52 protein-coding genes and 2 pseudogenes (1 of these 54 cut by a window edge) are annotated in these 55,867 nt (G+C 70.4%); 29 read left to right on the forward strand and 25 right to left on the reverse strand.

Annotated elements, in window-relative coordinates; all coding sequences use genetic code 11:
- Positions 1-173: 173 nt before the first annotated feature.
- Together ACTH43_RS07400 and ACTH43_RS07405 are read right to left on the reverse strand one after the other, a co-directional pair.
- Positions 174-1,181: a transglycosylase family protein gene (locus ACTH43_RS07400; protein ID WP_441444282.1), complete on the reverse strand. Its 1,008-nt coding sequence runs from the start codon at positions 1,179-1,181 to the stop codon at positions 174-176.
- A gap of 311 nt (positions 1,182-1,492) precedes the next feature.
- On the reverse strand, positions 1,493-2,413 hold the full coding sequence (locus tag ACTH43_RS07405) for a macrolide 2'-phosphotransferase (protein ID WP_441444283.1): 921 nt from the start codon (positions 2,411-2,413) through the stop codon (positions 1,493-1,495).
- Between the two features lie 116 nt (positions 2,414-2,529).
- Here ACTH43_RS07405 and ACTH43_RS07410 point away from each other — a divergent pair, with 116 nt between their 5' ends.
- Positions 2,530-3,189, forward strand: coding sequence for a lysoplasmalogenase family protein (locus tag ACTH43_RS07410; RefSeq protein ID WP_441444284.1), 660 nt, complete (start codon positions 2,530-2,532; stop codon positions 3,187-3,189).
- Positions 3,190-3,248: 59 nt separating this feature from the next.
- Here the strand turns inward: ACTH43_RS07410 and ACTH43_RS07415 are convergent, their stop codons facing one another.
- The 5 genes from ACTH43_RS07415 to ACTH43_RS07435 all read right to left on the reverse strand — a co-directional run bounded on the left by ACTH43_RS07415 (position 3,249) and on the right by ACTH43_RS07435 (position 8,878).
- Complete coding sequence (locus tag ACTH43_RS07415) at positions 3,249-4,640, reverse strand: TerC family protein (protein WP_441444285.1); 1,392 nt, start codon at positions 4,638-4,640, stop codon at positions 3,249-3,251.
- 250 nt (positions 4,641-4,890) lie between these two features.
- Positions 4,891-5,217, reverse strand: a complete 327-nt coding sequence (locus ACTH43_RS07420) for a plasmid stabilization protein (RefSeq protein WP_441444286.1) — start codon at positions 5,215-5,217, stop codon at positions 4,891-4,893.
- 197 nt (positions 5,218-5,414) lie between these two features.
- Positions 5,415-6,521: a baeRF2 domain-containing protein gene (locus ACTH43_RS07425; RefSeq protein ID WP_441444287.1), complete on the reverse strand. Its 1,107-nt coding sequence runs from the start codon at positions 6,519-6,521 to the stop codon at positions 5,415-5,417.
- Between the two features lie 141 nt (positions 6,522-6,662).
- Positions 6,663-8,021: an NtaA/DmoA family FMN-dependent monooxygenase gene (locus ACTH43_RS07430; RefSeq protein WP_441444288.1), complete on the reverse strand. Its 1,359-nt coding sequence runs from the start codon at positions 8,019-8,021 to the stop codon at positions 6,663-6,665.
- Between the two features lie 206 nt (positions 8,022-8,227).
- Positions 8,228-8,878, reverse strand: a complete 651-nt coding sequence (locus ACTH43_RS07435) for a mismatch-specific DNA-glycosylase (protein WP_441444289.1) — start codon at positions 8,876-8,878, stop codon at positions 8,228-8,230.
- Positions 8,879-8,967: 89 nt separating this feature from the next.
- Between ACTH43_RS07435 and ACTH43_RS07440 the strand changes: the two genes are divergently transcribed.
- Positions 8,968-9,576: a thymidine kinase gene (locus ACTH43_RS07440; RefSeq protein ID WP_441444290.1), complete on the forward strand. Its 609-nt coding sequence runs from the start codon at positions 8,968-8,970 to the stop codon at positions 9,574-9,576.
- A gap of 50 nt (positions 9,577-9,626) precedes the next feature.
- On the opposite strand, the gene ACTH43_RS07445 is transcribed toward ACTH43_RS07440, so the two are convergent.
- Positions 9,627-10,127: a hypothetical protein gene (locus tag ACTH43_RS07445; protein WP_441444291.1), complete on the reverse strand. Its 501-nt coding sequence runs from the start codon at positions 10,125-10,127 to the stop codon at positions 9,627-9,629.
- Positions 10,128-10,259: 132 nt separating this feature from the next.
- Between ACTH43_RS07445 and ACTH43_RS07450 the strand changes: the two genes are divergently transcribed.
- Positions 10,260-13,499, forward strand: a complete 3,240-nt coding sequence (locus ACTH43_RS07450) for a GH92 family glycosyl hydrolase (RefSeq protein ID WP_441444292.1) — start codon at positions 10,260-10,262, stop codon at positions 13,497-13,499.
- Here the strand turns inward: ACTH43_RS07450 and ACTH43_RS07455 are convergent.
- The 4 genes from ACTH43_RS07455 to ACTH43_RS07470 form a co-directional block, all read right to left on the reverse strand.
- Entirely contained in the window at positions 13,433-14,287 is an 855-nt protein-coding gene (locus ACTH43_RS07455) for a YwaF family protein (protein WP_441444293.1), read from the reverse strand. The two genes, ACTH43_RS07450 and ACTH43_RS07455, sit on opposite strands and share 67 nt — an antisense overlap.
- 237 nt (positions 14,288-14,524) lie before the next feature.
- Complete coding sequence (locus tag ACTH43_RS07460; RefSeq protein ID WP_441444294.1) at positions 14,525-16,597, reverse strand: PTS fructose transporter subunit IIABC; 2,073 nt, start codon at positions 16,595-16,597, stop codon at positions 14,525-14,527.
- A gap of 64 nt (positions 16,598-16,661) precedes the next feature.
- Positions 16,662-17,618: a 1-phosphofructokinase family hexose kinase gene (locus tag ACTH43_RS07465; RefSeq protein ID WP_441444295.1), complete on the reverse strand. Its 957-nt coding sequence runs from the start codon at positions 17,616-17,618 to the stop codon at positions 16,662-16,664.
- Positions 17,615-18,376 (reverse strand): DeoR/GlpR family DNA-binding transcription regulator, encoded by a 762-nt coding sequence (locus ACTH43_RS07470; RefSeq protein ID WP_441444296.1) that lies wholly within the window; start codon positions 18,374-18,376, stop codon positions 17,615-17,617. The genes ACTH43_RS07465 and ACTH43_RS07470 overlap by 4 nt, the downstream gene beginning before the upstream one ends.
- 294 nt (positions 18,377-18,670) lie before the next feature.
- Here ACTH43_RS07470 and ACTH43_RS07475 point away from each other — a divergent pair, with 294 nt between their 5' ends.
- On the forward strand, positions 18,671-19,183 hold the full coding sequence (locus tag ACTH43_RS07475) for a phosphoribosyltransferase (protein ID WP_441444297.1): 513 nt from the start codon (positions 18,671-18,673) through the stop codon (positions 19,181-19,183).
- Positions 19,184-19,362: 179 nt separating this feature from the next.
- On the opposite strand, the gene ACTH43_RS07480 is transcribed toward ACTH43_RS07475, so the two are convergent.
- Positions 19,363-20,418, reverse strand: coding sequence for a DUF808 domain-containing protein (locus ACTH43_RS07480; protein WP_441444298.1), 1,056 nt, complete (start codon positions 20,416-20,418; stop codon positions 19,363-19,365).
- A 165-nt stretch (positions 20,419-20,583) separates the two neighbouring features.
- Between ACTH43_RS07480 and ACTH43_RS07485 the strand changes: the two genes are divergently transcribed.
- Complete coding sequence (locus tag ACTH43_RS07485) at positions 20,584-21,231, forward strand: SDR family oxidoreductase (RefSeq protein WP_441444299.1); 648 nt, start codon at positions 20,584-20,586, stop codon at positions 21,229-21,231.
- 270 nt (positions 21,232-21,501) lie between these two features.
- Positions 21,502-22,683 carry an MFS transporter gene (locus ACTH43_RS07490; protein WP_441444300.1) on the forward strand — a complete coding sequence of 394 codons (1,182 nt, stop codon included), beginning with the start codon at positions 21,502-21,504 and terminating at the stop codon, positions 22,681-22,683.
- 72 nt (positions 22,684-22,755) lie between these two features.
- On the opposite strand, the gene ACTH43_RS07495 is transcribed toward ACTH43_RS07490, so the two are convergent.
- Complete coding sequence (locus ACTH43_RS07495; protein WP_441444301.1) at positions 22,756-23,055, reverse strand: acylphosphatase; 300 nt, start codon at positions 23,053-23,055, stop codon at positions 22,756-22,758.
- A 195-nt stretch (positions 23,056-23,250) separates the two neighbouring features.
- On the opposite strand from ACTH43_RS07495, the gene ACTH43_RS07500 reads away from it, so the two are divergent.
- Positions 23,251-24,123 (forward strand): GNAT family N-acetyltransferase, encoded by an 873-nt coding sequence (locus tag ACTH43_RS07500; protein ID WP_441444302.1) that lies wholly within the window; start codon positions 23,251-23,253, stop codon positions 24,121-24,123.
- A gap of 16 nt (positions 24,124-24,139) precedes the next feature.
- On the opposite strand, the gene ACTH43_RS07505 is transcribed toward ACTH43_RS07500, so the two are convergent.
- Positions 24,140-26,605 carry a phosphoketolase family protein gene (locus ACTH43_RS07505; protein WP_441444338.1) on the reverse strand — a complete coding sequence of 822 codons (2,466 nt, stop codon included), beginning with the start codon at positions 26,603-26,605 and terminating at the stop codon, positions 24,140-24,142.
- A 261-nt stretch (positions 26,606-26,866) separates the two neighbouring features.
- On the opposite strand from ACTH43_RS07505, the gene ACTH43_RS07510 reads away from it, so the two are divergent.
- On the forward strand, positions 26,867-27,589 hold the full coding sequence (locus tag ACTH43_RS07510; RefSeq protein ID WP_441444303.1) for a PepSY domain-containing protein: 723 nt from the start codon (positions 26,867-26,869) through the stop codon (positions 27,587-27,589).
- A gap of 211 nt (positions 27,590-27,800) precedes the next feature.
- Entirely contained in the window at positions 27,801-28,163 is a 363-nt protein-coding gene (locus tag ACTH43_RS07515) for a GNAT family N-acetyltransferase (protein ID WP_441444304.1), read from the forward strand.
- Between the two features lie 24 nt (positions 28,164-28,187).
- On the opposite strand, the gene ACTH43_RS07520 is transcribed toward ACTH43_RS07515, so the two are convergent.
- Positions 28,188-29,360: an amidohydrolase gene (locus ACTH43_RS07520; RefSeq protein WP_441444305.1), complete on the reverse strand. Its 1,173-nt coding sequence runs from the start codon at positions 29,358-29,360 to the stop codon at positions 28,188-28,190.
- Between the two features lie 85 nt (positions 29,361-29,445).
- Here ACTH43_RS07520 and ACTH43_RS07525 point away from each other — a divergent pair, with 85 nt between their 5' ends.
- The 4 genes and pseudogenes from ACTH43_RS07525 (at position 29,446) to ACTH43_RS07540 (ending at position 32,332) form a co-directional block, all read left to right on the forward strand.
- Positions 29,446-30,342: a polyphosphate kinase 2 family protein gene (locus ACTH43_RS07525; RefSeq protein WP_441444306.1), complete on the forward strand. Its 897-nt coding sequence runs from the start codon at positions 29,446-29,448 to the stop codon at positions 30,340-30,342.
- Between the two features lie 87 nt (positions 30,343-30,429).
- Positions 30,430-30,927, forward strand: a pseudogene (gene tpx, locus ACTH43_RS07530) (thiol peroxidase).
- A gap of 120 nt (positions 30,928-31,047) precedes the next feature.
- On the forward strand, positions 31,048-31,428 hold the full coding sequence (locus ACTH43_RS07535; RefSeq protein ID WP_441444307.1) for a DUF488 domain-containing protein: 381 nt from the start codon (positions 31,048-31,050) through the stop codon (positions 31,426-31,428).
- Between the two features lie 79 nt (positions 31,429-31,507).
- Positions 31,508-32,332, forward strand: a complete 825-nt coding sequence (locus ACTH43_RS07540) for a sulfite exporter TauE/SafE family protein (RefSeq protein WP_441444308.1) — start codon at positions 31,508-31,510, stop codon at positions 32,330-32,332.
- A gap of 137 nt (positions 32,333-32,469) precedes the next feature.
- On the opposite strand, the gene ACTH43_RS07545 is transcribed toward ACTH43_RS07540, so the two are convergent.
- The 4 genes from ACTH43_RS07545 to zupT form a co-directional block, all read right to left on the reverse strand.
- Positions 32,470-33,258, reverse strand: a complete 789-nt coding sequence (locus ACTH43_RS07545; RefSeq protein ID WP_441444309.1) for an alpha/beta fold hydrolase — start codon at positions 33,256-33,258, stop codon at positions 32,470-32,472.
- A 213-nt stretch (positions 33,259-33,471) separates the two neighbouring features.
- Positions 33,472-35,700 (reverse strand): NADP-dependent isocitrate dehydrogenase, encoded by a 2,229-nt coding sequence (locus ACTH43_RS07550; protein ID WP_441444310.1) that lies wholly within the window; start codon positions 35,698-35,700, stop codon positions 33,472-33,474.
- 143 nt (positions 35,701-35,843) lie between these two features.
- Positions 35,844-37,058, reverse strand: a complete 1,215-nt coding sequence (locus ACTH43_RS07555) for a hypothetical protein (RefSeq protein ID WP_441444311.1) — start codon at positions 37,056-37,058, stop codon at positions 35,844-35,846.
- Positions 37,059-37,191: 133 nt separating this feature from the next.
- Complete coding sequence (gene zupT / locus ACTH43_RS07560) at positions 37,192-38,019, reverse strand: zinc transporter ZupT (RefSeq protein ID WP_441444312.1); 828 nt, start codon at positions 38,017-38,019, stop codon at positions 37,192-37,194.
- Positions 38,020-38,121: 102 nt separating this feature from the next.
- On the opposite strand from zupT, the gene hisD reads away from it, so the two are divergent.
- A complete protein-coding gene (hisD, locus tag ACTH43_RS07565; RefSeq protein WP_441444313.1) occupies positions 38,122-39,459 on the forward strand; it encodes a histidinol dehydrogenase in 1,338 nt (445 codons plus the stop codon).
- Positions 39,460-39,558: 99 nt separating this feature from the next.
- Here the strand turns inward: hisD and ACTH43_RS07570 are convergent, their stop codons facing one another.
- Complete coding sequence (locus ACTH43_RS07570; RefSeq protein ID WP_441444314.1) at positions 39,559-39,951, reverse strand: DUF3054 domain-containing protein; 393 nt, start codon at positions 39,949-39,951, stop codon at positions 39,559-39,561.
- 207 nt (positions 39,952-40,158) lie between these two features.
- Between ACTH43_RS07570 and ACTH43_RS07575 the strand changes: the two genes are divergently transcribed.
- From ACTH43_RS07575 to ACTH43_RS07605, 7 genes are all read left to right on the forward strand, one after another.
- Complete coding sequence (locus ACTH43_RS07575) at positions 40,159-41,292, forward strand: histidinol-phosphate transaminase (protein WP_441444315.1); 1,134 nt, start codon at positions 40,159-40,161, stop codon at positions 41,290-41,292.
- On the forward strand, positions 41,289-41,927 hold the full coding sequence (hisB, locus tag ACTH43_RS07580; RefSeq protein ID WP_441444316.1) for an imidazoleglycerol-phosphate dehydratase HisB: 639 nt from the start codon (positions 41,289-41,291) through the stop codon (positions 41,925-41,927). Before ACTH43_RS07575 ends, hisB begins: the two co-directional genes overlap by 4 nt.
- Positions 41,927-42,559 (forward strand): hypothetical protein, encoded by a 633-nt coding sequence (locus ACTH43_RS07585; RefSeq protein ID WP_441444317.1) that lies wholly within the window; start codon positions 41,927-41,929, stop codon positions 42,557-42,559. Before hisB ends, ACTH43_RS07585 begins: the two co-directional genes overlap by 1 nt.
- On the forward strand, positions 42,556-43,251 hold the full coding sequence (gene hisH, locus ACTH43_RS07590) for an imidazole glycerol phosphate synthase subunit HisH (RefSeq protein ID WP_441444318.1): 696 nt from the start codon (positions 42,556-42,558) through the stop codon (positions 43,249-43,251). Before ACTH43_RS07585 ends, hisH begins: the two co-directional genes overlap by 4 nt.
- Positions 43,248-43,406, forward strand: a complete 159-nt coding sequence (locus tag ACTH43_RS07595) for a hypothetical protein (protein ID WP_441444319.1) — start codon at positions 43,248-43,250, stop codon at positions 43,404-43,406. The genes hisH and ACTH43_RS07595 overlap by 4 nt, the downstream gene beginning before the upstream one ends.
- A gap of 139 nt (positions 43,407-43,545) precedes the next feature.
- Positions 43,546-44,280, forward strand: a complete 735-nt coding sequence (gene priA, locus ACTH43_RS07600) for a bifunctional 1-(5-phosphoribosyl)-5-((5-phosphoribosylamino)methylideneamino)imidazole-4-carboxamide isomerase/phosphoribosylanthranilate isomerase PriA (RefSeq protein ID WP_441444320.1) — start codon at positions 43,546-43,548, stop codon at positions 44,278-44,280.
- Positions 44,277-45,164 carry an SseB family protein gene (locus tag ACTH43_RS07605; protein ID WP_441444321.1) on the forward strand — a complete coding sequence of 296 codons (888 nt, stop codon included), beginning with the start codon at positions 44,277-44,279 and terminating at the stop codon, positions 45,162-45,164. Before priA ends, ACTH43_RS07605 begins: the two co-directional genes overlap by 4 nt.
- 200 nt (positions 45,165-45,364) lie before the next feature.
- Here ACTH43_RS07605 and ACTH43_RS07610 read toward each other — a convergent pair whose 3' ends face one another.
- Together ACTH43_RS07610 and ACTH43_RS07615 are read right to left on the reverse strand one after the other, a co-directional pair.
- Positions 45,365-45,673: a DUF1844 domain-containing protein gene (locus ACTH43_RS07610; protein WP_441444339.1), complete on the reverse strand. Its 309-nt coding sequence runs from the start codon at positions 45,671-45,673 to the stop codon at positions 45,365-45,367.
- A gap of 211 nt (positions 45,674-45,884) precedes the next feature.
- Complete coding sequence (locus tag ACTH43_RS07615) at positions 45,885-46,871, reverse strand: hypothetical protein (protein ID WP_441444322.1); 987 nt, start codon at positions 46,869-46,871, stop codon at positions 45,885-45,887.
- Between the two features lie 355 nt (positions 46,872-47,226).
- On the opposite strand from ACTH43_RS07615, the gene infC reads away from it, so the two are divergent.
- From infC to ACTH43_RS07645, 6 genes and pseudogenes are all read left to right on the forward strand, one after another.
- Positions 47,227-47,805 (forward strand): translation initiation factor IF-3, encoded by a 579-nt coding sequence (gene infC, locus ACTH43_RS07620; protein ID WP_441444340.1) that lies wholly within the window; start codon positions 47,227-47,229, stop codon positions 47,803-47,805.
- A gap of 25 nt (positions 47,806-47,830) precedes the next feature.
- Positions 47,831-48,025: a 50S ribosomal protein L35 gene (gene rpmI / locus ACTH43_RS07625; RefSeq protein ID WP_441444323.1), complete on the forward strand. Its 195-nt coding sequence runs from the start codon at positions 47,831-47,833 to the stop codon at positions 48,023-48,025.
- Between the two features lie 58 nt (positions 48,026-48,083).
- Positions 48,084-48,464: a 50S ribosomal protein L20 gene (gene rplT / locus ACTH43_RS07630; RefSeq protein WP_096802603.1), complete on the forward strand. Its 381-nt coding sequence runs from the start codon at positions 48,084-48,086 to the stop codon at positions 48,462-48,464.
- 29 nt (positions 48,465-48,493) lie between these two features.
- Entirely contained in the window at positions 48,494-49,438 is a 945-nt protein-coding gene (locus ACTH43_RS07635) for a TrmH family RNA methyltransferase (protein ID WP_441444324.1), read from the forward strand.
- A complete protein-coding gene (locus ACTH43_RS07640) occupies positions 49,435-51,564 on the forward strand; it encodes a cytochrome c oxidase assembly protein (RefSeq protein WP_441444325.1) in 2,130 nt (709 codons plus the stop codon). Before ACTH43_RS07635 ends, ACTH43_RS07640 begins: the two co-directional genes overlap by 4 nt.
- Positions 51,565-51,633: 69 nt before the next feature.
- Positions 51,634-51,816, forward strand: a pseudogene (locus ACTH43_RS07645) (hypothetical protein); the annotation flags it as partial.
- A gap of 228 nt (positions 51,817-52,044) precedes the next feature.
- On the opposite strand, the gene ACTH43_RS07650 reads toward ACTH43_RS07645, so the two are convergent.
- Positions 52,045-52,665, reverse strand: a complete 621-nt coding sequence (locus ACTH43_RS07650) for an MBL fold metallo-hydrolase (protein WP_441444326.1) — start codon at positions 52,663-52,665, stop codon at positions 52,045-52,047.
- Complete coding sequence (locus ACTH43_RS07655) at positions 52,662-53,762, reverse strand: S-(hydroxymethyl)mycothiol dehydrogenase (RefSeq protein WP_441444327.1); 1,101 nt, start codon at positions 53,760-53,762, stop codon at positions 52,662-52,664. The genes ACTH43_RS07650 and ACTH43_RS07655 overlap by 4 nt, the downstream gene beginning before the upstream one ends.
- 210 nt (positions 53,763-53,972) lie before the next feature.
- On the opposite strand from ACTH43_RS07655, the gene pheS reads away from it, so the two are divergent.
- On the forward strand, positions 53,973-55,079 hold the full coding sequence (gene pheS, locus ACTH43_RS07660) for a phenylalanine--tRNA ligase subunit alpha (protein ID WP_441444328.1): 1,107 nt from the start codon (positions 53,973-53,975) through the stop codon (positions 55,077-55,079).
- Position 55,080: 1 nt separating this feature from the next.
- On the forward strand, positions 55,081-55,867 hold the start of the coding sequence (gene pheT / locus ACTH43_RS07665) for a phenylalanine--tRNA ligase subunit beta (RefSeq protein WP_441444329.1). The gene runs 1,829 nt beyond the window's last position; only the first 787 of its 2,616 coding nucleotides appear in the window; the start codon lies at positions 55,081-55,083; its stop codon lies beyond the right edge, outside the window.

Below are 55,867 nucleotides of genomic sequence, written 5' to 3' on the forward strand. Positions count from 1 at the left end.
GCGGACGCGCACCCATTGCGCGCTGCGCCCGCGCGCGGTGCACGCGCGCGGTGCACTCGCCTAACGGCGGACGGCCGGGCCCCGGGTGAGGGTGGCCGGGCCGTCCGGGGAGCTGCGGCGGAGCCGCGCGGTGGCTGCGGCCCACAGGGTGGGATCGCAGCTGCCGGGAGGGATCAGTAGAGGTTCAGGAAGGTCTGCAGGACCTCGGTGGTGTCCTCGTCGATCTCGTCGGAGCCGTTCTGGGCGGCGCCGACCTCGTGCTGGAGGCCGGCCACGGTCTTCTCGCCGATCACGCCGTCCTGACCGGTCTCGGCCCAGCCCTGGAGCGCCAGGGTGGTCGCCTCGTCCATCTCGCCGGTCTGCTCGACGTTCAGCCAGTCCTGGAGGGCCGTGATGGTCTCCGGGCCGATCTTCCCGTCCACCTCGAGGGTGCCCGCGACCGAGAGGTCGCCGCTGGCCTTGGAGCCGGGCTCGCCTGCGGACTTCTCCGGGGCAGGAGCGGACTCCTGCTGAGCCTTCGGGGCAGGATCCTGCTGTGCCTTCTCGGAGGGCTCCTGCTCGGGCTGCTGCTTCTTCTCGGTCTCCTTGGCGAAGCCGTTCTCGTCGCAGTTGTCGGCGATGCCGTCGCCGTCGCAGCTCCAGTCACCCTGGGGCTCGGTGCTCTCGCGCTCCGTTGAGCGGTTCGCCTGCTGCTCGGACTCGCGGCTCGGGGTGGAGTCCTGCTGCTTCTGCTCGGGCGCTTCTTCCTTCGGGGCCTCGTCCTGCTCGGACGGCGCTGGGGCGTCGCTGGTGCTGGCACCGCCGCTCAGGGCGGAGCCGCAGTTGGGCCAGGCGCCAGCGCCCTGCTCGGCGAGGACGCGCTCGGCCACCGCGATCTGCTGGCCCTTGGAGGCCTGGTCGGCGCTCGAGGCGTACTGCGTTCCGCCGAAGCCCTCCCAGGTCTGCTGGGAGAACTGCAGGCCGCCGTAGTAGCCGTTGCCGGTGTTGATCGACCAGTCACCGCCGGACTCGCAGGCGGCGACCTCGTCCCATCCGGTCGCGGCGTTCGCCGCGGTGCCGGTGGCGAGCATGCCGGTGGCGACGACGGCGCCTCCGGCGAGGGTCACTGCGGTGCGGGCCAGGCCTCTGCGCAGGGCAGAGGCTCGGGGGGTCGTGGTGGCGTGCGTGCTGTGCTTGGACATGAACACGTCCTCTCGCTGGTCGTGCGGGTCTTGCTGGTCTCGCGGATCCGCAGGGGCGGAGCTCGCGTCTCGAACGACCGCCACCGTACGGGGAGAGGGGGGCCCCGGATCAAGGACCCCCGAGGGTGCTGACGGAGATTTGACCTGAGGGGAACGTGCCGATGAACCGGCAGAGCGCCCGTTACCTGTCCGTGACCTGCCGGGACGGGGCGCCCTGGGGCTCACGTCGCGCGCGGATGTGAGTCCGCTCCCGCTCTGTGACCCCGGCCACTGGGTGATCGGCGCGCCGAGGCATGGGACGACCTCGAGAGTCAGGACTCGGCAGGAGGGTTCAGCGCCGCTGCGGCGGCCTCTCGATGCGCTGCCTCCCCGGTGGTCAGCGCGAACAGCCCATAGGCGATCGGTCCGGCTGAGAACATCTCGGTGCAGTGCTCCGCGAGTCGCGGCCACGTGTGCCCGCCGCCTGCCGTGTATGCCTGGAGGGCTGTCTCGAAGGCGTCTGCCGGCGCGCTCACCTGGTGGAACATCAGATCTTTGGCGGGATCGCCGATCGCGGCGGTGGTCCAGTCGAGGATCGCGGTGATCTGGTCGTCCTCGACCAGGGTGTGGCCCGGATAGATCTCGCCGTGGGTGAGCACCGAGTGCTGCGGCCAGAAGCTGTCCTCCGCGATCCAGGCGGTCCAGCGCTCCCGCAGCGTCGCCGAGATCTCGAATTCTGCGGCGACCTGCTCGAGATCCCGCTGCCAGCCCTCACGCACCTGCCTGGGTGAGCGCACCTCGATACCGGTGGCAGCGGCCGCCTCGGTACCCACCGCATGCAGCTGGGATACGGCGGTTCCGAGCGAGGTGGCGTAGACGGGAGAAGACATGTCGACGTGCCAGATCACTGTGCCATCCCGCTCGACGCTGAGGCCGGGGGCGCCGGGCAGCAGCGGGTAGGCGATCAGCTCGGAGGTGCTGATCTGCCAGTCTGGGACCGCGATCCCCAGGTGCGGGCCGACCATCTTCAGGAGCCTCCCCTCGACCGCAGCGCGCTCGAGCACGTCGGGGCGGCGGGGTATGCGCAGCACCCAGTGCTTGCCGTCGGCGGCGCGGGCGATCGCCACCCGGAAGTCGAGTCCGATCTCCTCGGTGTGCAGGGTGGAGCCGTCGAGGTCGAGACCATGGGCGGAGCCGAGCTCCAGCAACGCGTCCAGGTCAGCGGGTGGGACGGCGGCGGTGGCAGGAGGCATCCCTGCATGGTGCCACCGCCCTCCCTCGGCGACCAGTGCTTTTGCTCTGCCGAGGCGGAACGTACTCTCGTCCTATGCGAGCAGGCACCGGCGGGACCGCTGGCGGAGGGACATCGATGCGAGCTCTGATGGGCGTCCTGGTCATGATCGGCATCATTCATCTGGCGGCGCAGTGGTTCGAGATCGGGCTGGTCGCCGAGCTTACCCAGGTGCTGCTGATGCCGCTGCTCGCCGCAGCCCTCTGGGCGGGCACGGCAGCGCCTCGTCGGCCCCTCGTGCGCCTCACCCTGATCGCCCTCGGCTTCTCCTGGCTCGGAGACACGATCCCTCGCTTCGTGGGTGGAGAGCCCGGGTTCCTCGGCATGCTGGGCAGCTTCCTGATCGCACAGCTGGTCTATGCGGTCGCCTTCTGGCCATGGCGGCATGCCTCGTTGCTGCGCCGGCCTCGCGCGGTGTGGATCTACCTGCTCGTGGCGGTGGTCGTCGTCGTGCTCTCGGCCCCCGGAGCCGGTGCGCTGCTGCCTGCAGTCATGGTCTACGCGACGGCGATCTGTGCGATGGCTCTGCTGGCCACCGGCCTGGGGCGGCTCGGGGCGATCGGTGGTGCGGTGTTCGTGGTCTCGGACTCCCTGATCGCGCTGGACGCCTTCGGAGTGCTCACGCTCCCGGCGCACAACGTCTGGGTGATGGCCACCTACCTCGTGGCACAGGTGCTGGTCGTGGTCGCGGTGCGCCGGGCGGCCAGCGGAGCGCCCGCACCTTCCCGACGTCCCTGACGGAGAACGGGCGCCCCTCGGGGAGTCCGAAGGACGCCCGCTCACCGGACTGTTGCAGCTCAGCGCCTGCGCGCTGCGACGTGGTCGTCCCGGGCCTGCTCGCGCTCGCGGCGCTTGGCCTCCTTCGTCGCGCGGGCCGCCTGCTCCTCTGCGACCGTGATGACGTTGCCGCTGGGATCCGTCGCAACCGAGCCGTCGGCACGGGTGACCACCAGGTCCCCGGGCTGCTCGTCGGAGCGCTCGCCGCGTTCTTCCTGCTCGGCCCGGTGCTCATGGATCCGGTGGGCGTCCGCCAGGAGCTCCCGCACGTTCTTCTCCGCCACGACCATGGCCTCATACTTCACGGGCAGGGCGTCGATCCTCTTCTCGTGCGCGATCATCTGGTCGTAGATCCCCTGGCGCCGTTCCTCGAAGGACGTATAGGACATCTCGATGTACGCCTTCGCCTCCTGGTGGGCATTGTTCACGGCCGCCTGCGCCCGGCCCTTGGGTGACAGCAGGGAGGCGAGCACCGTGACGGTGAGAACACCGAGGATGACGCTGAGGGAGAACCCGGTCGTGATCTCCGGGACGCCATGGAACGGCTCACCGCCGTTGACGAAGGGCAGTTCGTTCTCGTGCAGGGCGTGGAAGACGAGCTTCACGCCGATGAACGCGAGGATGATCGAGAGGCCGTAGGAGAGGTACACCAGGCGGTCCAGGAGACCGTCGATGAGGAAGTACAGCTGGCGCAGGCCCAGCAGCGAGAACACGGTCGCGGTGAACACGATGTAGGTGTTCTGGGTGAGGCCGAAGATCGCCGGGATCGAGTCGAGCGCGAACAGCAGGTCGGTGGCGCCGATGGCGATCATCACCAGCAGCATCGGGGTGAGCACCCGCTTGCCGTTCTCGATCGTGAAGAGCTTGTCGCCGTCGAACTCGTCCGTCGCGGGGAGGAACTTCTTGATCACGCGGACGAAGAAGCTCTCCTTCTCCTCCTCGCCGGAGTCGTCCTTCAGCTCATCGACGATCATCTTCACCGCGGTGATCAGCAGGATCGCGCCGAAGGCGTAGAACACCCAGGAGAACGCGTCGATCGCGGCGGCACCGATCGCGATCATGCCGGAGCGGGCGATGATCGCGAAGGTGATGCCGAACAACAATACCTTCTGCTGGTCCTCGCGCGGGACCGCGAAGGCGCCCATGATCACGAGGAACACGAAGAGGTTGTCCACCGAGAGCGCCTTCTCGGTGACATAGCCGGCGAAGTACTCGCCGCCCATCGTGCCGCCGCCGACGAGGAGCACCCCGACACCGAACAGCAGCGCGATCCCTACGTAGATGGAGGACCAGATCGCGGCTTCGCGCAGAGTGGGGATGTGCGCCTTGCGCACATGGAAGAAGTAGTCGAAGGCCAGCAGGCCGAGGACCGCCACGATCGTGAGGATCCAGACGAGCGGGGAGACAGTCATAGGAGAGCTTTCCTGGGTCGAGTTCTGACCCGAGTCTCTCCACCCGTCGATCTGCTCGACGGGCCGCTGCGCCCGGAGGTCCGATGACGGTCCTCGTGATGACGTCCGCAGCGTGGCGGATACTCCCCCGTTGCCATCTCGCACCGTACTGCTGGTTCCTGGGCGGGGAGTGGGAGCGGCGCCGACATCGGCTGCCGGACGTCAGCGGCGAGAACAGCGGACGTGCTGCGACCCGGGCGTGGCATCAACCTCACCGATCCTCGACGGCGTCCTTCAGCTCGTCCTTGTCCATGGTCGAGCGTCCTTCGACTCCCTGACGCTTTGCATCGGCGTAGAGCTGCTCCTTGGTGCGCCCCTGCGCCCCGGAGTGGGAGCGCTGGCCGCCCCGTTCGGAGGGGGACTTGTCCTGCGTGGAGGTTCGGCTCGCCTCCTCGGACTCGCCCTCTTGGGCACGAGTCTTGTTCACGGTGCGAGCAGCGATCTCCTCCGCCTCATCCTCGGAGCTGCCGCTCTCGATCTGACTGTCCTTGATGTGCTCGTACTGGCGTTCACGCTTCGAGCTCCAGGCCTTGGGCATGGTCACTCCTGCTCTCATCGTCGCTGTGCTGTGCTTTCAGCGGGCGGGCTGCCCGCGGGCCCCCATCCTCACGCAGTCCGCGTACGAGGGCGAGGCTGGGAACCGAACGGTCGACATCCCCGGGGCAGGAGCGGCCCGCCGACCGACGGCCGGTGCGCAGGCGCCCCGACCGTCGGTGGACCGTTCCTCGGCCGCGATCACTCGCGGCGAGCATCTCCGGACATGGACCCGATGCTGTTGGACGGGGTGGTCTCATCGCGCCAGCGCAGCAGCGCCCCGACACCCTCGGGGATCCCGTCGGCATCCTCCGGGAGCGCGGAGATGGCCGCATCGGTGGCGAGCGCACCGCGCAGAAGCTCCTCGATACCCGCCGGCTCGTGGCCGGCGACGAACAGGAGCTCCTCGACCTGTCCGCGGGAGAGGGCCTGCCAGACCTCCGCCGCACCGCCGACCGAGGCGCCGTCGCGGGCCTGGCTCTCCCGGAAACGGGCCGCGAGCTCCCGTTGGCGGGCCGCGATGAACTCGTCGGTGACCAGGCGCAGCTCCTCGCGGAACGGGCCGCGGTCCAGCGCGACGCCGCGGCTTGCGCCTTGGACCTCCACCAGGCGCTCCCGGGTCTCCCGGCCCAGTGCCTCGCGCAGCAGACCGATCGCACGGACATCACCGCTGACCATCACCATGTCGACCTGGCGCTCGCGCAGGATCTTCTCGACCGAGCCGGCGACGGCGTCGGCGTTGCGCTCCCAGGAGTCCTCGACACGAGCCTCGTAGTTGTCCGCTCGCCAGCCGTGCTGGGCCCCGCCTCCGAGGCTCGCCTTGTGGAGCACGTCGTGGCCGCCCTCGACCGTCGAGTCCTCGCCCAGCCCATTGGTCCCATGGCTGATCGAGGGATTCTCCGGGGAGCGCAGGTGCAGGTCCGCCCCTGCGCGGTCCACCACGATCAGCAGCTGGCTGACCGCGAACGGGATCAGCCGGAGCAGGGGGAGCAGCGTGGGGAACTCCCCGCGGTGGGCGGATTCCTGCAGCGGCGGCACGGGCAGCACCCGGTCCACCAGGATCTCGGTGTCCGAGGCGAAGAGCGAGCGCCCATGGCGACCGCCCAGTGGTGAAGGGCTGAGGACGGAGTCCTCGATCTGGGTGAGCAGGACCTGCGGGGCGCCCTCCGCACCGAGCCGGGAACGCAGCTGTGCCCACCTCGCCTCGAGCTCGCCGGCGGCCTGCGGATCGGTCCGCGTGGTGTCGAGATGGACCGAGATCAGGGGACCGGTCTGGTCCAGGACAGGAGTGAGCCAAGGCAGTTTCACAGGTGACCTCCAACATGCTCTACGTGCGGGGGAGCGAGCACCCTTGCTCGGCCTCGTCGCCCCGCCTGGGTCCGCTCAACACTTCCACGCGCGCCCGGTCGCCGCAAGCAAACGGCCGGATCCGGCCCCGCCCATCGCCACTCAGACCCCGTGATCCGTGAAGGCGCCCCGGAACTGCGCGGCAGGATGCTCCGCCGGGAGCCGGTCGCTCCCGCTCAGCCGACGGCGCAGAGTGCCCTCCAGCTCGGGCAGGCGGCCGCGCTCCCGCAGGATCGGGGAGACCAGCTCCGCGAAGTCGCGCACGGTGTCGAAGGAGTGGTACTGACGCAGGTTGATCCCGTCGATGCCCTCCACATCGAGCCAGTGCTCGATCGCATCCGCGACCACCTCCGGCGTGCCGGCCACGAAGAACCTGTCCTGCCAGGCCTCGTCGACGGCGTCCAGCAGCTCGCCGACGGTGGAGGAGAGACCGCGCCGGCCCACCGGGGTGTCCGCCGGCAGGCCCTCGGCCTCGAGCGCCTCGGCGATGGTCCGCTCCCGCGGGTGCTCGAGCGCCCGGATCGGCACCGACTGATGCACGAGCATGCCCTCGATCGAGCGGTGCTCCCGGTAGAGGGCGAGCTTCGCGTCGACCTCCTCCTGGGTGCTGGCCGTGATCACCGCCGCCTGCACCACGAACTTCGGAGCTGCGGGATCGCGGCCGGCCTCCGCAGCGGCGGCGCGCACGGCCGGGACGGTGCGCTCGAGCAACGGGCCGTGGGTGAAGACCAGCTCGGCATGGCGTCCGGCGCGCAGGGCACCCGCGGGGGACGCAGTGGCGAGGATCAGAGTCGGGGTGCGCTGCGGGGAGGGCTCGGAGAGATGCGGGCCGGCGACGGAGAAGTTCTCGCCGACATGGTCGATGCGGTGGACCTTGGTCGGGTCCGCGTAGGTACCGGCCTCGGCGTCACGCACCACGGCGTCCTCCTCCCACGAGCCCTCCCAGAGCTTGTACACCACCTCGAGGTACTCGTCGGCGATCTCGTAGCGGTGATCGTGCTCGATCTCGTCGGCGAGCCCGAAGTTGCGCGCAGCGTTGGGCAGGTAGGAGGTGACGATGTTCCACCCGACCCGTCCATCGGTGAGGTGGTCCAGGGTGGACATGCGCCGGGCGAAGGCGAAGGGCGGCTCGTAGCTCGTGGAGAAGGTGATGCCGAAGCCGAGGCGTTCGGTGACCGCGGCCATCGCGGGGACCACCAGCATCGGATCGTTGTTGGGGATCTGCAGCCCCTCCCGCAGGGCGGTCTCGGCGGAGCCTCCGTAGGTGTCATAGGCACCCACCACATCGGCGAGGAAGATCGCGGTGAAGCCGCCGGATTCGGCGATCTGTGCGAGCTCGGTCCAGTACTCGAGGTCGGTGTAGCGATGGCGGTTGTTGCCGGGCAGCCGCCACAGCCCGTGGGTGATATGGCCGACGCAGTTCATCTCGAACAGGTTCAGGATGAGGGGCTTGGGGGACACGAGGGCTCCATTCGTCGGTCAGGGATGCTGCCCTGCACGATCCGCCCTGCGGCCCCGCCGCGCACGTCCTGTGAACGACGGTGACCGGGGAATTCGACGGCGCCCTCTACGTCGACGCACTCGTTCCTGCGGCGTCATGATTCACCGGGGCCACGGGAGCGACGCATCCCGGGACCCTCGGGGATCGCCCGGCCTGCTGAGGGTGATCAGCTCTCGTCGTGGTGCTGGACGCCGGCGCTGCGGGCGACCTCGCGCCAGTTGTCGGCGAGCGATGCCACGGAAGCATGGGCGTTCAGCCCGCTCGGCTGCGGCACCACCCACAGCGCGACGCTCGCAGGCCAGCCGGCGACCGTGGCGGGGTCCTGGAGCCCGAGCCGGGCCTTGGGCAGCGAGTAGGCGGAGCGGAATGCGGTGATGCCCGCGATCGCGACGGCCTGCGGTCGCAGCTGCTCGAGCCGTGCGATCAGCTGCGTCCCGGACCGTTGCAGCTCTTCACGCCCCAGCTCGTCGGCGCGCACCGTGGCGCGACCGATCAGATTCGTGATGCCGATGCCGCGTCGGTGGAGATCCTGCTCGTCCTCGGGAGCCAACCCGCGGGAGGCATCGACCAGGCGGGAGGTGAGACCGGCCCTGTGCAACGAGGGCCAGAACCGGTTGCCGGGCCGGGCGAAGGGAGCGTTGACCGCTGCGGTCCAGAGACCGGGATTGATGCCGACGATCAGCAGCCGCAGCGGCGGGTCCAGCGCCGGATCGGGCAGCACATCGTCGATCGAGTCCGGATCCGGGGTGGCGAAGGCGGCGAGGTCCTGCTTGGTCGGCTTCCGGCCCGCGAGGGGGGAGGGGCGCCGTGTGCTCATCCCGGCACTGTACTGCGGAGCGCGGGCGCGATGCACTGCGGAGCGCGCGCTCTGGGTGGGGCTCTGCGGGCCGCGCGTACGCTGAGGACATGCGCCCCATGGAGGCAGGACGACTGCACGTGATCGCGGGTCCGATGTTCGCTGGCAAGACCGAGGAGCTGCTGCGGAGGGTCCATCGGGCCCGGTTGGCCGGGCTGCGGGTGGAGGTGGTCGGCCACCTTCTGGATGAACGCGGCGGCGCGGACCGGCTGAGCTCCCACGCCGGGCGCTCGCTCCCCGCGCGCATGCTCGAGCATGCCGAGGAGCTGCAGGTGCCGACCGGTGAGGACAGACCCCACATGGTCGCGATCGATGAGGCCCAGTTCTTCGGCCCGTCGATCGTGCCGGTGATCGAGAGGCTGCTCGACGCCGGGATCCAGGTGGAGGTCGCCGGGCTGTGCATCACCTACGACGGTGAGCCCTTCGCCCCGCTGCCCACGCTGATGGCGCTCGCCGAGGAGGTGGTGAAGCTGACTGCGGTGTGCACCGTCTGCGGCGCGGATGCGGCCTTCCACACCCGGCTCGTCGATGACGGCTCCGATGCTCAGCGGATCACCACCTTGCAGGTCGGTGGCGCCGAGTCCTATCAGGCGCGCTGCCGCAGCCATCGCTGGAGCACTGCCCAGCCGCTCGGGGGGAACGCCACGCCGCTCGGGTGACACGCCTGCCGCGCGGAGGAACCGTCATGCCGTTCCGAGGAACGGCCCGCTCAGGTGATCGGCTCGGCGCCCGGCTCGACGACTTCGATGCCGTCCAGGTCCCACTGCCCGTCGATGCGCCGCACGTAGTAGCGCAGCTGGACCTCGGCGTCGTCCCCATTCGAGGAGAACGACTCGGTGACCTCGAAGATCGCGTATCCCTGCCGGTTGATGCGCTCATCGACCTGATAGTCGATCGAGGTGATCCCGCCCAGCGCCTCCTCGAAGATCGAGCAGCTCGTCAACCCGGTCGCGTCGCGGTACTCCTCCGTGGTGGAGTCCATGAACAGCTCGCAGTCCGTGGTCTCCAGCGAGGTGTAGAAATCCTCGAGAGTCGACTGCGGGTTACCGCGGGTGAGCACCTGGAAGGCGATGAAGATCGCGAAGGCCGCGATCACCAGCAGACCGACGGCGGCGACGCCGGCGACCAGCAGCCAATGCCACATCGGGCGCTTGGGCCGACCGGGTCCCGAGGACAGCGGGCGCCCCTGCTGCGGCTGTGCGTAGACCATGACTTCTCCCCGGGTTCGTGTGGCGTCTCCGGTCAGTATCCCGTACTCGGCACTGCCGTGCGATGGGGAGCACTCCCCACTCCCGGGCCTGCCTGGCCCGCGAGAGGACGGGCAGTCGATAGCCTGGCGTGCATGATCGTCACCGCAGACCAGGGACCCGTGGGATCACCGACCAGCAAGGACGGCGCCGGGCTGCGGGCACCGTCCGCCCTGCGGTACGCAGGGAGCGCCGGTGAGGGCGCCGAAGCCGTGGCACCTGTCCTCCCGGGTCTCCGGGAGCTGACGGGCCGCACCATCGCCCCCGGTGATGTCCTGCGCTGGTTCGTGCACCCTGCGCTGGATGCGGCCCAGACCTGGGGGGCGACCTATGTGGCTCTCGATCTGGTGCTCGACGATGGCAGCCGGCTCTCGGACATCGCGCCCCGCGACCAGTACGGGACCCTCGCCACCGCCCGCGGACTCGGCGACGGGAAGATCCTCTACGCGGACCAGTGGAATGACGTGCAGTTGAGCCTGGAGGATCTCGTCGGCCGCACGATCACCGAGGTGCTGATGGTGCTCGACGCCCCGGCGGATCCCGAAGGTGACCTGCTCGAGGAGATCGGCGGGCCGGATGCTTCGCGGGTCGCCGACGGCGCGATGCTCACCGGCTGGATCGACGGCCCGTACCTGGGGGCTCCGCGCGCGGATCCGCCCCTCGAGGACCCGGTGGCCTGGGTCGACACCCGGCGCGGCAGCCATGCCTCGAGCGAGTTCTCCCGCGGGAACACTCTGCCGCTGACCGCACTGCCCAACGGCTTCGCTCTCTTCACTCCGGCGACCGACGCGCGCACCCGGCGGTGGGCGTACGAATACCACCGCGCCAACGGTCCGGACAACCGCCCCCGGCTCCAGGGCATGGCGCTGTCCCACCAGCCCAGCCCTTGGATGGGGGACCGTCACCAGCTGATGATGATGCCGCTGCTCGGCGCGACGCCGGATGCGAGCCCAGCGGCCCGGGCCCGGGCCTTCGACCATGACCGGGAGACTGCCCGGCCGGACCTGTACGAGGTCGCCCTGGACGGCGGCATCACGCTGCGCCTGGCACCGACAGACCACGGCGCGATCTGTGAGATCGACCTGCCGGAGCAGAGCGAGGCGCCGCACCTGCTGGTCGAGGGAGTCGACCAGCACTCGCGGGTCGATGCGGCGGGATCCGTCTTCGACGGCCGCCTGCACGCATGGGTCGACTCCTCCCCGGCACTGGGTCAGGTCCGCACCGAGGGCGCCACCCGCATGTACCTGCTGGGGCAGGTGGATCCCGCGCCGGTCTCCGTGGACCAGGCTCGGGGTGAGAGCCGGGGCAGCGTGCTGACCTTCGCTCCCGGCACCCGTCGGGTCACGGTCCGGCTGGTCACCAGCTATCTCGGTCTCGAGCAGTGCCGGCGCACGTTCGGCCAGGAGCTCGCCGAGCGCAGCTTCGAGGAGGTCCGTGCGGCCGCCCACGCGGCCTGGTCCGAGCGGCTGCAGGTGATCGACGCCCCGGATGCCGCTCCGGCTCAGCGCCGCACCCTGTACGGCAACCTCTATCGGCTGAACCTCTATCCCACCTCGCATGGGGAGAACGCGGGCAGCCTCGAACGTCCTGAGCCGGTCCACGCGAGTCCGGTGCTGCCGGTGAAGGGCGCCCCCACCGCGACCCGCACAAACGCGCAGGTGCTTCCGGGGAAGATGTACGTCAACCACGGTTTCTGGGACACCTATCGGACGTCCTGGCCGGCCTATGCGCTGCTCTATCCGCAGCTCGCCGCCGAGCTCGCGGACGGCTTCGTCCAGCAGTACCGCGAGGGCGGTTGGATCGCCCGCTGGTCTGCGCCGGGATATGCGGACTGCATGACCGGCACCAGCAGCGATATCGCCTTCGCGGACCTCCACGTCAAAGGGGTCCCGCTGCCGGACCTGCTCTCCGCCTACGAGTCAGGGCTGCGCAACGCCACCGTGGCCCCGCCCTTCCCCGAGGTGGGGCGCAAGGGCAACGAGCGGGCGGTGTTCACCGGCTATGTCGACACGGATACCGAGGAGTCCGTGTCCTGGGCGCTCGAGGCGCACATCAACGACGCGGGACTCGCCGCCCAGGCGGAGCTGCTCGCGCAGCGCGCCGAGGCCGACGGCGAGGCGGTGGCGGCCGGGCAGCTGCGCGAGGAGGCGCGCTATCTTGCGGCGCGCAGCCTGAACTACCCGTTGCTGTTCGACCCCGCGATCGAGTTCTTCCAGGGCCGCCACGCCGATGGCGCCTTCGCGCAGAGCCCCGAGGAGTATGACCCTCGCGTCTGGGGCGGGGACTACACCGAGACCGACGGCTGGAACTTCGCCTTCCACGTCCCGCATGACGGGGAGGGGCTGGCCACCCTGTACGGCGGCCGCGAGATGCTGCGTGGACGGCTCGAGGAATTCTTCGACACCCCGGAGCGGGCAGACCGACCGGGCAGCTACGACACGGTCATCCACGAGATGGTCGAGGCGCGCGCAGTGCGGATGGGCCAGTTCGGGATGTCGAACCAGCCCTCGCACCACATCCCCTTCCTCTTCCACCACGTCGGAGCACCCGAGGAGGCGTCCCGGATCGTGCGAGAGGTGCACCGCCGGCTCTTCGTCGGCGAGCAGATCGGCCAGGGCTACCCGGGTGATGAGGACAACGGCGAGATGAGCGCCTGGTGGCTGCTCACAGCGCTGGGCCTGTACCCCCTGCAGCTCGGAACCGGCCGCTACCACCTGGTGGCGCCGCTGTTCCCCCGCGCCACCGTGCATCCCCTGGGCGGGACCCCGTTCTCCATCACCACCCAGGCGGAGGATCCGCAGGACACCTGCATCACCGGCATGACCGTGGACGGCCGGGAGCACCGCGACTCCTGGATCGACCACGCGGACCTGCGCGGCCGCCTGCACCTGCGCCTCGCCGCGGAACCCGCGGACTGGGGAGGGATCCCCCCGTCCCCGAGCACGCCGGGGGAGCGGCCGCAGCCGCTGCGCGATCTGTTCGCCGCCGACCCCTCGGACCCGCTGCACGATGACGACTCCCGCACCGAGCGCGCCTTCGGAACTGCGAGCGCGGTGATCGAGCTGCCGGAGCTGGGCGAGCCGCAGCAGGCCCGATTCCTCACCCTGACCTCCTCTGCGCAGACCGGCGGGGACCCGATCGCCTGGCGCCTCGAGGGATCGGACGACGGGCGCGACTGGACGGTGCTCGACGCCCGTTCCGCGCAGAGCTTCCGCTGGCGCCGACAGACCCGCCCCTTCGAGATCGCGAACCCCCGGCCCTGCCTCCATCACCGCCTGGTGGTGACGGTCTCTGAGGGGCTGCTCCGGCTGGCGGAGATCGAGCTGCTGGCCTGAGGAGCCTGAGACGCGAGCGGGCGCCTGAGGACACCGCCACGGCCGGAGAGCGGGATGCCTGAACGCCGGTCGCGCAGCGCCCACGGCCAGGTCATCAGCGCCCAGACCGCCGCGATCAGCACCGCTTCGACCAGCAGGTACTGCGGCCATGGGCCGAGCAGGTCCAGGATCGAGGGCCCTGCGGGAGCCCGGTTGAGGTAGCCGTAGTTCGCGCCGGTCAGAGCATTGCCGGTGAAGGCGATCACCGCCCACGCCGCCGTCACCGCGTAGGCGAGTCCGTAGCCCCGCCAGGTGGGCCGATAGCCGAGCCCCCAGATCAGCACCAGAGGTGCCAGCAGTCCCGCCCCATGCGCGATCCAGTACTGCGTGAACTCCAACGGGATCCACACGAAGTAGTTCACATCCGGTGTGAGCACGGACTGCAGGTTCAACGTCAGGCCCCAGAACCAGCTGACCACGATCGCCCACCGGGCCTGTGTGATCAGGGCCAGTGGCACGAGGAACCGCAGCGCGTCGGAATAGTGCAGCGGCAGGGATTCATGGAGGTTCCAGGCCCAGGGCATGAAGCCCCACGACGTCCAGAACACGGCGTTGGCGAGCAGCACCCAGCCTGCGATGCGGAGCACCTGGTCCACGCGCTGCGGTGCTGAGCGGCGGGCCCAGAGGACCAGCGCGAAAGCGGCGAGCACGAGCAAGGCGAGCATGGTCAGGTGGGCCGCGCCGTAGGCGGGCATGTGCCCGAGGGGCCCCGCGGCCAGCAGAGCGCCTGAACTGTGGCTCTCCGGCATCTCTGCTCCTTGCGCTCCGGCGAGTGCTCCGGCCGCTCTCGAGGGCCGACGTCGTCGGTCTGTCGTCTTCGCTCCGCCACAATGGTGGGCCAGCACAGGCACTCTGTTCGAGCATACGGAAGCTCCCCGCCGCGGCGGGGAGCTTCCAGTCGAGAGAGGTGTGCACCGAAGGTCATGCTCGGTGGGCGTGCTCGGAAGAGGGGAGGAGTCCGGCTCAGCCGGGCATGGCCCGGAGGATTAGGCGGCAGCGCCCTGTCGGCGGCTGCCGAGCTCCTTGAGCACGGTGACCAGCGCCGCGGAGACCAGCGTGCCGGCGAGGATCGCCACCAGGAATCCCCAGATCGGGGAGATCGCGAAGGCGACGAAGATGCCGCCGTGCGGGGCCTGCGAGCCGACGCTGAAAGCCATGATCAGCGCACCGGTGACGGCGCCGCCGGCCATCGAGGAGGGGATCACGCGCAGCGGGTCCGCCGCGGCGAAGGGGATCGCGCCCTCCGTGATGAACGCCGCCCCGAGCAGCCAGGCAGTGGCGCCGTTCTCCCGCTCCACCGGGGAGTAGAGCTTCCGGCGCACCACGGTGGACAGGGCCATCGCCAGCGGCGGCACCATGCCCGCGGCCATCACGGCCGCCATGATCTGGAAGGATGCCTCGGTGCCCTGGGAGAGGCCGGCGGTCGCGAACAGGTAGGCGGCCTTGTTGACCGGTCCGCCCAGGTCGAAGCACATCATCAGGCCGATGATCACGCCGAGCAGAATCGCGGAGGAGCCGGACATCCCGGTCAGCCCGTCCTGCAGGGCGGTCATCAGGGAGGCCAGCGGGCGGCCCAGGAACAGCAGCATCAGACCGCCCACGATGAGGGTGGTCAGCAGCGGGATGATCACCACGGGCATCAGCCCGGCGAGCCACCGCGGCGGCTTCAGGGTGGTGAACCACAGGGCGACCAGGCCGGCCAGCAGGCCGGTGATCAGGCCGCCGAGGAACCCGGCACCGATCGCCAGGGACACGGCGCCGCCGATGAAGCCGGGGGCGATGCCCGGGCGTCCCGCGAGGCCGAAGGCGATGTAGCCCGACAGCGCTGCCACCAGGAAGCCCATGCCGAGGTTGCCGAGGGTGAACAGCACTGCGCCGAGGTAGAGGGCCAGACCTGCCCGATCGGTCTGCATCGCCCCGGTCGCACCGTCATAGGTCTGGTGGTCCGGCAGGGAGCCGAGCGAGAAGGTGGTCGCGACGTCCTGCGCGACGAAAGCGACGTCGAAGCCGGCGATGAGGAAGCCCAGCGCCATCAGCAGGCCGCCCGCGGCGACGAAGGGGATCATGTAGGACACGCCGGTCATCACGGCGCCCTGGATCCGTCGCGGCCAGGACTGCCGCGTCCCCGACTGCGAGGAGTCAGCAGAGCCGCTGCCGGACGCGCCAGCGGCCGGGACGCGCCGGGCCGACGGGTCCGAGGAGGCGGCGACGGCCTCGTCGATCATCTGCGGGCCGTGGGAGATGGCCCGCTTGACGGGATGCTCCACCAGCGGCAGTCTGGCGAAGCGCTCACGACCGGAGATGTTGACATCTGCGGCGACGATCAGTGCGCTCGCCGCGGCGATCTGCTCCTCGGTGAAGGGGGTGATCCCGCCCGAGCCCTGGGTCTCCACGTGCAGCTCGACGCCCTTCTCCTTCGCGGCGTTCTCGAGCGACTCGGCGGCCATATAGGTGTGGGCGATGCCGGTGGGGCAGGAGGTGATCGCCAGCAGCACCGGAGCTGCGTCGGCGTCGGGCTGCGCCACCGGTGTGGCCTCCGCAGTCGTCCCTGCGCCTGTGCTGGCGGCTGTCCCTGCTGCCGTCGCCGGGGCCGCCACGGGCTCCGGTGCGGGCTCGAGCACGGCCATGACCAGGTCGGAGACCTCATGGGGCTCCTTCACAGCACGCAGGTCCGCGAGGAACTCGGGGCGGATGAGCGCGCGCGAGAGCTGAGCGAGGAGCTTCAGATGCTGGTCGTCGGTGCCCGCGGGAGCAGCGATACCGATGATCAGATCAGCGGGCCCATCGGCGGAGCCGAAATCCACGGGCTCTGCGAGGCGCAGGAAACCCAGCGCCGCCTCATGGACCGCGTCGGTGCGGCAGTGGGGGATCGCGAAGCCGCCGGGCATGCCGGTGGCGAAGGACTCCTCGCGCTTGAGCAGCCCCGCCTCGAGGCCGTCGCGGTCGGCGCGACCGGTGGCGGAGATCAGATCAGCCATCAGGCCGATCACCGCGTGCTTGTCGCCGGGAGGATCGACCTCGAGGCGGACCAGCTCTGGGGTCATCAGGGGAGCGGACATGAGTTCTCCTTCGAACGGGCTCCTCCGCGACTGCGGAGTGAGGGCGTGCAGGGTGAGGGCAGGTTCAGAGACGGACGACGCCGGTGGCGTCGATGCGCACCTGGTCCGGCCGGGGGATGGTGGTGCCGGGCAGGCCGACGGCGGCCGTCCCGTAGGCCAGGGCGCGGGCCAGGCGCTGTGCCGGTCCCTCCCCGAGATCGCGGCCGATCAGGTAGCCCGCGGTCGCGGAGTCGCCGGCGCCGACGGTGGAGACCACCGGGCCCGCTGCGGAGGGGCAGTACCAGGCGGAACCCTCGGTGGCGAGCAGTCCGCCGGCTCCGCCGAGGGTCACCAGCACGGCGCCGACGCCGCGGTGGTGGAGGTCCAGGGCCGCCTCGTGCACTCCGGCGAGGTCACCGGCGGCGGCCTGGCGCTCGAGGGCATCGCCGTCGGTGCCGACGATCTGTCCGAGCTCCTCGGCATTGGGCTTGAGGAAGTCTGGCGCGACCTGCGGCAGTGCGGCGGCGAGCGCCATGAGCGGCGCGTCTGAGGTGTCGACCCCGACCCGGGCCCCCTGGGCGTGGAGCTGCTGCACCAGGCGCACATACTCGTCGACCGGCAGGCCCGGTGCCAGCGAGCCGGAGAGCATCACGGTGTCCTGCGGACCGGCGGTTCCCAGCAGGAGCTGTTCGAGTGCGGAGACCTCGGAGACGGACAGAGTCGCCCCGGGCTCGTTGAGCTTGGTGGTGAGCTGCGGGCTGGAGAGCACGGTGAGGTTCGTGCGCACCCTGCCCGAGATCGGGCTGGAGCGGACCGTGAGCCCCTCCGCTGCGAGCAGCGTCAGCAGTGGGTCCGCCGGTGCTGCCGGGAGCACCGCGGTGACGGGCAGGCCCGCTCGGTGGACGCCGAGCGCGACGTTGATGCCCTTGCCGCCGGGCTGGGTGTGGTCCTCGCCGATGCGATGCACGCCCCCGGGGGTGAGCGGGCCACCCAGGTCGACCGTCCGATCCAGTGAGGGATTCGCGGTGAACGTGATGATCATGCGCAGATCACCTCGACGCCGGCTTCAGCGAGGAGGGCGCTGAGCTCGGGAGGCGGTGGTCCGTCGGTGACCAGGGTGTCGACGTCGGTGAGGGCGGCGAAGGTGATCAGGCGCGTGATGCCGAACTTCGAGGAGTCTGCGAGGACCACTCGCCGGTCGGCCGACGTCACCATCGCCGTCTTCACGGCGGCTTCGTCGGGGTCGGGGGTGGTGAAGCCCTCGGGCCCCAGGCCGTTGCAGCCGAGGAACACGACCTCCGGATGGAGCAGACGGATCGCGTCGACGGTGGTGGCACCGACGGCTGCCTCGGTGGCGGGACGCACCCTGCCGGGAAGCACGTGCACCGCCAGATCGGTATGGCGCAGGGCGCCCTGCGCGATCGCAGGAGCGTTCGTGATCACGGGGCCACGGCGACCGTCGAGGTGGGGCAGGAGCTCACCGATCGTGGTGCCGGCGTCGAGCAGCACGGCGGCCTCGGGGTCGGAGGGCAGCAGACGCGCGGCGGCGAGGGCCAGGCGCCGCTTGGCCTCGATGTTGGTGATCCGGCGGGATTCGAGGTCCGGCTCCACCTCGCCGGGGTGACGCGTGACGGCCCCGCCGTGGACGCGATCCAGGAGCCGCTGTTCGGCGAGCTGGTCGAGATCGCGGCGGATGGTCTCGGTGGCCACCTCGAACTGTGCGGCGAGATCGGTGACGGTGACGCGGCCGGATTCGGTCAGCGCATCCAGGATCCGATGTCGGCGTTCTGGGGCGTACATGCATCCACCTGCTTCATCGACGGGGCGGGAGCGGAGAGCTCGGGGAGCCGTACCGCGTGAGGATCACAGTAGCCGGGAAAGCCACACAAAACAACAGTGGGAGTGTGTGGGTTTTTCTGGGTGTGCGGTGGCTCGACCGTCGAATCTCGGAGCTGCCTGCCTGCGCAGCACCGGGCGTGAGAGAGCGAGCTGTGAGGAAGAGAGCAGACCCACGGCTCCAGCACCCGAGCGCAGGGCCAGGGGCGGCTACCATCGGAGCACTCTGCATCGCCCCTCCCGAGGAGAACCGAACCGATGTCCCAGGCCTTCCACGCCGATTCCTCCGACCTCGTCGTCAAGGAGGTGCTGAGCTGGGAGCTGTTCGGCACTGCCTCGCGCGAGTTGGCACAGAACATCGCTGACTCCGACTTCGAGCCCGAGATCGTGATCGCCGTTGCCCGCGGCGGGCTGCTGCCCGCAGGCTCGCTCTCCTACGCCCTCGGCCTCAAGCTGGCCGATGCGATCAACGTCGAGTTCTACACCGACGTCCACGAGACCCTGCCCGATCCGGTGCTGCTCGCGCCGATGCTCGACACCGAGTCGATCAAGGGCAAGCGCCTGCTGGTCGTCGACGATGTCGCCGATTCCGGCCGCACCCTCGCCCTGGTGCTGGACCTGCTGCGTGAGATGGGCGCCGACGCCCGCAGCGCCGTCCTCTACGCGAAGTCCGCCTCCGTGGTCTCCCCGGACTACGTGTGGCGCCGCACCGATGAGTGGATCGTCTTCCCCTGGTCCGCCGAGCCGCCCGTGACCCCGGCCGGCGCCTGACCCAGCGCCGGTTCCCCTGCCTGCGCTGGTTCCCCGGCCAGCGCCGGGACCCCGGCCGGCAGGGTCGCGATAGGACGAAAACGAGCCAGAATCCGTGAGGATCTGGCTCGTTTTCGTACGATCCTGCGTTGCCTGCGTTGCCTGCGTCCCGACGGGCGCGGTGGGGCCCGCGGGGCGCCTCAGCGCTGGGGCATGGGGGGCGTTGGGTTCCCTGAGTCGGTGGAGGAGCCGACGGCGGCATCCGTACCGGGGGTGTCGTCGGCGCTCGCCGCGGCGTGCTTGCCCTCGTCGTCGCCGTGCTCGTCGTCACCGTGATGCCCGAAGGGCAGGAAGTGCATGATGACGGCAACGATGCCGCCGACGATCAGGCCGAGCACGAACGAGAAGAAGGTGTTGATCAGCCAGGCGAGCACTCCGCCGACCCCGGCGACGCCAGCCACCAACCCCTCGAGGTGGTGGACGAAGCCATAGGGCTGGGCGAGCCCGAGCTCGTGGGTGCCGACCAGCAGGATGTGACCGCCCACCCAGAGCATCGCGACCATGCCCACATAGCTGATCACGGTCATGACCTTCGGCATCGCCTGGACCAGGCCGTTGCCGAACTTCTGCTTGAACTCCGAGTCCTTGTCGGCCGCCATCGCCAGGCCCACGTCATCCATTTTCACCAGGATGCCGACGGCGCCGTACACCAGCACGGTGATGCCGATCGCGACGACGACGAGCACGATCGCGCGCGCCCACAGCGAGTCCGCTTCGATCGAGTTCATGGAGATCACCATGATCTCTGCGGAGAGGATCAGGTCCGTGCGTACCGCGCTCGAGACGATCTTGTCCTCGGCGTCGGCTCCCTTGGCGGCGGCCGGCGCCTTCTTCGGCTTCCCGCTGACCAGCTCCCAGATCTTCTCGGCGCCCTCGAAGCTGAGGTAGAGCCCGCCGAGCATCAGGATCGGCGTCAGTGCCCAGGGTGCGAAGATGCTCAGCAGCAGCAGGACCGGCAGGATGAAGATGAGCTTGTTGCGGAAGGAGCCCTTGGTGATCCGCCAGATGATCGGCAGTTCGCGCTTGGGCTGGAGCCCCTTCACGTACTGGGGCGTCACCGCGGCATCATCGATCACCACCCCCATGGCCTTCGAGCTCGCCTTGACGGAGGCGGCGGCTATGTCGTCCGTGCTGGCTGCGGCCAGGCGCGCGATTGCGGCGACGTCATCGAGCAGTGCAGCGAGTCCACCGGCCATGCTGAGGTTCCTTCTCTCGAGGGGACGGCCGCACGCGCGGCGATCCGGCTCAGGATAACGGGCGTGCGCACCCTCGCGGCCCGGGAGCCCGCCCGATGTCCACCCACCGCGAACATGGCGGGGGAGGCCTCGACTCCTGGTAGCGGCGGTGACAGTGTGGGTGCCATGGATATTGCACTTATCGGAGGACATGGGAAGGTCGCGCTGCTCGCGGCACCGCTGCTCGTGGAGGCCGGGCACACGGTCCACTCGGTGATCCGGAACCCGGAGCATGCGGGGGAGGTCGAGGCCACCGGTGCGAAGGCGGTGCTCAGCGACATCGAGAGCCTCGACGCCGGAGGCTGGGACGAGCTGCTGCGCGGCAAGGACGCAGTGGTGTGGTCCGCTGGCGCCGGCGGCGGGGACCCGGAGCGCACCATCGCGGTCGATCAGCGGGCGGCGATCGCGTCGATGGACGCCGCTCAGCGCGTCGGAGCGAGCCGCTACGTGATGGTCAGCTACTTCGGCGCGAGCCTGGAGCACGGCATCCCTGAGTCGGAGCCCTTCCACGCCTATGCCGAGGCCAAGGCGCAGGCCGACGCCCACCTGCAGGGAACCGAGCTGGCCTGGACGATCCTCGGCCCCTCGGGCCTCACCCTCGAGGAGCCGACCGGACGAATCGATCTCGGCGCGCCCGAGAGCGGCACCGTCTCGCGCGCCAACGTGGCCCGCACCATCGCGGCCGCCATCGAGCGTCCCGGCACCGCCGGGAAGTTCCTCCAGTTCAACGATGGGGAGCAGGAGATCGGCGCAGCTTTCGACACCGTGATCTGACGCGTGATCTGACGCCGCGAGCTGATCCCGCGAGGTGACGCCGCGAGGCGGAACTGCGGGATGGCCCCGCGGGAGATGCCGCCCCAGGCGGGCCCCGGTTGCCCCGACGCGACCGGGGCCCTCGTGCGTCGCAGGGGTCGGAGGGCATCCATCGGTTCGTCCGACCTGCGGTGATCGCGCGACCTGCGGTGTTCGTGCGACCTGCGGTGATCGTGCGACCTGCGGTGATCTATCGTGAGTGGACCGGACCGAGAACGAGGAGCAGCAGCAGTGGACAGCGCACGCCGTTGGGCCGGGATCGTGGCCCTCGCGGCCGGGATCTTCGTGCTCATCACCATCGAGGAGCTGCCCATCGGGGTGCTCAGCGTGATGGCACCGGATCTCGGGGTGAGCGAGGGCATGGCCGGCCTCACGGTCACGGTGCCCGGTGTCCTCGCCGGCATCGTCGCCGTCCTCACCCCCGTGATCGTGCGCGGGATGGATCGCCGCCTCGTGCTGGTCCTCGCCCTCGCCTCCGTCGTCGTCTCCAGCGCTCTGAGCGTCATCGCCCCGACCTTCGCGGTGCTTCTGATCTCCCGCCTCTTCGCCGGCATCTCGATCGGCCTGTACTGGGCGGTGATGGCGATCGTTGCCCTCGGCCAGGTCGGGAAGGAGCATGCCGCGCGGGCGCTGACCATCGCCTTCAGCGGCGCGGGGGCTGCGCTGGTGCTGGGCGTGCCGGTCGCCGCCTGGATCGGCACCCACATGGGGTGGCGGGCCGCCTTCGCGATCGTCGGAGCGGTCGCTGCGGTCGTCGCCCTCCTGATCCTGGTGCTGGTGCGTCCCGTGCGCTCGCCGGTCAACGTCACCCCGGCGATGATGCTCCTCGCAGCCCGCACTCGCGGGGTGCGCTACGCGGTGGCCCTCACCCTCCTGGTGGTGGTCGCGCAGTTCATCACCTACTCCTATGTCAGCCCCATCCTGCTGGAGCGGGCGGATGTGCCCGTGACCGATGTGGGCATGATGCTCCTGGCCTACGGCATCGCCGGACTGATCGGCAACTTCGCCGTGGCCCCGCTGCTGCGCCGCAGCGCCCCCTGGGGCGTGCTGGTGGTCTCCGCCGGGGTGGGGGTGTCGCTGATCGCGGTGCACCTGCTCATGGACAGCCCGGCCATGGCCCTCGCGATCCTGCCGCTGTGGGGATTGTTCGTCGGAGCGATCTCGGTGGCCATCCAGGCCTTCGTGGGCTCCGAGGCCGGTGAGGTCCTCGAAGAGGGCACTGCGCTGAACAGCGCGGTCTTCAACATCTCGATCGCCGCCGGTGCGCTCGTGGGCGGGCTGATCATCGACCGGGCCGGCCAGGGGGTCCTGATACTCACCTCGACTGCGATGGTGAGCGCCGGCGCCCTCCTGGCCGCGTACTACGTGCTCACCTCTCGCTCTCGCGGCCGACAGGCGACGCCCCTCCAGTAACACCGCCGGCAGCGGGATCCCGCAGGCTGCGCAACCTCCCGGCCCGCAATGCTGTTCAGCTCCGGACGCCGTTCAGCCCGTGACCCGGAACGAGTCCGCCCCGCGCGGTGCCTCCCGGTGTACGTCGATCCCGTCGACGCGGGCGCTCGAAGGACCCTTTCGCAGGTGCTCGATCATCGACTCCACGGCCTCCGGCGGGCCCTCGACGTCGGCTTCGACCGTGCCATCGAGCAGATTCCGCACCGTGCCGCCGACACCCAGCCGCGATGCCGCCGAGGCGGCATCCATCCGGAAACCGACTCCCTGCACCCGGCCCCGGACCCGCACGATCCGCCGCACAGACTCGATGCCGTCGGCTGCTGCGTCGTTCATGACTGTCCCCTCCCGGTGGGCGTTGCGCGTGCCTGCGCGTCACCCGATCGTCCTCGCCCTGATCGTAGTGTCGGCCGTCGAGGGCACCTCTCGTGGCCCCCTCGACGCACCTCATCAGCACCCCAGAGCCAGAACACCGTCCGCGTGCGAAGAAAACCTCTGGACCGTCAGCCCCGACGATGGTGGAATCCAGTCATGGCGACGACGCTGACCATCCCGACCCCCGACCTTCTCGAGCACGCGATCGGGACGCTGCGCACCTGGCAGCGGGAGGATGGCCCGTTCCATCTCCATCCCGGCGATCTCGGCTGGCACCACCTGCGTGGGGCCGAGGCCGCTACGGCGCACCTGCGCCTCTGGCACCGCGAGGATCGCCTGGTCGCCCTCGGCCTGTTGGACGGGCCGGACCTCGTGCGCACCGCTGTGGATCCTGCTCTGGCCGCCGACGAGGAACTCGCCCGCTCCATGGCCGAGGCCCTCGCCCGGCCCGAGCATGCGGTGCTGCCGGAGGGCCAGGCCTTCGTGGAGGCGCATTCCGCGCATGGTCTTCGCACCGAGCTGCTGCGGCGCGGCTGGAGCGAGGGAGAGCCGTGGGTGCCCCTGCGCCGGGGCCTCGCCGCGCCGGTCGAGGAGCCCGGGATCGTCATCGAGCAGGTCGGCGCCGACACCATCGCGGAGTACACGGCCGTGCACCGCTCCGCCTTCGACAGCCCCGGCGTGACTGATGAGCGCTTCCGCATCATGACCACCTCACCGGCCTATCGCGACGCCGTCTCGCTGCTCGGCCGCGACTGTGACAGCACCGCAGTCGCGGTGGTCACCGTCTGGTCCGCCGGCGTCGGCCGCCCCGGACTCATCGAACCGATGGGCGTGCACGCGGACCACCGCGGGCGCGGCCACGGTCGTGCGATCTGCCGTGCCGCCGCCGCGCAGCTGCGCGACCTGGGAGCCTCGAGCGCGCTGGTGTGCACCCCGCGCTCCCAGGCCGGCGCCGTGGAGACCTATGTCGCGGCCGGATTCGCGCAGCGCGCAGAGGTCCCGGACCTGCAGCGCTGCGCGGTGACCTGAATCCTCGCCGCTGGCCTCAGGCGTTGTCTCCGCCGGTGTCGACCGCGGCCCCGCCGGAGACGGAATCGCCGCCGTCTCCCCACTGCCATTGGGCGATGTCCGGGGCGTCCTCCCCATGCTCGTAGGCGTAGGCCCGCGCCCGCAGGCGGGAATCCACCATCTGCTGGCGCAGGCCGGCGTAGCGGATGCTGAGCCCCTCGACCCGGTCGATCACGTCCATCACCAGGTGGTAGCGGTCCGCGTCGTTGAGCATCAGCATGTCGAAGGGCGTCGTCGTGGTGCCCTCCTCCTTGTAGCCGCGCACATGGATCCGGGAGGTGCGGTCGTGGCGGTAGGCCAGGCGATGGATCAGCCACGGATAGCCGTGATAGGCGAACACCACCGGGATGTCCTGCCCGAAATACCCGTCGAAGTCCCGCTGCGAGAGGCCGTGCGGGTGCTCGGTGTCGTCCTGCAGACGCATCAGATCCACCACGTTCAGCACCCGCACCCGCAGCTCGGGGATCTCCGCACGGAGGATCTTCGCCGCGGCGAGCACCTCGATGGTGGGGATGTCCCCAGCGCAGGCGAGGACCACCTCCGGCTCCTGGCCGCTCTGCTCGGTGCCCGCCCAGTCCCAGATCCCCAGCCCGCGCGCGCAGTGGACGACCGCCTCGTCCATGCTCAGCCAGGTCGGGCCCGGCTGCTTGCCGGCGACGACGACGTTGACGTACTGCTTCGAGCGCAGGCAGTGGTCATAGGTGGACAGCAGCGTGTTCGCGTCCGGCGGGAGGTAGACCCGTACGATCTCCGCCTTCTTGTTGACCATGTGATCGATGAAGCCCGGGTCCTGGTGCGAGAAGCCGTTGTGGTCCTGCCGCCATACATGGGAGCTCAGCAGGTAGTTCAGCGAGGCGATGGGGCGGCGCCATTCGAGCTCACCTGACACCTTGAGCCACTTGGCGTGCTGGTTGACCATCGAGTCGACGATGTGGATGAACGCCTCATAGGAGGAGAACATGCCGTGGCGGCCCGTGAGCAGGTATCCCTCGAGCCAGCCCTGGCACTGGTGCTCGGAGAGCACCTCCATCACCCGCCCGGCACGGGCGAGATGCTCGGAGCGGTCATGTTCCTCGAAGTCCGCGTTCCACTGCTTGTCGGTGGCCTCATAGACCGTCTGCAACCGGTTCGACGCCGTCTCGTCCGGGCCGAAGATCCTGAAGTTCGACGGATTGTCCCGGACTACATCCCGCAACCAGGTGCCCAGCACCTTCGTCGCCTCCGCGATCACACCTCCGGGACGGGGGACCTCCACGGCGTACTCGCGGAAGTCCGGTAGTCGCAGCGGGATGAGCACCGAGCCGCCGTTGGTGGAGGGATTCGCGGACATCCGCAGCTCACCGGTCGGCGCGGCGGCGGCGATGTCCTCGTGCAGCCTGCCCTCCTCGTCGAACAGCTCCTCGGGCCGGTAGGACCGCAGCCAGGAATCGAGGTTCGCGAGATGCTCGTCGGTGTCCCGTGCGTTGGCCAGCGGCACCTGATGCGAGCGCCAGGAGCCCTCGGTCTTGTTGCCGTCGATCTCCTTCGGCCCGGTCCACCCCTTCGGGGTACGGAAGACGATCATCGGCCAGGCAGGGCGCTCGGTCTCGCGACCGGCCTTGGCATCCTCGGCCGCGTGCTGCTTGATCTCCGCGATCTGATCGAGCGCCTGATCCAGGACCTCCGTGAAGCGTCGATGGGTCTCCAGCGGGTCCTCATCGTCGAACCCGCCGGTGAAGAACAGCGGGGTGTGCCCGTATCCGCGCATCAGCGAGGCGAGCTCCTCGTCCCCGATTCTCGCGAGCACCGTCGGATTGGCGATCTTGTAACCGTTCAGATGCAGGATCGGCAGCACCACGCCGTCGTTCTGGGGATTGACGAACTTGTTGGAATGCCAGGAGGTGGCCAGCGGTCCCGTCTCCGCCTCCCCGTCCCCGATCACCGTGAAAGCGATCTGATCCGGGCTGTCGAACATCGCGCCGTAGGCGTGCGAGAGCGCGTATCCGAGCTCGCCGCCCTCATGGATCGAACCGGGCGTCTCCGGGGCCACGTGCGAGGGGATCCCGCCGGGGAAGGAGAACTGGGTGAACAGCCGAGCCAGCCCGTCCTCGTCCTCGCTCACCGCCGGATACACCTCGGAGTAGGTGCCTTCGAGATAGGTCGAGGCGACCAGTCCCGGGCCGCCGTGACCGGGGCCGGTGATGTACATGGCCTTCAGCCCGCGCTGAGCGATCGACCGGTTCGCATGCGCGTACAGGAATGTCAGGCCCGGCGTGGTGCCCCAGTGCCCCAGCAGCCGCGGCTTGACGTGCTCCCGCTGCAGCGGTCGGCGCAGCAGCGGGTTGTCCTTGAGGTAGATCTGGCCGACCGACAGGTAGTTCGCGGCCCGCCACCAGGCGTGGAGCCGCCGGAGGTCCTCCTCCGTCGGGGCAGTGGCAGGAGAGTCGGGCCAGCGAGAGTTCATGGTCATGGCGCCTTCCAAGGGGTCGGGAGACCTGCAGGAGCTCCGGCAGGGACGACATCCTCACTGTAGAGCCGGATCGCGGACCTGGAAAGGGGCCGACGGTCCCGACCCGGACCGTTCGGTCCACAGCCGATGAGAGGCGGATGAGAGTCTCCTCAGCATCCGCTCATGGCCCCTTCCCCGTTCTAGCCTGGGGTGACTGTTCGACATCGGGAGTCTGCCGCCGCGGGTGGCAGCACCCCTCCAGGAAGGTGGCACCCCATGAACCGCACCCTCATCCGTCCCCGCACCACCGCCCGCGCCGCGGCGCTCGGGGCACTCGTCGTCGCCCTCGCCGCCGGCTGCGGCGGCACTGATCAGAGCGAGGACGGCGCAGCGCCCAGCGAGGGGTCCGGCACCGCCCAGGAGGGAGGTGACGCCTCCGACGAGGGTGCTGCGACCGACGATGGCGCGGCCGATGACACCTCGACCGACGACAGCGCTGCGAGCGATGACGGCGGCGCGACGGGCTCCGCGCAGCAGGAACCCGCCGCGGCCGCACTGCCCGAGGACGCGGATCTCGCCACCGAGGAGCTGCCGATCACCGCCGAACGAGCACTCGAGATCGCCACCGAGACCGTGGGCGGCGGCGAGCTCGTGCAGATCGAGATCGACCACGATGACCGCGCCTGGGAGTGGGAGCTCGAGCTCATCGCGGACGGCACCCAGCACGAGCTCGACATCGACGCCACCACCGGCGAGGTCACCGCACACGACACCGATGATGACGACGACCAGGACCCCGTGGTCGACGTGACCTCCCCGATGGCCTACGCCGAGGCGATCGAGATCGCCCTCGGTGAGGAGCCCGGGCGCGTCAGCGGCTGGGACCTGGACTCCGACGACGGCAAGATCCGCTACCAGATCGACATCGACCGGGCCGACGGCGGCGACGTCGACGTGGAGGTCGACGTCGAGACCGGTGAGGTCAGGATCGACGACTGACGATCGCCGCGCGCTCGACGACTGATGCTCGCTGGGTACTGCGGTCGTGCGCTCGACGACTGGTGCTCGCTGTGCACTGCGGCTGTGCACTGCGACTGTGCGCCGCAGCCGAGCGCCCTGGCTGCGCACCCTGGCCGGGCATCATGACCCCGCACTACGGTGGGGACCGGGCACAGCACCCGCCCGGACCCCACCGTCGGCAGGAGACGCCATGGACACCGTTGTCATCGACAGCCCCGAGAACTCGCGCTACGAGATCCGCGTGGACGGGACCACGGCCGGATTCGTGGACTACCGGCTGCGCGGGGAAGTTCTCGCAGCGGTGCACACCGAGATCGACGAGGCGTTCCAGGGACAGGGCCTGGCCGGCCAGCTCGTCCGTGGCATGTTCGCCGACCTCCGCGAGCGAGGACTGCAGCTGCATCCCTACTGCCCGCTCGTGCACCGCCTGATCCGCAAGAACCTCGCGGAGCACCTGGACCTGGTGCCGGAGAACGCCCGGGAGCGGTTCCACCTGCCGCTCACGGCCGAGGAGCCCGCCTCCGAGGACGGCCCGCCAGCCTACGAAGGCTGAGCGCCGGGCGGGCCGCCCGCCTCCTCAGCGCGCGGCTATCACCGGCTCGCCGGCGTCGTCGCGATGCATGACCTCGCGGCCGCTCTGCCATACCCGCAGCGTCCGGTTCCGCACATCCAGCGGATCGCCCTCCCAGAGCACCAGATCCGCGTCCTTGCCCGGGGCGAGGGAGCCGAGCCGATCGGCGATCCCCAGCACCTCGGCCGGGTTCAGGGTGATCGCCCGCAGCGCGTCGGCCGAGGCCATGCCGTGCTTGACGGCGAGAGCCGCCTGGTCGATGAGGAACTCGATCGGCACCACCGGATGGTCGGTGATGATCGAGACCTTCACCCCTGCCGCGGTGAGGATCCCGGGCGCCTGCGGGGTGCGGTTCCGGACCTCCACCTTGGAGCGGGAGACGATCAGCGGTCCGTAGAGCACCGGCACCCCGGCGGCCGCGATCCGGTCGGCGATCAGGTACGACTCGGTGCCGTGGTCGAGCACCAGCTCGTAGCCGAACTCCTCGGCGAGCCGCAGGGCGGTGGCGATGTCGTCGGCCCGGTGCGAGTGCTGGCGCCACGGGATCTCGCGCTCCAGCACCCGGGTGAGCGCCTCGGAGACCAGATCCGCATCGCGTTCCTCGACGGGCTTCGCGCTCCAGGCGCGGGCCTTCGCGAAGGCCTGACGGATCGTGAGAGCCACGCCGAGTCGGGTCGAGGGGGTCTGGTTCCGCTCCCCGTAGACGCGCTTGGGGTTCTCGCCGAGCGCGGCCTTGAGCCCGGAGGGGCTGCGCAGCACCATGTCGTCCACCACGCGGCCATGGGTGCGGATCGCGACCGCGAGGCCACCGATCGGGTTCCCGGAGCCGGGATTGACGTTCACCGCGGTGATGCCGCCGATGATCGCGTCGTCGAAGCCGACCTCGACGGGGTTGATCGCGTCGATCGCGCGTGCCGCGGCCATCACCGGGTCGGTCATCTCGTTGGTGTCCTGGCCGGCCCAGCCCTCGCCCTCCTCCCACACGCCGAGGTGCACGTGGGCGTCGATGAACCCCGGCAGCAGCCAGCCGCCCGCCGCGTCGAGCACCTCGGCATCTGCAGGGATCTCCAGGTCGGGCCCGAGATCGGTGATCCGTCCGTCCTGGATCAGGAGCGTCCCGTCGAAGGGCTCGCCCTCGATGGGGACGATATGGGCATTGGTGATGGCGGTGAAGGTCATGCGACGACATTCCGCCGACCGGACGGTGGAGTCAAATCGGCGGCGAAGCCCCACCTCGGGGAGCCGCCCGGGCTACCCTGCGTTCATGTCGAAGAAGCCGAAGACCTCGAAGACACCGAAGCAGTCAGCGCCCAGAGACCAGACGCCCACCGGCTTTCTGATCGAATCCGGGTGGAAGGGCGAGGTCACCGAGCTCGACCCCCGCGCCACCCCCGGCTTCGACGGGAAGAAGGACGACGGCAAGGAGGTGCTCGCGGATCGCGATGGCGAGCTCGACGAGCTCCAGGAGCGCCTGTACGCGGCCCACCATGGTCAGGAGGGCGGCCGCTCCGTGCTGCTGGTCGTCCAGGGGATGGACACCTCCGGCAAGGGCGGCATCATGCGCCATGTGGTGGGGAACGTGGACCCGCAGGGCGTGGACATCGCCGCTTTCAAGGCCCCGACCCCGGCGGAGAAGCGCCATGACTTCCTCTGGAGGATCCGCAAGCGCACCCCAGCTCCGGGTATGATCGGGGTCTTCGACCGCTCGCACTACGAAGATGTGCTGATCCATCGCGTGCACGGCTGGGCCGACGCGAAAGAGATCCGCGAGCGGTACACCGCCATCAACGCCTTCGAGCGGGAGCTCACCGAGGCGGGGACGACGATCGTGAAGGTCATGCTGCACATCTCCCGTCAGGAGCAGGGGGAGCGGCTGATGGAACGGCTCGAGCGCCCGGACAAGCACTGGAAGTTCAACCCGGGTGATGTCGACGAGCGCCAGCACTGGGATGACTACATGCAGGCGTACACACGGGCGCTGAGGGCGACCTCGACGGTCGCGGCCCCCTGGAACGTGATCCCCGCCGACCGCAAGTGGTACGCCAGGATCGCAGTCCAGCAGCTGCTGCTGAACGCCCTCGAGGGCATCGACCCGCAGTGGCACGTCGCCGATTTCGACGTCGAGGAGCAGACCGAGCGGCTGCGGGAGACGATGGACTGACCTGGCGGTCCCGGCCTTCGCGCTGTGCCGAGGCCGGCTCCCAGGAAGCGGCTTGTGCCGCTCAGCTCCGAAGAAGATGATGGAGTCATGGCTTCCATCACCTTCAAGAACACTCCCATCAGCACCGTCGGCGAGCTGCCGGCCACGGGTTCTGCCCTGCCGGCCTTCGAGCTCGTCGGCCAGGACCTCGGTGCCGTCTCGAGCGCCGACCTCGCCGGCAAGCGCGTGGTCCTGAACATCTTCCCCTCGGTGGACACCGGCACCTGCGCGATGAGCGTGCGGAAGTTCAACGAGCTCGCTGCGGGCTTCGAGAACACCGTGGTCGTCTGCGTCTCCTAGGACCTGCCCTTCGCCCAGGCCCGCTTCTGCGGCGCCGAGGGCATCGAGAACGTCGTCACCGGCTCCGCCTTCCGCTCCTCCTTCGGTGAGGACTTCGGCGTGACCATGAGCGATGGACCGCTCGCCGGGCTGCTCTCCCGCGCGGTGATCATCACCGACGAGACCCGCAACGTCCTCTACACCGAGCAGGTCGGCGAGGTCTCCGAGGAGCCCGACTACGAGGCAGCGCAGGCCGCGCTCGCCTGAGCGCTCCCCTTCGACCGGCCCGCGCCCGCGTGAGCGGCTGCTCGCCCCCTGACCTCAGGGCCCGGCTCGCCCTCGGCGCAGACCGGGCCCTGTCTGCTCCACCACAGGAAGGATCGGATCATGAGCACCCCCGAGATCACCCTGGAGCGCGTTCACGACGTGCTGGACGACGAGGGCTCCGCCGCTCACGAATACCGGGTGCTGGTGGATCGGCTGTGGCCCCGAGGCATCAAGAAGGAGCGGCTCGCGCACGACGACTGGGACCAGGACGTCGCCCCCAGCTCCGAGCTGAGGAAGGTATTCCACGGCGATGAGCTGGGTTTCGAGGAGTTCTCGGCCAGGTACCGCCACGAGCTCGAGACCAGCGACGCTCCTCAGGCGCTGCTGGACCGGGCGAACGAGGCCGAGGCCCGGAGGATCGTGCTCCTGTTCGCCGCGAAGGACACCGAGCACAACCATGCCCAGGTCCTGCACGAGGTGCTGGAGGACCTGACCCGCTGACGCGCCGCGCCTCTCCGCGCGCGCGCCACCGGGCGGACGTCCGCTCGCCGCGGCTCCGTGCGCAGTAGGGTCGACGCCCGTGGAACCCCTCTCGCTGATCCTCCTGCTCGCCCTGGGCACCCTCGCCGGTGCGATCAACGCGGCAGTCGGCTCGGGCTCCCTGCTGACCCTCCCCGTGCTCCTCGCCCTCGGCATCCCGCCCGGGGTCGCCGTGCGCACCAACACCATCGGGATCCTGTTCTCCACCATCGGCTCCACCTACGGGTACCGCCGGGAGATCGCCCAGGAGAAGGGGAACCTTCGGCCGCTGCTGCTCGTCACGGCGGTGTGCGCGACCCTCGGAGCGCTCCTGCTGCTGATCTCCCCGGCACAGGCGCTTGACGTCGTGGTGCCGGTGCTGATCATCGTCGCCCTGGCGATGGTGATCTTCCAGAAGCGCCTCACCGCGTTCCTGCGCGATCGGCAGGATCGCCGGTCGGCCCGCCGCCGGACCGTCGCCGAGGGGCCAGCAACGGAGGCAGCCGAGCAGCGCAGCCCATATCGGTCTCCGGGGCTGATCGCCGCGATGGGCGGTGCGTCGGTCTACGGCGGCTACTTCACCGCAGCGCAGGGGGTGCTCTATCTGGGCATCCTCGGCATCTTCACCGGCCGGCCGATGGGTTCGGTCAACAGCATCAAGAACCTGCTCAGCCTGGTGGTGAACCTCGCCGCGGCAACCGTCTACGTCATCGCGCACTTCGTGCTCGGGGTGGAGATCGTGTGGCTCGCCACCGCAGCCATCGCTGTGGGGGCTCTGCTGGGCGGGTACTTCGGTGCCCACCTGGCCAAACGGATGCCCGAGTGGCTGCTGCGCGGCATCATCGTCGTCGTCGCCCTGGTGGCGCTGCTCCGCCAGGTCCTCTGACCAACGCGAGCCCCCGGGGACCAGCGCGAGCACCGGGGACTAGCGCGAGCCCGGGGACCAGCGCGAGGCCCGGGACAGCGCGATCACCCGGCGGACCGGGAGCGGAGCAGGAGCTCCAACTCTCACTGCAGGAACTCTCAGCGCAGGAACGGCAGGGCGTGCGCGAGCACCTCATCCGAGGGGAACAGCGTGCCGCCGTGGTCGCGCCCGGGCAGCGGCACGAACTCCGCGTCCGGCATCAGTGCGGCAGCCCGCTGGGAGTCCTCGAAGCGCGGGTGGTCCTCGGTCCCCGCCACCCACAGGGCCGGCACCATGCACTCCTCGAGCACGTCATCGGGCACCCCCGGGGTGTCATCGGTGGCGCTGAGCAGTGCCGCGACCGCGAGATGGTCGGCCGCGAGGAAAGCGGTACGTGTCGCGCGGGCCCGCCGAGAGGTGACGTCGGGGCTGAGGCCCTGACCGATGCAGAACGACTCCATCCCCTCCTTCCGCACAGCCTCGATCACCCCGGGAAAGAACACGGAGTCGACCTGACCCTGCTGCGCCGAGGCGGAGCCGCCGAGGCTCACCAGGCGGGTCACCCGCCCCGGATGCGCGAGTGCGGCACTCAGCGCGATCCGAGCGCCCAGCGAATAGCCCATCAGCGCGGCGCGTCCGATCTCCTCGGCGTCGAGCACTGCCAGCAGATCCGCCACCAGCACCTGCTGGGTGTAGACGGCAGGGTCGTGCGGCGCCCCGGAGCGTCCGTGGCCGCGGATGTCCACCCGGATCACGGTGTGCTCGGCGGCGAGCGGCGCGAGATAGCCGAGGCCCCGCCAGATCGCCCGGGAGAGCACCGAGCCGTGCAGCAGCACGAGCGCCGGGCCGGAGCCGGTCACGTCATAGCGCAAGTCGATGCCATCGACGGGGGAGGGGATGACGGGCACGGCAGGCCTTTCTCGGGCGGGGTGGAGCACGCTGCTCCGCGCGCCCCAGAGTACGCAGGCAGCAGCGGCGCTGCGGGTCACGCCGCAGGGTGCATCGCGGATCGCGTCGCAGGGTTCGCCGCAGGTCGGGCTGCAGACGCCGGACGCCGGCCCGGTCCGCACAGGGCGGTCCGGACCGGCGTCTGGTCTGCGGGGCTCAGGGAACCAGCGGGCTCAGAGCGCCGCCGAGATCTCCTCGAGGATCCGGTTGAAGGTCGCCGACGGGCGCATCACCGCAGCGATCTTCTCGGCATCGGGGCGGTAGTAGCCGCCGATGTCCGCGGGCTTGCCCTGCACCGCGAGCAGTTCCTCGGCGATGGTCTGCTCACTGTCGGTGAGCTTCTTCGCGATGGGACCGAACGCCGTGGCCAGCTCGACGTCCTCGCTCTGCTGCGCCAGCTCCTGGGACCAGTACATCGCCAGATAGAAGTGGCTGCCACGGTTGTCGATGCTGCCGAGCTTGCGCTGCGGGGACTTGCCCTCGCTGAGCAGTGTCTCGGTGGCGCGATCCAGGGCGTCGGCGAGCACGCGGGCGCGGTCGTTGCCGGCAGTACGAGCCAGGTGGCGCAGCGACTCGGCCAGTGCCAGGAACTCCCCGAGAGAGTCCCAGCGCAGGTAGTCCTCCTCGATGAGCTGCTGGACGTGCTTCGGGGCGGAGCCGCCGGCGCCGGTCTCGAACAGGCCGCCGCCGTTCATCAGCGGCACGACCGAGAGCATCTTGGCGCTGGTGCCGAGCTCCATGATCGGGAACAGGTCGGTGAGGTAGTCGCGCAGCACGTTGCCGGTGACCGAGATGGTGTCCTCGCCGCGGCGCACCCGCGCCAGGGTGTGCTCGGTGGCCTCGATGGGGGACATGATCTGGATGTCCAGACCCTCGGTGTCCTCCTCCGCCAGATACTTCTCGACCTTGGCGATGAGGTTGCGGTCATGGGCGCGGGACTCGTCGAGCCAGAACAAGGCGGGCATGCCCGACTCGCGCGAGCGGCGCACCGCGAGCTGGACCCAGTCGCGGATCGGGGCGTCCTTGGCCTGGCAGGCCCGGAAGATGTCGCCGGCCGCGACCTCCTGGGTCATGAGCGCGGCGCCGGAGGCGTCCCGCACCTCGATGCGGCCGTCGGCCGCGACCTCGAAGGTCTTGTCGTGCGAGCCGTACTCCTCGGCCTTCTGCGCCATCAGGCCCACGTTGGGGACGGTGCCCATCGTGGTCGGGTCGAAGGCGCCGTTCTGCTGGCAGTCCGCGATGGTCGCCTGGAAGACGCCCGCGTAGGAGGAGTCGGGGATCACCGCGAGGGTGTCCTGCTCGGCGTCGTCCTTGTTCCACATGTGGCCCGAGGTACGGATCATCGCCGGCATCGACGCGTCCACGATCACGTCGGAGGGGACGTGGAGGTTGGTGATGCCCTTGTGGGAGTTCACCATCGCGAGGTCCGGGCCGTCGGCCAGGTCCTGCTCGATCGCGGCCTTGACGCCCGCGCGAACGGTCTCCTCGAGGCCCTCGACCCCGGCGAGGATTCCTCCCAGGCCGTTGTTGGGGGACAGGCCGGCCGCAGCGAGCTGGTCACCGAACTGGGTGAACAGGGTCGGGAAGAAGGCGCGCACGGCGTGACCGAACAGGATCGGGTCGGAGACCTTCATCATGGTCGCCTTCAGGTGCAGGGAGAACAGCACACCCTGCTCCTTCGCAGTGGCGACCTGCTCGCGCAGGAAGGCCTCGAGCGCCGCAACGCGCATCACGGTGGAGTCGACGACCTCACCGGCGAGCACCGGCAGGGAGGCCTTGAGCACGGTCTCGGTGCCGTCGGCTGCGATGTGCACGATCGAGAGGGTGTCTGCGGCCTCGAGCACCACGGACTGCTCGTTCGCCCGGAAGTCGTCCTGGCCCATCGTGGCCACGGAGGTCTTCGAGTCCTTGCTCCAGGCGCCCATGCGGTGCGGGTGCGCCTTGGCGAAGTTCTTCACCGCGGCGGGGGCACGACGGTCGGAGTTGCCCTCGCGCAGCACCGGGTTCACGGCCGAGCCCATGACGGAGTCGTAGCGGGCCCGAACGTCCTTCTCCTCGTCGGTGGAGGGGGACTCGGGGAAGTCGGGCAGGGAGATGCCCTGGGCCTGCAGCTCGGCGACGGCGGCCTTCAGCTGCGGGACCGAGGCGGAGATGTTGGGCAGCTTGATGATGTTGGCGTCCGGTGCCTTCGCCAGCTCGCCCAGCTCGGCGAGAGCATCCGCTTCGCGCTGGTCCTCGGGCAGGAGGTCGGAGAAGGCCGCGACGATGCGGCCGGCCAGGGAGATGTCACGGGTGGTGACGTCGATCCCGGCCGTGTCCGAGAAGGCATCGAGGATCGGCAGGAACGATGCGGTCGCCAGCATCGGCGCCTCGTCGGTGTGGGTGTAGATGATGCGCGCCATGTGTCGCGGTGCTCCCTCGGGTCGGTGCGGCATTTGTCTTGACGTCAAGACTAATCGACGACGGGCTCGGCCCGCCCCATCGATCAGGATGCCTCCACGGTACGTGAGATGGTGCTCGTCCGCTCGGCTCCGGGACCTGGGTCTCAGGCGGCCGGCTCCTCGTCGACTACCTCGACCTCCCAGGGGTCCGAGAGCACGATCTGGGTCGCACCCTCCGCATCGACCGTGACCGCGAAGCCATGCGCCCGGTAGGAGCCGGGGGAGAGGGCGCCGCGGCCGCAGGTGGAGCGGCTGACCCAGGCGCGATCGACGCGGGTCACCCCGTCTTCGTCGATCCACTGCAGGCCGACGTCCGTCGCATTGCGGGCGCCGGTCACCACCGTGCCCGTGGCGGGATCGACCACCACAACTCCCTGCAGCAGGGCGCGGGTGCCGAGCTCCTGCGCCGTGACCGTGACCTTCGCGGTGATGGCCGTTCCCGGCTCGTCCTCCGGGACCAGGGTCGAGACGCTGGTGGTGGGATCCTCGACATCGACGGTCAGGCCGTCGCCGTCGCCCACCGCCTCCAGCGGCGCACGGCAGGCCAACTGCGAGAGATCCACGGGAACCTCACCGGTCGGGGCGCTGATCGCACCGGGCACGACCTTCAGCCGGCCGCCCACCACGTCGACCAGCACATCCTCGCTCGCCCTCCAGCCGGAGTCGTCCGTCCCGCGGCCCGGCCCGTCGATCCCGCCTCCGCTGAGTCGCAGCAGGAACTGGCCGTCGGGCAGGGGCGCGTCGTCGCAGGTGCCCAGCGTGAGGTGCGCGGTGGCGGCCGACGGGGCCGGCTCGCCCTCCGCTGCGGCGATCTCGACGCGTTCGCGCACCACCATCGGCGGGACCGGTGCGCCCTCGACGCCCAGCTCGCCGTCGTACCCCGGCGCGGGGACGCCGCGGTTCTCCGGATGGGCCGGCAGCAGCACCCCCTCGGGGACGAAGCCGGTGTAACTGTGGTCCGCCGCGAGGCGGAACGGTCCCGTGAGGGTGAGGTCGTTGCCCTCGGTGCTCATCGATTCGGGGGTCAGCACCCCGCCCTCGGTCGAGGCGGGCAGCGGGCTGTCCTCCTCGCCGGGACGGCACAGCCAGGACGGGTCCGTCGCCGTGCTCGCGGTGCTCATGACCTGCTCGGGGTCCATCGGCTCCGCGGCAGTCGACGGCGCATCCGGGGTGGAGGGGCCGCTTCCGGGCAGCGCAGGGAGGGCATCGCAGGCGCCGAGCGAGAGGATCAGCAGCCCGGTGGCGAGCGCACTCGCCCTATGGCGCCGCAGCAGAGGACGACTCTTCTCCGTGTCGCCCCGACCCTCCGCCGTGACCATCGTGTCCCCTTCCGGTCCCCCGACCCTCCACCTCAGGCCGGTGCCTCCGCATGGCCGTCTTCGGTGCTGGGGAGAACGTACCGGAGCGCGCCCCGATTCACCGCACCAGCCCGATCCACAGCACGCGCCCGCCTCACAGCACCAGCAGCGTCACCGCCATGACCGCCATGCCGGCCACCAGTGAATAGATCACGGTGTGGTGCTCGCCGGTCTCCTCCGCCGCCGGCAGCAGCTCGTCGAGGGACACGAAGACCATGACTCCGGCCACGCCGGCCAGGATCGCTCCCATGGCATCCCCGCTGAGCAGGGGAGAGAGCAGGAGGAATCCGAGCACCGCCCCGACGGGTTCGGCGAGTCCGGTCATGGATGCGAGCCAGAAGGCCTTGCTCCGGGAGCCGGTGGCCCGACGCACCGGCACCGCGACGGCGAGACCCTCGGGGATGTTGTGCAGCGCGATCGCGGCGACCACCGGGATCGCGACCTCAGGCGCCTGCAGCGCGGCCACGAAGGTCGCGAAGCCCTCGGGCACGTTATGCAGCGCGAGGGCCAGGGCGGTGACGGTGCCGGTGCGCAGCAGGCGGGCGCGCAGGGCCAGATCGGCGGCCTGCTCGTCCGGAGCGCGGTGCTCGTCCTCACCGTGGCTGCCGTCCATCCGGCCCGCGAACTCGTGGGGGCTGACCGCGCTGGGGACCAGCCGGTCGAGCACGGCGATCAGTGCGATGCCCACGAAGAAGGCGAGCACGGCGAAGGCGGTGCCGCGGGCATCGGCCTCGCCCCCGGAGAGCACCCGGATGCCCTCGGGCAGCAGCTCCATGAAGGAGACGTAGAGCATGACCCCGGCGGAGAGCCCGAGACCGCCGGCCAGGACCTTCGCGTTGGTGCCGCGCCCCAGCACCCCGAGGGCGGCACCGATGCTGGTGGCGCCACCGGCGACGAGAGTGAGGAGAAAGGCGACGAGCACGAGGACGACTGTAACCCTGCGACCGGGTCGATCCGGGAGGGAGGTCCTTCCGTGGGATGGGCAGAACATGCCCGGTCCCCGCCGCCCTTCTAGACTGACGCCATGCCTGATCCCGCCCCGTTCCTCTCCGTGATCGACCTCCGCGCGCGGCGCCTGAGTGCGGCCGAGCTCACCGCGGCGCTGCCGCGAGCCGAACTGGACGTCGAGTCCGCGGTCGCGGCCGTGCGCCCGGTGGTCGAGGACGTCGCCGCGCGGGGTGCCGCCGCGGTGCGCGATGCCTCCGAACGTTTCGACGGGGTGCGGCCGGAGCATCTGCGGGTCCCCAAGGAGGAGCTGGAGCGCGCGCTCACCGAGCTCACTCCGGAGATCCGCGCCGCTCTGGAGGAATCCGCGGCCCGGGTGCGTGCCGTCGATTCTGCGCAGTCCAGGCCCGACGAGACGGTCCAGGTGGTGCCCGGGGGCATCGTGACCCAGCGTTGGGTGCCGGTGCGCCGAGTCGGACTGTACGTGCCCGGCGGGCGAGCCGTGCTGCCCAGCTCGGTCGTGATGAACGTGGTGCCGGCGCAGATCGCCGGAGTGGAGCAGATCGTGCTCGCCTCGCCGCCCCAGAAGGAGTTCGGCGGCCTCCCGCACCCGACGATCCTTGCGGCCTGCGCGTTGCTGGGGGTCACCGAGGTGCTCGCCGTCGGCGGCGCCCAGGCGATCGCGCTGCTCGCGCACGGTGCCGAGGATCTGGGTGACGGCCGTGGCCTGGAGGCCGTGGATCTCGTCACCGGTCCCGGCAACGTCTATGTCGCAGCCGCCAAGCGCCTGGTGCGCGGGCAGGTCGGGATCGACGCCGAGGCCGGGCCGACGGAGATCGCGATCCTCGCCGACGCCGATGCCGACCCCGCCTTCGTCGCGGCGGATCTCATCTCCCAGGCCGAACATGACCCGTTGGCCGCGAGCGTGCTGGTCACGGACTCCGCCGAGCTGGCTCACGCGGTCGAGGCCGCGCTCGCGATCCAGGTTCCCGCCGCCGCGCATCAGGCGCGCATCGAGGAGGCGCTGCGTGGTGAGCAGAGCGGTGTGGTGCTCGTCGACGACCTCGAGCAGGGGCTGGCGGTGGTCGACGCCTACGGTGCTGAGCACCTCGAGATCCAGACCGCCGATGCCGCCGCCGTCGCCGCCCGGGTCACCAACGCCGGTGCGGTCTTCGTCGGATCCCATAGCCCGGTGAGCCTCGGCGACTACGCCGCCGGGTCCAATCACGTGCTCCCCACCGGCGGCACCTCACGCTTCACCGGCGGGTTGGGCGTGCAGACCTTCCTGCGCGGCATCCACGTGGTCCACTACGACCGCGACGCTCTCAAGGGTGCCCGCACGGCGGCGACCACGCTCGCCGATGCGGAAGGGCTGCCGGCTCACGGCGCGGCGATCGACATCCGCTTCGCGGACTGACTCCCCGCGGCGGAGCTGCCGGCAGTGCCGGTGACCACCCTGACGTGACCACCCTGACGACGTCGAGGCCCGTTGAGGGCCGGGGCATCACCCCGGTGATCAGCGTCCGGAGGTGAGTTCGACCGGCTGCGGAGTGCGCTCGTGGCGGGTGACGTACAGCGCCACCGCACGCCAGCCGAGCATCAGCACGCCGGTCACCACGGCGGTGACGATGATGAAGGACACCTCGGTCCCAGCGGTGAACAGGGTGCGCAGCGCCATCGTGGTCGCGAGCGTGATGCCCCACACGAACACCCCATGCGGCCAGATCCGGAAGGGCGCGCGCCAGGCCCGGATCGCGAGATGGCCCAGCAGCACTCCGAGGGCGAACGGCCAGCCCACCAGGAAGAGGTTCTGTGTGGTCAGCGGCGTGCCGTGCTGCACGAAGCCGATCGCGACGAAGAGCAGGACGACCAGCAGGTCGCCGACCAGGGCACCCAGGGAACGGAACATCGCCCCAGGATACTGACGGACCCCGGAGGCGCCCGTCGTCGCCGCCCGCTCTGTGAAGGGCGCCACGCCGCAGGGAATGCCGCCATGCCCGCGGGGAACGGCGTCATACATGCCGCCGGGCACCTGCAGCGCCTGTCGTCGGCATGGGACACCTCAGCGAGCGGACGACACGGTCGCCAGCAGCCGGTGCGAACTACCATGGAGGCCATGTCCGTGAACCCTGCTCCGACCCTCGACAGCTCCGTGCTGCCCGCCCCGCGGGACGGCATCGCGGGAGCCGCCCCGTACGGCGCTCCCCAGCTCGAGGTCGCGCATGCGCTGAACGTCAACGAGAACCCCTACGGCCCCTCGCCGGAGCTCGCCGCCGCGATCGGCCGCGCCGCGGCGGAGGCCGCCGTGGGCCTGAACAGGTATCCGGATCGGGAGGCGCTGGACCTGCGCGCCGACCTCGGTGCCTATCTCGCCGCAGAATCCGGGATCCCCGCGCCGGACGCCCACGCCGTCTGGGCCGCCAACGGGTCGAACGAGATCATGCACCAGCTGCTGCTGGCCTACGGCGGCCCCGGCCGCACCGCGCTGGGCTTCACCCCGCACTACTCGATGTACCCCGAGTACGCGCGGGACACCTACACCGACTGGGTCACCGCCGAGCGCGGCCCCGCCCCCGACTTCACCCTCACCGCGGAGGCGGTCACCGCGGCGATCGCCGCGCACCGGCCCAGCATCGTGGTACTCACCAGCCCGAACAACCCCACCGGCACCGCGCTCGATCTCGACGTCGTCGAGGCGGCGGCGACCGCGCTCGCAGCGACCCGGGGCCTGCTGGTGGTCGACGAGGCCTACGGGGAGTTCCGCCGGGACGGCGTCCCCAGCGCGCTCACGCTGCTGGGGCGGCACCAGAACCTGGTGGTGGCCCGCACCATGTCCAAGGCCTTCGCACTCGCCGGCGCCCGGCTCGGCTACCTGATCGCCGATCCCGCGATCGTGGACACCGTGCGAGTGGTGCGCCTGCCCTACCACCTCTCCGCCGTCACCCAGGCGGTCGCCCGCACCGCCCTCGCTCACCGTGAGGAGCTGCTGGGCAAGGTCGCGCTGCTGCGCACCGAGCGTGATGCGCTCGCCGAGCACCTTGCCTCGCGCGGCCACGAGGTGGCACCGTCCGATGCGAACTTCATCCTGTTCCGCAGCTTCTCCGACCGTGACTCCGTGTTCGAGGCGCTTCTCGCGCGCGGAGTCCTCATCCGAGCCGTCGGCCCCGCCGGCTGGCTGCGCGTGTCGATCGGCACGCCGGAGAACAACGCCGCATTCCGTACCGCCCTCGAGGAGGCCGACCCCCGATGACCAGCACGCCCAACACGCCCAGCGCCGCCGCCCGCCCGTCGCGCACCGCGACCCTCAGCCGCACCACCCGCGAGTCCTCGATCGAGCTCACCCTCGACATCGACGGCACCGGCCAGGTCGATGTCTCCACCACGGTGCCCTTCTTCGACCACATGCTCACGGCGCTCGCCACCCATGCCCGCTTCGACCTCACGGTCAAGGCGACCGGTGACACGCACATCGACGCCCACCACACCGTGGAGGACACCGCGATCGTGCTCGGCCAGGCGCTGCGCGAGGCCCTCGGCGACAAGCGGGGCATCGCGCGCTTCGGCGACGCGCTGGTCCCGCTGGACGAGTCCCTCGCCCAGGCTGTCGTGGACCTCTCCGGCCGGCCCTACTGCGTGCACTCGGGGGAGAGCGAGGCCCAGGCCACGCACCTCATCGGGGGCCACTTCACCGGCTCGCTGACCCGGCACGTCTTCGAGTCCCTCGCCCACCACGCCGCGATCTGCCTGCACATCCGGCTGATCGAGGGCCGCGATCCCCACCACATCGTCGAAGCCCAGTTCAAGGCCCTCGCTCGCGCGCTCCGTGCTGCGTGCGCGTACGACGACCGCGTCCTGGACGTCCCCTCCACCAAGGGAGCACTGTGATGAGCGCCGTCGATCCCGAGGATCCGCGTCAGGACCGTCCCGGAGAGCAGCCGGAGGGATCCGGCCGTCCCGCCGATGACATCGACGCGGAGTTCGCACGCCTCATGGAAGGCATCTCCCTCGAGGACGATGCCCCGCTGACCGTCGAGGACGTGCTCACCGACACCACGGGCGAGGAAGAGGTGCCCAGCGTCGCGGTGATCGCGACCTCCGTCGCCTCCGCGAAGGCGCTGGCAGGCGTGGTGCGGCTGGGCCGGGAGGCCCGCACCGACGGGATCGACATCCCCGTCGGGACCCGCACCCACGACAGCAGCACCGGCGCGATCGCGATCGGTCCGCTCGCCGAGGCCGCCGCTCATGATCTCGCCGCGATCGCCTCGACCGCCCTGCAGCGCAACGGGATCGTGCTGTTCTGGCGCCGCGGTGACCGCATGACGGCGACCCGGTACAAGAACGGCGAGCGGGGCGAGGACATCTCGCCCGCGATCGTGCTCGGTGCGGTCGACGACCTCGTCGAGGAGCTGCTGCTGGGCGCGACCACCCTCGAGGAGCTGGGGGAGGGGCTGGACCCGTCCGCCCTGAGCCGCTCCGAGGCGCTCGCTTGGATCGCCTACGGGAAGAAGCGCAAGTGACGGAAGAGACCGCCCCCAGCGCCGCCCCGGTCCCCGCAGCCCATGTGGTGGTGCTCGATCATGGCTCCGGCAATGTGCGCTCCGTGGTTCGTGCGCTCGAGGCGGCCGGAGCCGAGGTCGAGCTGACCGCGGACCGTGACCGCGCGCTCACCGCGGATGGACTGGTCGTCCCCGGGGTCGGCGCCTTCGCCGCCACCCTCGAGCAGATCAAGGCCGTCGGAGGGGACCGCATCATCGAGCGGCGCCTCGCCGGGGGCCGCCCGGTCCTGGGCATCTGCGTGGGTCTGCAGGTCATGTTCGAGACCGGCGCCGAGCACGGTGAACGCACCCGCGGGCTGGGACAGTGGCCCGGAGAGGTGACCCGCCTGGAGGCGGCGGTCGTGCCCCATATGGGCTGGAACACCGTCGATGCCGCCGAGGGCACCGCCCTCTTCGAGGACATCACCGAGGAGCGCTTCTACTTCGTGCACTCCTACGCCGCGCGGCGCTGGGAGATGGAGCAGATCGGCTCGCTCGCCGCACCCAAGGTGAGCTGGTCCGAGCACGGGGGCGACCGCTTCATCGCCGCCGTCGAGAACGGTGCGCTCACCGCCACCCAGTTCCACCCGGAGAAGTCCGGCGATGCCGGAGCGAAGCTGCTGGCCAACTGGCTCCGCACCCTCCCGCGCTACGAGAGGGAGACCGTCTCATGATGGTCGCGTTCCTGACCCTGTTCGCCGGCGGCATGCTGCTCGGCGGCGCCTGGTCGTTCTACCGCTCGAAGAAGCCCTGGTGGTCGAGCGTCGGCCTGCTGCTGCTCGGACTGATCTGCTTCGGCATCTCCATCTGGCGCATCCAGACCGGTTGAGCCGGAGACCCTCATCCGGCTCCGCTGCACCTGCGCCCACCCTTTTCTCTGGGATCACTTCCTCCGAGATCACTTTCTTCTGAGACCACTTCACCACCGTCCGGGCCATCGTCCGACCACCGCTTCCAGGAGGCACCCCATGACCGCTCCCGTGCTCGAGCTGCTCCCCGCCGTCGACGTCCAGGACGGCCAGGCCGTCCGGCTCGTCCAGGGCGAGGCCGGAACCGAGACCGCCTACGGTGCCCCGCTGGACGCGGCACTGACCTTCCAGGAGGGCGGCGCGAGCTGGCTGCACCTGGTGGACCTCGACGCCGCCTTCGGCCGCGGCACCAATGCCGCACTGCTCGCCGAGGTGGTCGCAGCCGTCGACATGAACGTCGAGCTCTCCGGCGGGATCCGCGATGACGAGTCGCTCGCCGCGGCGCTCGCCACCGGCTGCCGCCGCGTCAACCTCGGCACCGCCGCGCTCGAGAACCCGGAGTGGACCGCAGAGATCCTCGCCGAGCACGGCGACCGCATCGCCGTCGGCCTCGACGTGCGCGGCACCACTCTGGCGGCCCGCGGCTGGACCCGCGACGGCGGCGACCTCTGGGAGACCCTCGAGCGGCTCGACGAGGCCGGCTGCCAGCGCTACGTCGTCACCGACGTCACCAAGGACGGCACCTTGCGCGGACCCAACCTCGAGCTGCTGGCCGAAGTGTGCTCGCGCACGGAGGCGAAGGTGGTCGCCTCGGGCGGGATCTCCTCCCTCGACGACCTGCGCGCCCTGCGCGAGCTGGTCTCGGCCGGCGTCGAGGGCGCGATCGTCGGCAAGGCCCTGTACGCGCAGGCGTTCACGATGGGCGAGGCGCTCGACGTCGCGGGCCGCCCATGAGCCCGGCGCAGGAGCACGACCGCCCTGGGGCCCCGGCCGGGGCAGCCGGAGGTGCCCTGCCAGATGCGTCAGCGGAGCCCGCCGATCGCACCGAGCAGATCCACCGGACGCTGCCCGCCCATTTCCGTGAGAAGTCGCCGCTGACGGACACCGCCGGAGTCTCCTGGGAGGGACGGGACTACACCGTCAGCCCCTTTCCCGCCGATGATGGCAGCGCACCCGCGGCAGTGACCGCGGCCCTCGCCGCGCATCGGGCCGGGCAGGACCCCCACCGGCAGGAGCTGGTCTCCGCCCTCGCCGCAGCCCGGGTGCTGGTGCCGATCATGGCGGTCGCCACCGAGACCGGCACCACGGCCCACGGGCTCACCGGCGACAACGGCGCCGACATGGCGATGGTCTCGATCACGGCGCCCGACGGCACGACGGTGCTGCCGCTGTTCACCTCGGTGGCGGCCCTCGCCGCCTGGCGCACCGACGCCAGGCCGGTGCCGGTCATCGCCCCGCAGGCTGCGCAGGCAGCGGTGCAGGAGGGCTGCACGGCCCTGCTCCTCGACCCCGCGACCCCGGCAGCGGAGGGCGGACCGGTGCTGCTGCCGCGCTCGGTGCTGTGGGCGCTGGCCCAGGGGAGGGAGTGGATCCCTCCGCACCAGGATCCGGAACTGGCCGAAGTGCTGGACAGGGTTGCCTCCGACTCCTCTGACGAGGTGCTCGCATTGACCGCGCGGGCTGGAGAACGGGCCGAGGTGGATCTCCAGCTCCGACTGCGCCCCGGGCTCACCGCGCCCGCGGTGCGTCAGGCAGTCGATGAGGTCACGGCACGCCTCGGCGCCGAGCAGCTGGTCGCCGAGCGGATCAGCTCGCTCCGCCTCGTCCTCGGCTCCTGACCCCAGGGTCTCCCCGAGCCCTGCAGGCTCCTAGCGTCTCCCCGGGCCGTGCGGGCTTCTAGGAACTCCCCGGGCCCAGCGGGGCTCCCAGAAACCCCAGGGGCCCGGGCCCCCGCAGCTCCCGGGAACCCCTTGCAACTCTTCGCGTTCCAGGCACGACGCACCCGCGGTCGACGACGCGTGGTCAGGAACCCTCGAGGTCAGGAGACGCGGCCGGTGTACTTCTCGCCCGGCGCCTCACCGGGGGCGTCCGGGAAGGGGAGCGCCTCGGCGAATGCCAGCTGGAGCGAGCGCAGGCCGTCACGCAGCGAGCGGGCATGCTCGTTGCCGATCTCCGGAGCCGCGGCGGTCACGAGACCGGCCAGGGCGTTGATCAGCTTCCGGGCCTCGTCGAGGTCCTGGTACTGACCGGTCTCCTCGTCCTCCGCGAGCCCGACCTTCACGGCCGCAGCGCTCAGCAGGTGCACGCAGGCGGAGGTGATGATCTCCACCGCGGCGACGTCGGCGATATCGCGGAGCTCCTCAGCGCCTGCGGCGGGAGCCTCGGCGTGATCGGCGTGATCGGCGTGATCGGCGTGATCGGCGTGATCGGCATGGCTCGCGTGGTCGGTGTGCCCGGAGTGGTCGTGGTGCTGGTGATCGTTCACGTCTGCAGAGATCCTTCGTGGTCGGTGGTGCACGCCCGGTGCGGGCGCGCGGGGTGGTGGTGTGGGGCGGTGATCAGCTTCCCAGAGGAAGGGTCCCGGCCTCGTCCACCATGCCGAAAGTGAAGTGCAGGCCGGTGGGCTGGGTGCCGATGGGGACGTCGTAGACCTTGTGGAAGGTGGCGGTGCTCTCCGGGGAGACCACTCCGAAGGGTCGGCTGTCCGCGACGAAGTTCGCGCTCGCGTCTGAGTCGGGAGCGTAGGTCTGGCCGTCGCCCGCCTCGAGCTCCACCAGCTCTGCAATGTCCACGCTCGTGTCGCGCGGGTTCTCGACCTCGAAGATCACGACGATGTATTCACCCTCGGGCTCCATGGTCGAGCCCGGAGTGCCGACCTTGCGTACACCGATCTCGGTGCTCACCTCCGTGATGGTCACCTCGCCGATCTGCACCTGCCCGGGGCCGGCTGGATCCTGCGCCGTCCCGGTCGCGGGCGCCGACGGGGCCGACGAACCGGCTGCGGGTGCGGCGGGCGAGAGCGCCCGGAAGGCGAGCACCCCGCCACCGACGATGACCACCAGCAGCAGGACGGCGATCACCGAGATCCCTGCGATGAGCAGGCCACGCCGGCTCCTCCCGGCGGGCAGGGCTTCCTTCGGCGGCGCAGGCCGACGGTTGGGCCTGGCCGGCCGCGGCGGTGGCGTGGGGAATCCCTCGGGAACAGGACGGAGCACTGCTCGAGGCGCCGTGCGCAGAGCGGTCACCGGCCGGATGCCGGTGGCGGGGACCTGCCCGGTGCCGCTGTCGGCGGGGGCCCCGGGTACCGCGGCGGAGGTCTCCTCGCCGGCGGAGAAGTCGGCGGCGGGTGCCTCATCCGCGTCGAATGCTGCGGAGGGTGCATCGTCCTCCGCGATTCCGGAGTCGGCGGCGCGAGCACCGCCGGTTCCCGCGGCATCGAGCGGTGTCTGCCCGTAGCCGTAGTCATGGGACTCGGGGGAGGGCGTGCTGGGGACGGGACGACCGGGGAGGTCGTCCCCGCCGGACGCATCGCGGTCGGTCTCCACCAGCACTCCTTGTTGTCGCAGCATGCGGGCGCGACGCACATCACCTGGACTGCGGCCGCACTCCTGCTAGGATAGACGATTGGAACAGGTCGAGACCCTCGTCTTCAGTTCCTTCAAGTGGAGTCCCTTCCCACCTCGTGGCGATCAGCCCGTGAGCCTACCGGCCCGCGAGCGCACAGCTGCTGGGTCAGTATCGCAGTCAGGCAGCAATGCCTGTACCGCGCTGTGGCGCGTGCACCTGGGGCCTCCGCATGATAATGCGGGGGCTTTCGTCGTCTTCCGACTCGAATCAAGGTGAGGAGCCAACATCAGCGAACAGCGCATCAATGGTCAGATCAGGGTCCCCAAGGTCCTCCTGGTCGGGCCCGCCGGCGAGCAGGTCGGTGAGGTCCGTGTCGAGGACGCCCTGCGTCTCGCACAGGAATCAGGCCTCGATCTCGTCGAGGTCGCGCCCGGCGCGAATCCGCCGGTCGCGCGTCTGATGGATTACGGCAAGTACAAGTACGAAGCCAACCTGAAGGCCCGTGAGTCGCGCAAGAACCAGGCGAACACGGTCCAGAAGGAAATCCGTATGGGCCTGAAGATCGATACCCATGACTACGACACCAAGCGCCGCAATGTTGAGAAGTTCCTTGACGGTGGCGACAAGGTCAAGGTCATCATTCGCTTCCGTGGTCGTGAGCAGTCCCGTCCCGAGAGGGGCGTCAAGCTTCTCGGTCGTATGGCCGAGGACGTCGCCGACTACGGCTTCGTCGAGTCGCATCCGCGGCAGGACGGCCGCAACATGGTGATGGTCTTCGGGCCTCACAAGAAGAAGGCCCAGGCCATGGCCGAGGCCCGCAAGCGCAAGACCGATGCTGAGAAGGCTGCTGCTCGGAGCGAGGACGAGAAGTCCGCTCCCACGGCTGAGGCCGACACCAGCGCCGAGTCCTGAGAAACGTCACAAGGAGAACAGGCAGATGCCGAAGAACAAGACCCACTCGGGTACCAAGAAGCGCGTCCGCGTCACCGGCTCGGGCAAGCTCATGCGCGAGAAGGCCAATGCCCGCCACCTGCTGGAGCACAAGTCCTCCACCCGCAAGCGCCGTCTCGGCAACGACACCTCTGTCGCCAAGGCCGATGTCAAGCGTATGAAGAAGCTGCTGGGCCGCTGATCGCCCACGTGGGAGCACTGCTCCCGCGCCCCTGAATTTACGATCGAAGGAGTATCACGTGGCACGCGTGAAGCGGGCGGTAAACGCCCATAAGAAGCGTCGGGAAATCCTGGAGCAGGCCAGCGGCTACCGCGGTCAGCGCTCTCGCCTGTACCGCAAGGCGAAGGAGCAGGTGCTGCACTCGCAGACCTACAACTTCCGCGACCGCAAGAAGCGCAAGGGCAACTTCCGTCAGCTCTGGATCCAGCGCATCAACGCTGCGGCCCGCGCCAACGGCATGACCTACAACCGCCTCATCCAGGGCCTCGGCCTGGCCGGCGTCGAGGTCGACCGCCGCATGCTCGCAGAGCTCGCCGTCAACGACGCCCCGGCATTTGCCGCCCTGGTCGAGGTCGCGAAGAACGCCCTCCCCGAGGACGTCAACGCCCCGGCAGCCTGACATCGCGGCATCTGTTGCGAAGAACCGCAATGCCTGAGCGCCCGGATCAGTCTCCGCTCACCTCTGCCCGCTCCGAGCGGGTGAAGAAGGTGGCGGCGCTGACCGGGCGCTCTGCACGTCGTAAGCAGGGCAGGTTCCGCATCGAAGGACCCCAGTCGGCCCGCTCGCTGCTCGCGCACCGGCCGGAGCTGGCCCTCGAGGTCTTCCTCACCGAGCGTGCGGCCACGGGCCACCCCGAGCTGATCGAGCTGGCCCGCGCCGCCGGGGTACCCGTACGCACCGTCGATGAGCAGATCCTGCGCGCCCTGGTCCGTGACACCGCAGCGACCAGCTCAGCGGGGGCCACGGACGCCCCCGGCGCCCCGGAAGCACTCGGTGCCTCCGGTACTGCCGGTGTTGCCGGTGCCTCAGGTTCCCTGGTCTCCCCGCAGGGGGTCGTCGCCGTCGGCGCCCTGCCCGCCGAGGACCCGTCGGCCGCCGCAGCAGCCCTGGGCGCGCTGCCACCCGAGGGTCCCGTCACCGTCGCAGTGCTCCACGAGGTTCGCGACCCCGGCAACGTCGGCACCCTGATCCGCACGGCGGACGCCGCCGGCGCCGACCTGGTGCTGCTGACCCGCACCAGCGCCGACCCCTACGCACCCAAGGCGGTGCGCGCCGCCGTCGGCAGCCTGTTCCACCTCCCCGTGCTCACCGGCGCCGAGATCGAGGACGTGCTCGCGCAGCTCGCCGCCACCTCCATCGCCGCCGCCGCCACCAGCGGGTACGCCGACTCCGAGCTCTTCACCGCGGCGCTTCCCGCGCGGATCGCCTGGATCTTCGGCAACGAGGCACGCGGCCTGGACGAGGCCACCCTCGCCGCCGCCCCGTTGACCGTGCGGATCCCCCTGGCCGGGCACGCCGAATCGCTCAACGTCCACACCGCCGCGACCGTCTGCCTCTTCGAGACGCTCCGGCGCCGACAGGCAGGGGCATGAACGCCGTCTCCCAGCGCGCCGGCGCCCTCGCACTTCCTATCCTCCTGCTCCTCACCGTCGCCGCCGCCCTGGCGGGCATGGCAGCCACCGGAGCCCTCGCCCCTGCCGAACTCGTCCCCGCCTCTCCGCTGGTCACCTGGGGCCTGCCGGTCGTACGTGCACTGCACCACCTGGGCCTGCTGCTCGCCATCGGGGCCGGTGGAACCGCAGTGCTGCTGCTGCCGGGTCCCGGTCGCCGCCAAGTGACCACCCTGGATCCGCTGCGCCGCCGGACCGTGCGCCTCGGCGCCGCGGGAGCGCTGCTGTGGGCGGCGGCCTCCCTCGCCCTGATCCCGCTGGTCGGACTGGAAGCCACCGGCGCCGGCAGCGACCTCAACCTCTGGGACGTGGCGATGGGTGGTGAGCTGGGCCGGATCCAGCTGAGCATCACCGTCTTCGCGGCGCTGTCCGCTCTCGCCTATGCGCTCGCGCGCTCCACGGTGCTGGCCAGCTGGGGGCTGGCCCTCGCCGGGGTCGGCGCCGCCGCGCTGGGGCTCGCCGGGCATGCCGGCTCCAGCCTCGACCACATCAACGCCGTCAATGCGATGTCGGTGCACCTGGTGGCGGTCAGCGTCTGGGCCGGGGGGCTGCTGGTGCTCTTCCTGCTCGATGCCCGCATGGACGAGACGCAGATGGCCACCGCGATCCGCCGGTTCTCGCCCTGGGCGCTGGCGGCCGTGGCAGCCCTCGCGCTCAGCGGGCTGATCAGCGCGTGGATCCGGATGTCCCACTGGTCCGAGCTGCTCACCACCGGCTATGGCCGGGTGGTGCTGATCAAGGCGCTGGGCCTGCTCACTCTCGCCGTGCTGGGTGCTCTGCAGCGGCGACGGCTGGGGGAGCGGATCCGATTCCGTCACCTCGTCGCGACCGAGGGCCTGGTGATGGCCGCGGTGATCGGTGCGTCGATCGCCCTGGGCCGCTCCGCTCCGCCGGTCCCGCAGGAGATCCCCGCCGTGGGGGAGCTGCGGGTCCTGGCCCTGGTGGGCTACCTCCCGCCGGAGCGCGAGTTCTCGCCCGGCACCCTGTTCACCGTGTTCCAGCCCGACTGGATCGCTCTCGCCCTGGCCGTGACGATGGCCGGCCTGTACGTGACCGGCGTGGTGCGTCTGACCCGTCGCGGGGATGTCTGGCCGTGGATCCGGACCGCGTGCTTCCTGGCGGGCTGTCTCGCCTTCGCCTGGGTGATGAACGGCGGCGCTGCGGCCTGGGGCAAGTTCCGCTTCGACGCGCACATGATCCAGCACATGGCGATGATGATGATCGTGCCGCCGCTGTGGGTGCTCGGCGGCCCGGTCACGCTGCTGTCCCGCGCGGTCGCGCCCCGCACCGACGGCTCCCGCGGCGTGCGCGAATGGGTGCTGGCCGCTCTGCACTCCAGCTATTCCCGGCTGGTCTCCTCCCCGCCGGTGGCCGGGTTCCTCTTCGTGGGCTCGTTGATCGTCTTCTACTTCTCGCCCCTGTTCGAGCTGGCCATGGAGCACCACGTCGGGCATCTGCTGATGACGGTGCACTTCCTCGCCTCCGGCTACCTGTTCGCCTGGGTGCTGATCGGCGTCGACCCCTCCCAGAAGCCGATCAACCCGGTGCTGAAACTGATCACCCTGCTGGTCACCCTCGCGTTCCACGCCTTCTTCGGGGTGGCCATGGTCTCGGCGACCTGGCTGGTCGCGGAGGACTGGTACACCCAGCTCGGGATGTACCCGTTGGATCGGCTCGAGCTGATCCAGGTGCGCGGCGGCACCATCATGTGGGCGATCTCGGAGGTCCCGACCGTCGGCTACGCGATCATCGTCGCGGCGATGTGGATGAAGTCCGACGACCGCCGAGCACGCCAGTACGACCGCAAGGCGGAGCGCGACGGCGGCGCGGAGCTCGCGGCCTACAACGCCTATCTGGCGCAGCTGCGGGGTGAGAGCGATCTGGACCCGGCGGAGGAGCCGGCGGCCACAGCGGAGTCCGGCGTCGCGTCCGTCGCTGACGCCGACGAGGCGGGCGGCGCTGAGCGCGGGGACGCGGCCGACGGCGAGGCGGTCCGGCCGTCCGCTGAACAGGGGACCCCTCCTACGAACGGCCCGCAGACCGCATGAGCCACGATGCGCGGGGTCGGGTCCTCCGCTTCAGCCCCATGACTCTCGACGCGGCCCGGGTTCGTCAGCGCGGACCCCACCGAGGACGGTGAGGCCTGTGAGATCAGCCTGGGTCTGCACCCGGATCTCACGGGCTGCGGCCGCGGCTCCGCCTTCCTCGCCGCCGGGCTGCAGCAGCTCCGTCGCTCGGAGATGCCTGATCGCATCGTGCTGAGCGTCGCCGCGTTCAACATCCGGGCGAACAGCGCGTAGGAGGGTGCCGGATTCGAGGACATCGAACGGCATGCCCCGCGCACCGATGGCGGGTCCATGACGTCGTCCGCACGGAGCTGCGGAGACGCTGAGCACCGCTGACGCGAGGGCAGACAGAGCTCGGATGCACGCGCGCCCGACGCAGAACGGCGGCGATCGTCCGGAGATGATCGCCGCCGCTCCCGTGCTCAGCCGGGTCAGCTCAGCGAGGGCCCGTCAGTGCGGGACTCAGAGCCAGTCGCCCTGGGCCGCCCGCTTCTCTGTGCCGATGGTGGTGTCGGGGCCGTGGCCGGTGTGCACCACCGTGTCCTCGGGCAGCGCGAACAGCCGCTCCCGCACGGACTCCTCGATCGTCTCCCGGGAGGAGAAGGAGCGCCCGGTGGCACCGGGACCGCCCTGGAACAGGGTGTCGCCGGTGAACACGGCGCCCAGCTCCTCGGAGTAGTAGCAGGTCGAGCCGGGGGAGTGGCCCGGGGTGTGCAGCGCCTCGAGGTTCACCCCCGCGATCGTGAACATGTCGCCGTCGGCGACGTCGTCGTCCCAGGGCAGGTCGCCATGGGTGAGCTGCCAGACCTCGCGGTCCGCGGGGTTCAGCAGGATCGGTGCCTCGAGCGCCTCGGACAGCTCGGGGGCCATCCGCACGTGGTCGTCGTGGGCGTGGGTGAGCAGGATGCCCACGCACTCCCGGTTGCCGACCAGATCGAGCACGGTGTCGAGATCATGCGGGGCATCGAAGACCACGCACTGCTCGTCATCGCCGAGCACCCAGACGTTGTTGTCCACCTGATGGGTCTCGCCGTCGAGGCTGAAGGTTCCCGAGGTGACGGCGTGCGCGAGCCGGGCGGTCATCGGCCGATCACCGCCACGGTGCGCAGGGTGTCGCCCTCGTGGAGCGCATCCAGGGAGCCGTCGACCCCGGCGAGGTCGGTGCGACCGGTGACGAAGCGGTCCAGGGGGAGTCGTCCCTGCAGGAAGAGGTCGATGAGATACGGGAAGTCCCGCTCGGGGAGGCAGTCCCCGTACCAGGAGGACTTCAGCGACCCGCCCCGGCCGAAGACATCCAGCAGCGGCAGGGTGAGCTCCACCCCCGGGCGCGGCACGCCCACCAGCACCACGCGGCCGGCGAGGTCTCGGGAGTAGAAGGCGGTCTCGTAGGTCTGCGGAATGCCCACGGCGTCCACGACCACGTCAGCGCCGAAGCCGCCGGTGAGCTCCTGGACCTTCTCGGCCACCTGCTGGGGGGAGAGGCCCTGGGTGAGCACGGTGTGGGTGGCGCCCAGCTCCTTCGCGGCGGCGAGCTTCTTCTCGTCGACGTCGAGCCCGATGATCGTGGTCGCGCCGGCGAGCTTCGCCCCGGCGATCGCGGCGCAGCCCACGCCGCCCAGACCGATCACCGCGAGGGATTCGCCCCGCTGCACGGCGCCGGTGTTGATCGCGGCGCCGATGCCCGCCATCACGCCGCAGCCCAGGAGGCCGGCGACCTCGGCAGGGGCGTCCTCGGAGACCTTCGTGCACTGTCCCTCATGGACCAGGGTCTTCTCCGCGAAGGAGCCGATGCCCAGCGCCGCGGTGAGCTCGGTGCCGTCGGTGAGGGTCGTGGGCTTGGAGGCGTTGTGGGTGTCGAAGCAGTACTGCGGTACGCCCTTCTTGCAGGCACGGCACTGCCCGCAGACGGCCCGCCAGTTCAGCACCACGTAGTCGCCGACCTCCACGTGGGTGACGTTCTCACCGATCACGGAGACGCGGCCGGCGGATTCGTGCCCCAGCAGGAAGGGGAACTCGTCGTTGATCCCGCCGTCGCGGTAGGCGAGGTCGGTGTGGCAGACGCCGGTCGCCTCGATGTCGACCACGACATCGTTCGGGCCGGGGTCGGGGATCACGATGTCGAGCAGCTCGGCGGGCTGCTTCTCACTGCGGGCGACGACGCCCTTCACGGTCCAGGTCATGCTGGCCTCCTTCGAGGTCGGGGTTTGCCCACCAGCCTATCCGCGCTGATCACCCGATGACTGGAGCCGTCCCGATGAGGTGCGTCGCGTCGTCGGCGGTTGTGCTCCCCGGGCAGTCGCCGCACCTCCTAGAATGGCGTGCGGTGCCCGCGCCGCAGTTCCCGCACCTTGGTGCCCGTGCCCTCCTGCCCCCGGACGAAAGCGATACCTGTGTCCGAGTCATCCTCGACTCCCGCCGCCCCGGCCCTCGACGAGGCGACCATCGGTGACGCCATCGATGCCGCGCTCTCCGCGATCGCCGCGGCCGCCTCCACCGCCGAGCTCAAGCAGGTCCGCATCGAGCATGTCGGTGACGCCAGCGTGCTCTCGAGCGCGAACCGCGCCATCAAGGACCTCCCCAAGGAGCAGAAGGCCGCCGCCGGCAAGCTGGTCGGCCAGGGCAAGGGTCGCGTCCAGAAGCAGCTCGCCGCCCGCCAGCAGGAGCTCGCCGCCGCCGAGGAGGAGGCCGCCCTCGCTGCGGAGACGGTCGACGTCACCCTCCCCACGGACCTGCGTCCCCGCGGCGCCTCGCATCCGCTGACGGTGCTGCAGGACCGGATCAACGACTTCTTCGTCGGCATCGGCTGGGAGATCGCCGAGGGCCCGGAGATCGAATCCTCCTGGCTGAACTTCGATGCCCTGAACGCTGACCCGGAGCACCCCTCGCGTTCCCTGCAGGACACCCTGTATGTCGCGCCCGAGGGCTCCGGGATGCTGCTGCGCACCCAGACCTCGCCGGTGCAGATCCGCGCTATGCTCGAGCGTGGCGCTCCGCTGTATGTCGCCTGCCCCGGCACCGTCTACCGGGCCGACGAGATCGACGCGACCCACTCGCCGATGTTCCACCAGGTCGAGGGCCTCGCGATCGACAAGGGCCTGACGATGGCGAATCTCGTGGGCACCCTCGACGCCTTCGCCGCGCACATCTTCGGCGGGGCGCCGATCACGCGCCTGCGCCCGAACCACTTCCCCTTCACCGAGCCCAGCGCCGAGATGGACTTCCGCTGCTTCAGCTGCGAGGCGCGCGAGGGCCTGGACCACGAGGCGGACCCGAACTGCCGGGTGTGCGGCGGTACCGGATGGATCGAGATGGGCGGCTGCGGCATGGTCCACCCAAATGTCCTGCGCGCGGCCGGCGTGGACCCCGAGGAGTACCAGGGCTTCGCCTTCGGCCTGGGGATCGAGCGCATCCTCATGCTCCGCAACAGCGTGGCGGACATGCGCGACATGGTGGAGGGCGACGTCCGCTTCTCCCAGCACTACGGTACGGAGATCTGAGATGCCCCGCATTCCCCTGACCTGGCTCGCCGAGCACACCGAGCTGACCGCCGGCGCCTCCGCCCAGCAGGTCGCCACCGACCTCTCCCGCGTGGGACTCGAAGAGGAAGCGATCTTCGGCGCCCAGGTGTCCGGTCCGCTCGTCGTCGGCCGCGTGCTGGAACTCGTCAAGGAGCCCCAGAAGAACGGCAAGACCATCAACTGGGTGCGCGTGGACGTCGGCCCCGAGCACAACGAGGACGCCGACAACCCCAAGGACCCCCAGCCGGGCGAGGAGCGCCCCAGCCGCGGCATCATCTGCGGCGCGCACAACTTCGTCGAGGGCGACCTGGTGGTGGTCTCCCTGCCCGGCACCGTGCTGCCCGGCGACTTCGCGATCGCGGCCCGCAGAACCTACGGCCACACCTCCGACGGGATGATCTGCTCCGGCGACGAGCTGGGGCTGGGGGAGGACCCCTCCGGCGAGGACGGCATCATCGTGCTGGGCCGCGGCCACGCCGAGGGCCTGACCGGCGAGCCCGGCGATGATGCGATCGCGCTGCTCGGTCTCGCCGACGAGGTCGTCGAGGTCAACGTGACCCCGGACCGCGGCTACTGCTTCTCCATGCGCGGCGTGGCCCGCGAGTACTCCCACGCGACCGGCGCCAGCTTCACCGACCCGGTCACGAGCGTGGACGTCCCGCAGGCCGAAGCGGGCGGAGTCGCCGTCCAGCTGCGCGACCAGGCCCCGCTCCGTGAGGTCGCGGGCTGCTCGCGCTTCGTCGCCCTCGAGGTGCGCGACGTGGACC

The organism is Brachybacterium sp., from assembly GCF_052095815.1.
Lineage (GTDB): Bacteria > Actinomycetota > Actinomycetes > Actinomycetales > Dermabacteraceae > Brachybacterium.

Excerpts from the sequence above, each read along its gene's own strand:
- ACTH43_RS07400 (WP_441444282.1), bottom strand. The coding sequence starts at position 1,181 with ATGTCCAAGCACAGCACGCACGCCACCACGACCCCCCGAGCCTCTGCC.
- ACTH43_RS07405 (WP_441444283.1), bottom strand. The coding sequence starts at position 2,413 with ATGCCTCCTGCCACCGCCGCCGTCCCACCCGCTGACCTGGACGCGTTG.
- ACTH43_RS07410 (WP_441444284.1), top strand. The coding sequence starts at position 2,530 with ATGCGAGCTCTGATGGGCGTCCTGGTCATGATCGGCATCATTCATCTG.
- ACTH43_RS07415 (WP_441444285.1), bottom strand. The coding sequence starts at position 4,640 with ATGACTGTCTCCCCGCTCGTCTGGATCCTCACGATCGTGGCGGTCCTC.
- ACTH43_RS07420 (WP_441444286.1), bottom strand. The coding sequence starts at position 5,217 with ATGCCCAAGGCCTGGAGCTCGAAGCGTGAACGCCAGTACGAGCACATC.
- ACTH43_RS07435 (WP_441444289.1), bottom strand. The coding sequence starts at position 8,878 with ATGAGCACACGGCGCCCCTCCCCCCTCGCGGGCCGGAAGCCGACCAAG.
- ACTH43_RS07440 (WP_441444290.1), top strand. The coding sequence starts at position 8,968 with ATGCGCCCCATGGAGGCAGGACGACTGCACGTGATCGCGGGTCCGATG.
- ACTH43_RS07445 (WP_441444291.1), bottom strand. The coding sequence starts at position 10,127 with ATGGTCTACGCACAGCCGCAGCAGGGGCGCCCGCTGTCCTCGGGACCC.
- ACTH43_RS07450 (WP_441444292.1), top strand. The coding sequence starts at position 10,260 with ATGATCGTCACCGCAGACCAGGGACCCGTGGGATCACCGACCAGCAAG.
- ACTH43_RS07455 (WP_441444293.1), bottom strand. The coding sequence starts at position 14,287 with ATGCCGGAGAGCCACAGTTCAGGCGCTCTGCTGGCCGCGGGGCCCCTC.
- ACTH43_RS07460 (WP_441444294.1), bottom strand. The coding sequence starts at position 16,597 with ATGTCCGCTCCCCTGATGACCCCAGAGCTGGTCCGCCTCGAGGTCGAT.
- ACTH43_RS07465 (WP_441444295.1), bottom strand. The coding sequence starts at position 17,618 with ATGATCATCACGTTCACCGCGAATCCCTCACTGGATCGGACGGTCGAC.
- ACTH43_RS07470 (WP_441444296.1), bottom strand. The coding sequence starts at position 18,376 with ATGTACGCCCCAGAACGCCGACATCGGATCCTGGATGCGCTGACCGAA.
- ACTH43_RS07475 (WP_441444297.1), top strand. The coding sequence starts at position 18,671 with ATGTCCCAGGCCTTCCACGCCGATTCCTCCGACCTCGTCGTCAAGGAG.
- ACTH43_RS07480 (WP_441444298.1), bottom strand. The coding sequence starts at position 20,418 with ATGGCCGGTGGACTCGCTGCACTGCTCGATGACGTCGCCGCAATCGCG.
- ACTH43_RS07485 (WP_441444299.1), top strand. The coding sequence starts at position 20,584 with ATGGATATTGCACTTATCGGAGGACATGGGAAGGTCGCGCTGCTCGCG.
- ACTH43_RS07495 (WP_441444301.1), bottom strand. The coding sequence starts at position 23,055 with ATGAACGACGCAGCAGCCGACGGCATCGAGTCTGTGCGGCGGATCGTG.
- ACTH43_RS07500 (WP_441444302.1), top strand. The coding sequence starts at position 23,251 with ATGGCGACGACGCTGACCATCCCGACCCCCGACCTTCTCGAGCACGCG.
- ACTH43_RS07505 (WP_441444338.1), bottom strand. The coding sequence starts at position 26,605 with ATGAACTCTCGCTGGCCCGACTCTCCTGCCACTGCCCCGACGGAGGAG.
- ACTH43_RS07510 (WP_441444303.1), top strand. The coding sequence starts at position 26,867 with ATGAACCGCACCCTCATCCGTCCCCGCACCACCGCCCGCGCCGCGGCG.
- ACTH43_RS07515 (WP_441444304.1), top strand. The coding sequence starts at position 27,801 with ATGGACACCGTTGTCATCGACAGCCCCGAGAACTCGCGCTACGAGATC.
- ACTH43_RS07520 (WP_441444305.1), bottom strand. The coding sequence starts at position 29,360 with ATGACCTTCACCGCCATCACCAATGCCCATATCGTCCCCATCGAGGGC.
- ACTH43_RS07525 (WP_441444306.1), top strand. The coding sequence starts at position 29,446 with ATGTCGAAGAAGCCGAAGACCTCGAAGACACCGAAGCAGTCAGCGCCC.
- ACTH43_RS07535 (WP_441444307.1), top strand. The coding sequence starts at position 31,048 with ATGAGCACCCCCGAGATCACCCTGGAGCGCGTTCACGACGTGCTGGAC.
- ACTH43_RS07550 (WP_441444310.1), bottom strand. The coding sequence starts at position 35,700 with ATGGCGCGCATCATCTACACCCACACCGACGAGGCGCCGATGCTGGCG.
- ACTH43_RS07555 (WP_441444311.1), bottom strand. The coding sequence starts at position 37,058 with ATGGTCACGGCGGAGGGTCGGGGCGACACGGAGAAGAGTCGTCCTCTG.
- hisD (WP_441444313.1), top strand. The coding sequence starts at position 38,122 with ATGCCTGATCCCGCCCCGTTCCTCTCCGTGATCGACCTCCGCGCGCGG.
- ACTH43_RS07570 (WP_441444314.1), bottom strand. The coding sequence starts at position 39,951 with ATGTTCCGTTCCCTGGGTGCCCTGGTCGGCGACCTGCTGGTCGTCCTG.
- ACTH43_RS07575 (WP_441444315.1), top strand. The coding sequence starts at position 40,159 with ATGTCCGTGAACCCTGCTCCGACCCTCGACAGCTCCGTGCTGCCCGCC.
- hisB (WP_441444316.1), top strand. The coding sequence starts at position 41,289 with ATGACCAGCACGCCCAACACGCCCAGCGCCGCCGCCCGCCCGTCGCGC.
- ACTH43_RS07585 (WP_441444317.1), top strand. The coding sequence starts at position 41,927 with ATGAGCGCCGTCGATCCCGAGGATCCGCGTCAGGACCGTCCCGGAGAG.
- ACTH43_RS07595 (WP_441444319.1), top strand. The coding sequence starts at position 43,248 with ATGATGGTCGCGTTCCTGACCCTGTTCGCCGGCGGCATGCTGCTCGGC.
- priA (WP_441444320.1), top strand. The coding sequence starts at position 43,546 with ATGACCGCTCCCGTGCTCGAGCTGCTCCCCGCCGTCGACGTCCAGGAC.
- ACTH43_RS07605 (WP_441444321.1), top strand. The coding sequence starts at position 44,277 with ATGAGCCCGGCGCAGGAGCACGACCGCCCTGGGGCCCCGGCCGGGGCA.
- rpmI (WP_441444323.1), top strand. The coding sequence starts at position 47,831 with ATGCCGAAGAACAAGACCCACTCGGGTACCAAGAAGCGCGTCCGCGTC.
- ACTH43_RS07635 (WP_441444324.1), top strand. The coding sequence starts at position 48,494 with ATGCCTGAGCGCCCGGATCAGTCTCCGCTCACCTCTGCCCGCTCCGAG.
- ACTH43_RS07640 (WP_441444325.1), top strand. The coding sequence starts at position 49,435 with ATGAACGCCGTCTCCCAGCGCGCCGGCGCCCTCGCACTTCCTATCCTC.
- ACTH43_RS07650 (WP_441444326.1), bottom strand. The coding sequence starts at position 52,665 with ATGACCGCCCGGCTCGCGCACGCCGTCACCTCGGGAACCTTCAGCCTC.
- ACTH43_RS07655 (WP_441444327.1), bottom strand. The coding sequence starts at position 53,762 with ATGACCTGGACCGTGAAGGGCGTCGTCGCCCGCAGTGAGAAGCAGCCC.